55 protein-coding genes and 1 other annotated feature (2 of these 56 running past the window's edge) are annotated in these 57,671 nt (G+C 40.2%); of the genes, 42 read left to right on the top strand and 13 right to left on the bottom strand.

Going from position 1 to position 57,671, the window contains the following annotated elements:
• From degU to MKY83_RS16860, 23 genes are all read left to right on the top strand, one after another.
• Positions 1–546: the 3' portion of a two-component system response regulator DegU gene (degU, locus tag MKY83_RS16970; protein ID WP_008348273.1), read on the top strand. It extends 144 nt beyond the left edge of the window; the window shows 546 of its 690 coding nt (coding positions 145–690); its start codon lies beyond the left edge, outside the window; the stop codon is at positions 544–546.
• A gap of 217 nt (positions 547–763) precedes the next feature.
• Positions 764–1,606: a DegV family protein gene (locus tag MKY83_RS16965; RefSeq protein WP_044139336.1), complete on the top strand. Its 843-nt coding sequence runs from the start codon at positions 764–766 to the stop codon at positions 1,604–1,606.
• A 119-nt stretch (positions 1,607–1,725) separates the two neighbouring features.
• Entirely contained in the window at positions 1,726–3,105 is a 1,380-nt protein-coding gene (locus tag MKY83_RS16960; RefSeq protein WP_142671660.1) for a DEAD/DEAH box helicase, read from the top strand.
• Between the two features lie 66 nt (positions 3,106–3,171).
• Positions 3,172–3,465, top strand: a complete 294-nt coding sequence (locus MKY83_RS16955) for a competence protein ComFB (RefSeq protein ID WP_044139337.1) — start codon at positions 3,172–3,174, stop codon at positions 3,463–3,465.
• On the top strand, positions 3,462–4,148 hold the full coding sequence (locus MKY83_RS16950) for a ComF family protein (RefSeq protein WP_181462031.1): 687 nt from the start codon (positions 3,462–3,464) through the stop codon (positions 4,146–4,148). Before MKY83_RS16955 ends, MKY83_RS16950 begins: the two co-directional genes overlap by 4 nt.
• A gap of 56 nt (positions 4,149–4,204) precedes the next feature.
• A complete protein-coding gene (locus MKY83_RS16945; protein ID WP_044139338.1) occupies positions 4,205–4,624 on the top strand; it encodes a TIGR03826 family flagellar region protein in 420 nt (139 codons plus the stop codon).
• A 79-nt stretch (positions 4,625–4,703) separates the two neighbouring features.
• Complete coding sequence (gene flgM, locus MKY83_RS16940) at positions 4,704–4,967, top strand: flagellar biosynthesis anti-sigma factor FlgM (protein WP_003213252.1); 264 nt, start codon at positions 4,704–4,706, stop codon at positions 4,965–4,967.
• Positions 4,968–4,985: 18 nt separating this feature from the next.
• Entirely contained in the window at positions 4,986–5,468 is a 483-nt protein-coding gene (locus tag MKY83_RS16935) for a flagellar protein FlgN (protein WP_034660146.1), read from the top strand.
• Between the two features lie 15 nt (positions 5,469–5,483).
• Entirely contained in the window at positions 5,484–7,004 is a 1,521-nt protein-coding gene (gene flgK / locus MKY83_RS16930; protein ID WP_044139339.1) for a flagellar hook-associated protein FlgK, read from the top strand.
• A gap of 9 nt (positions 7,005–7,013) precedes the next feature.
• A complete protein-coding gene (gene flgL, locus MKY83_RS16925; RefSeq protein WP_044139340.1) occupies positions 7,014–7,925 on the top strand; it encodes a flagellar hook-associated protein FlgL in 912 nt (303 codons plus the stop codon).
• Positions 7,926–7,973: 48 nt separating this feature from the next.
• Complete coding sequence (locus MKY83_RS16920; protein ID WP_003213106.1) at positions 7,974–8,552, top strand: DUF6470 family protein; 579 nt, start codon at positions 7,974–7,976, stop codon at positions 8,550–8,552.
• 28 nt (positions 8,553–8,580) lie between these two features.
• Positions 8,581–9,015, top strand: coding sequence for a flagellar assembly protein FliW (gene fliW, locus MKY83_RS16915; protein WP_044139341.1), 435 nt, complete (start codon positions 8,581–8,583; stop codon positions 9,013–9,015).
• A complete protein-coding gene (gene csrA / locus MKY83_RS16910; protein ID WP_044139342.1) occupies positions 9,009–9,233 on the top strand; it encodes a carbon storage regulator CsrA in 225 nt (74 codons plus the stop codon). The genes fliW and csrA overlap by 7 nt, the downstream gene beginning before the upstream one ends.
• A 153-nt stretch (positions 9,234–9,386) precedes the next feature.
• On the top strand, positions 9,387–9,728 hold the full coding sequence (gene flaG, locus MKY83_RS16905; RefSeq protein ID WP_003213002.1) for a flagellar protein FlaG: 342 nt from the start codon (positions 9,387–9,389) through the stop codon (positions 9,726–9,728).
• A gap of 20 nt (positions 9,729–9,748) precedes the next feature.
• A complete protein-coding gene (locus MKY83_RS16900) occupies positions 9,749–11,278 on the top strand; it encodes a flagellar hook-associated protein 2 (protein ID WP_044139343.1) in 1,530 nt (509 codons plus the stop codon).
• A gap of 17 nt (positions 11,279–11,295) precedes the next feature.
• Positions 11,296–11,700 (top strand): flagellar export chaperone FliS, encoded by a 405-nt coding sequence (gene fliS / locus MKY83_RS16895; RefSeq protein ID WP_003212886.1) that lies wholly within the window; start codon positions 11,296–11,298, stop codon positions 11,698–11,700.
• Positions 11,697–12,038 carry a flagella biosynthesis regulatory protein FliT gene (gene fliT, locus MKY83_RS16890; protein ID WP_003212921.1) on the top strand — a complete coding sequence of 114 codons (342 nt, stop codon included), beginning with the start codon at positions 11,697–11,699 and terminating at the stop codon, positions 12,036–12,038. Before fliS ends, fliT begins: the two co-directional genes overlap by 4 nt.
• 13 nt (positions 12,039–12,051) lie before the next feature.
• Positions 12,052–12,432 (top strand): hypothetical protein, encoded by a 381-nt coding sequence (locus tag MKY83_RS16885; RefSeq protein ID WP_003213093.1) that lies wholly within the window; start codon positions 12,052–12,054, stop codon positions 12,430–12,432.
• Positions 12,433–12,464: 32 nt separating this feature from the next.
• The gene (locus MKY83_RS16880) at positions 12,465–14,150 is read left to right on the top strand and encodes a methyl-accepting chemotaxis protein (RefSeq protein WP_044139344.1); all 1,686 of its coding nucleotides are present in this window, start codon (positions 12,465–12,467) and stop codon (positions 14,148–14,150) included.
• Positions 14,151–14,339: 189 nt separating this feature from the next.
• Positions 14,340–14,903 carry a ribosome-associated translation inhibitor RaiA gene (gene raiA / locus MKY83_RS16875; protein WP_003213481.1) on the top strand — a complete coding sequence of 188 codons (564 nt, stop codon included), beginning with the start codon at positions 14,340–14,342 and terminating at the stop codon, positions 14,901–14,903.
• Between the two features lie 186 nt (positions 14,904–15,089).
• Complete coding sequence (secA, locus tag MKY83_RS16870) at positions 15,090–17,615, top strand: preprotein translocase subunit SecA (RefSeq protein WP_342487499.1); 2,526 nt, start codon at positions 15,090–15,092, stop codon at positions 17,613–17,615.
• A 67-nt stretch (positions 17,616–17,682) separates the two neighbouring features.
• Positions 17,683–18,784 (top strand): peptide chain release factor 2 gene (prfB, locus tag MKY83_RS16865; RefSeq protein WP_106067051.1). Its coding sequence is split into 2 segments (ribosomal slippage): positions 17,683–17,754 and positions 17,756–18,784, totalling 1,101 coding nucleotides; the frame shifts between segments, so codons are not numbered across the junction.
• A 124-nt stretch (positions 18,785–18,908) separates the two neighbouring features.
• The gene (locus MKY83_RS16860) at positions 18,909–20,702 is read left to right on the top strand and encodes a M3 family oligoendopeptidase (protein WP_185107784.1); all 1,794 of its coding nucleotides are present in this window, start codon (positions 18,909–18,911) and stop codon (positions 20,700–20,702) included.
• Positions 20,703–20,913: 211 nt separating this feature from the next.
• On the opposite strand, the gene MKY83_RS16855 is transcribed toward MKY83_RS16860, so the two are convergent.
• Positions 20,914–21,648, bottom strand: a complete 735-nt coding sequence (locus MKY83_RS16855; protein ID WP_342487498.1) for an alpha/beta family hydrolase — start codon at positions 21,646–21,648, stop codon at positions 20,914–20,916.
• A gap of 189 nt (positions 21,649–21,837) precedes the next feature.
• On the opposite strand from MKY83_RS16855, the gene MKY83_RS16850 reads away from it, so the two are divergent.
• The 5 genes from MKY83_RS16850 to MKY83_RS16830 all read left to right on the top strand — a co-directional run bounded on the left by MKY83_RS16850 (position 21,838) and on the right by MKY83_RS16830 (position 26,397).
• On the top strand, positions 21,838–22,686 hold the full coding sequence (locus tag MKY83_RS16850; RefSeq protein ID WP_003212797.1) for a YitT family protein: 849 nt from the start codon (positions 21,838–21,840) through the stop codon (positions 22,684–22,686).
• A 48-nt stretch (positions 22,687–22,734) separates the two neighbouring features.
• Positions 22,735–23,070, top strand: a complete 336-nt coding sequence (gene cccB / locus MKY83_RS16845; RefSeq protein WP_185107789.1) for a cytochrome c551 — start codon at positions 22,735–22,737, stop codon at positions 23,068–23,070.
• 380 nt (positions 23,071–23,450) lie between these two features.
• Positions 23,451–24,137, top strand: coding sequence for a cell division ATP-binding protein FtsE (gene ftsE / locus MKY83_RS16840; RefSeq protein ID WP_034660129.1), 687 nt, complete (start codon positions 23,451–23,453; stop codon positions 24,135–24,137).
• The gene (gene ftsX, locus MKY83_RS16835) at positions 24,130–25,020 is read left to right on the top strand and encodes a permease-like cell division protein FtsX (RefSeq protein WP_044139350.1); all 891 of its coding nucleotides are present in this window, start codon (positions 24,130–24,132) and stop codon (positions 25,018–25,020) included. The genes ftsE and ftsX overlap by 8 nt, the downstream gene beginning before the upstream one ends.
• Before the next feature lie 111 nt (positions 25,021–25,131).
• Complete coding sequence (locus MKY83_RS16830) at positions 25,132–26,397, top strand: M23 family metallopeptidase (protein ID WP_185107791.1); 1,266 nt, start codon at positions 25,132–25,134, stop codon at positions 26,395–26,397.
• Between the two features lie 50 nt (positions 26,398–26,447).
• On the opposite strand, the gene MKY83_RS16825 is transcribed toward MKY83_RS16830, so the two are convergent.
• Positions 26,448–27,188, bottom strand: a complete 741-nt coding sequence (locus tag MKY83_RS16825; protein ID WP_185107793.1) for a sulfite exporter TauE/SafE family protein — start codon at positions 27,186–27,188, stop codon at positions 26,448–26,450.
• A gap of 153 nt (positions 27,189–27,341) precedes the next feature.
• Between MKY83_RS16825 and MKY83_RS16820 the strand changes: the two genes are divergently transcribed.
• The 4 genes from MKY83_RS16820 (at position 27,342) to MKY83_RS16805 (ending at position 32,006) form a co-directional block, all read left to right on the top strand.
• On the top strand, positions 27,342–28,790 hold the full coding sequence (locus tag MKY83_RS16820) for a S41 family peptidase (RefSeq protein ID WP_106067773.1): 1,449 nt from the start codon (positions 27,342–27,344) through the stop codon (positions 28,788–28,790).
• 344 nt (positions 28,791–29,134) lie between these two features.
• Positions 29,135–29,488: a swarming motility protein SwrAA gene (locus MKY83_RS16815; protein ID WP_003212923.1), complete on the top strand. Its 354-nt coding sequence runs from the start codon at positions 29,135–29,137 to the stop codon at positions 29,486–29,488.
• A gap of 68 nt (positions 29,489–29,556) precedes the next feature.
• Positions 29,557–30,744: a PDZ domain-containing protein gene (locus MKY83_RS16810; protein WP_065097943.1), complete on the top strand. Its 1,188-nt coding sequence runs from the start codon at positions 29,557–29,559 to the stop codon at positions 30,742–30,744.
• A gap of 111 nt (positions 30,745–30,855) precedes the next feature.
• Positions 30,856–32,006 (top strand): IS3 family transposase gene (locus MKY83_RS16805; protein ID WP_283923762.1). Its coding sequence is split into 2 segments (ribosomal slippage): positions 30,856–31,129 and positions 31,129–32,006, totalling 1,152 coding nucleotides; the frame shifts between segments, so codons are not numbered across the junction.
• A gap of 19 nt (positions 32,007–32,025) precedes the next feature.
• Here MKY83_RS16805 and MKY83_RS16800 read toward each other — a convergent pair.
• Complete coding sequence (locus MKY83_RS16800; protein ID WP_326286940.1) at positions 32,026–32,409, bottom strand: winged helix-turn-helix transcriptional regulator; 384 nt, start codon at positions 32,407–32,409, stop codon at positions 32,026–32,028.
• 226 nt (positions 32,410–32,635) lie between these two features.
• Between MKY83_RS16800 and MKY83_RS16795 the strand changes: the two genes are divergently transcribed.
• Positions 32,636–33,310 (top strand): NAD(P)H-dependent oxidoreductase, encoded by a 675-nt coding sequence (locus MKY83_RS16795; RefSeq protein WP_065097944.1) that lies wholly within the window; start codon positions 32,636–32,638, stop codon positions 33,308–33,310.
• Positions 33,311–33,400: 90 nt separating this feature from the next.
• Positions 33,401–33,625 (top strand) — a binding site (T-box leader).
• A 75-nt stretch (positions 33,626–33,700) separates the two neighbouring features.
• Complete coding sequence (locus MKY83_RS16790; RefSeq protein WP_003212968.1) at positions 33,701–35,050, top strand: amino acid permease; 1,350 nt, start codon at positions 33,701–33,703, stop codon at positions 35,048–35,050.
• A gap of 212 nt (positions 35,051–35,262) precedes the next feature.
• On the opposite strand, the gene MKY83_RS16785 is transcribed toward MKY83_RS16790, so the two are convergent.
• The 6 genes from MKY83_RS16785 to MKY83_RS16760 form a co-directional block, all read right to left on the bottom strand.
• On the bottom strand, positions 35,263–36,678 hold the full coding sequence (locus tag MKY83_RS16785; RefSeq protein ID WP_185107797.1) for an ATP-binding protein: 1,416 nt from the start codon (positions 36,676–36,678) through the stop codon (positions 35,263–35,265).
• Positions 36,675–37,361 carry a response regulator transcription factor gene (locus tag MKY83_RS16780; protein WP_185107799.1) on the bottom strand — a complete coding sequence of 229 codons (687 nt, stop codon included), beginning with the start codon at positions 37,359–37,361 and terminating at the stop codon, positions 36,675–36,677. The genes MKY83_RS16785 and MKY83_RS16780 overlap by 4 nt, the downstream gene beginning before the upstream one ends.
• Complete coding sequence (locus MKY83_RS16775; RefSeq protein WP_065097947.1) at positions 37,358–38,341, bottom strand: hypothetical protein; 984 nt, start codon at positions 38,339–38,341, stop codon at positions 37,358–37,360. The genes MKY83_RS16780 and MKY83_RS16775 overlap by 4 nt, the downstream gene beginning before the upstream one ends.
• Positions 38,342–38,617: 276 nt before the next feature.
• Positions 38,618–39,952: an MFS transporter gene (locus MKY83_RS16770; RefSeq protein ID WP_065097948.1), complete on the bottom strand. Its 1,335-nt coding sequence runs from the start codon at positions 39,950–39,952 to the stop codon at positions 38,618–38,620.
• Positions 39,953–39,994: 42 nt separating this feature from the next.
• Positions 39,995–40,567, bottom strand: coding sequence for a TetR/AcrR family transcriptional regulator (locus MKY83_RS16765; RefSeq protein ID WP_065097949.1), 573 nt, complete (start codon positions 40,565–40,567; stop codon positions 39,995–39,997).
• Positions 40,568–40,657: 90 nt separating this feature from the next.
• Positions 40,658–43,189, bottom strand: coding sequence for a PEP/pyruvate-binding domain-containing protein (locus MKY83_RS16760; RefSeq protein ID WP_342487496.1), 2,532 nt, complete (start codon positions 43,187–43,189; stop codon positions 40,658–40,660).
• Positions 43,190–43,473: 284 nt separating this feature from the next.
• On the opposite strand from MKY83_RS16760, the gene MKY83_RS16755 reads away from it, so the two are divergent.
• The 3 genes from MKY83_RS16755 to uvrA all read left to right on the top strand — a co-directional run bounded on the left by MKY83_RS16755 (position 43,474) and on the right by uvrA (position 48,884).
• Entirely contained in the window at positions 43,474–43,719 is a 246-nt protein-coding gene (locus MKY83_RS16755) for a CsbA family protein (protein WP_003212837.1), read from the top strand.
• A 295-nt stretch (positions 43,720–44,014) separates the two neighbouring features.
• The gene (gene uvrB / locus MKY83_RS16750; protein ID WP_044139364.1) at positions 44,015–46,000 is read left to right on the top strand and encodes an excinuclease ABC subunit UvrB; all 1,986 of its coding nucleotides are present in this window, start codon (positions 44,015–44,017) and stop codon (positions 45,998–46,000) included.
• Between the two features lie 7 nt (positions 46,001–46,007).
• The gene (gene uvrA, locus MKY83_RS16745) at positions 46,008–48,884 is read left to right on the top strand and encodes an excinuclease ABC subunit UvrA (protein WP_065097951.1); all 2,877 of its coding nucleotides are present in this window, start codon (positions 46,008–46,010) and stop codon (positions 48,882–48,884) included.
• A 33-nt stretch (positions 48,885–48,917) separates the two neighbouring features.
• On the opposite strand, the gene MKY83_RS16740 is transcribed toward uvrA, so the two are convergent.
• Positions 48,918–49,148, bottom strand: a complete 231-nt coding sequence (locus MKY83_RS16740; RefSeq protein WP_065097952.1) for a hypothetical protein — start codon at positions 49,146–49,148, stop codon at positions 48,918–48,920.
• A 197-nt stretch (positions 49,149–49,345) separates the two neighbouring features.
• Between MKY83_RS16740 and MKY83_RS16735 the strand changes: the two genes are divergently transcribed.
• The 5 genes from MKY83_RS16735 (at position 49,346) to MKY83_RS16715 (ending at position 55,325) form a co-directional block, all read left to right on the top strand.
• Complete coding sequence (locus tag MKY83_RS16735; protein ID WP_044139366.1) at positions 49,346–49,681, top strand: membrane protein; 336 nt, start codon at positions 49,346–49,348, stop codon at positions 49,679–49,681.
• A gap of 11 nt (positions 49,682–49,692) precedes the next feature.
• Positions 49,693–50,784, top strand: a complete 1,092-nt coding sequence (locus MKY83_RS16730; RefSeq protein ID WP_106067326.1) for a DUF4097 domain-containing protein — start codon at positions 49,693–49,695, stop codon at positions 50,782–50,784.
• Positions 50,785–50,790: 6 nt separating this feature from the next.
• Positions 50,791–50,985, top strand: coding sequence for a PspC domain-containing protein (locus tag MKY83_RS16725; protein ID WP_044139369.1), 195 nt, complete (start codon positions 50,791–50,793; stop codon positions 50,983–50,985).
• Positions 50,986–51,372 (top strand): phage holin family protein, encoded by a 387-nt coding sequence (locus tag MKY83_RS16720; protein WP_003213568.1) that lies wholly within the window; start codon positions 50,986–50,988, stop codon positions 51,370–51,372.
• Positions 51,373–51,467: 95 nt separating this feature from the next.
• Positions 51,468–55,325: a metallophosphoesterase gene (locus MKY83_RS16715; RefSeq protein ID WP_342487495.1), complete on the top strand. Its 3,858-nt coding sequence runs from the start codon at positions 51,468–51,470 to the stop codon at positions 55,323–55,325.
• Positions 55,326–55,354: 29 nt separating this feature from the next.
• Here MKY83_RS16715 and MKY83_RS16710 read toward each other — a convergent pair whose 3' ends face one another.
• The 3 genes in view from MKY83_RS16710 to nagA are tightly spaced (at most 24 nt apart) and all read right to left on the bottom strand, a layout consistent with a single transcriptional unit that may run on beyond the window.
• Positions 55,355–56,080 (bottom strand): GntR family transcriptional regulator, encoded by a 726-nt coding sequence (locus MKY83_RS16710; RefSeq protein ID WP_106067324.1) that lies wholly within the window; start codon positions 56,078–56,080, stop codon positions 55,355–55,357.
• Between the two features lie 24 nt (positions 56,081–56,104).
• Positions 56,105–56,830, bottom strand: coding sequence for a glucosamine-6-phosphate deaminase (gene nagB, locus MKY83_RS16705; RefSeq protein ID WP_044139373.1), 726 nt, complete (start codon positions 56,828–56,830; stop codon positions 56,105–56,107).
• Positions 56,830–57,671: the 3' portion of an N-acetylglucosamine-6-phosphate deacetylase gene (nagA, locus tag MKY83_RS16700; RefSeq protein WP_106067322.1), read on the bottom strand. It continues 349 nt past the right edge of the window; only the last 842 of its 1,191 coding nucleotides appear in the window; its start codon lies beyond the right edge, outside the window — the gene reads right to left on this strand; it ends in the stop codon at positions 56,830–56,832. The genes nagB and nagA overlap by 1 nt, the downstream gene beginning before the upstream one ends.

Here is a 57,671-nt window from a genome sequence, read left to right as displayed (position 1 = left end):
CATCCGGATGTTGTCATTATGGACATTAATATGCCGAATGTAAATGGTGTAGAGGCTACAAAGCAGCTAGTTGAGCTTTATCCCGAATCAAAAGTCATTATTCTATCTATTCATGACGATGAAAACTATGTGACACATGCATTGAAAACAGGAGCAAGAGGCTACCTGTTAAAAGAAATGGATGCAGACACGCTCATTGAAGCAGTGAAAGTTGTAGCTGACGGAGGATCTTATTTACATCCGAAAGTTACTCATAACTTAGTAAATGAATTCCGACGCCTAGCGACTAGTGGCGTTTCAGCACATCCACAGCATGAAGTATATCCTGAAATTCGCAGACCACTTCATATCTTAACGAGACGTGAGTGCGAAGTACTTCAAATGTTAGCTGACGGAAAGAGCAATAGAGGAATTGGTGAGTCGCTCTTTATTAGTGAGAAAACAGTCAAAAACCACGTGAGTAACATTTTACAAAAAATGAATGTAAACGACCGTACACAAGCTGTTGTTGTAGCAATTAAGAACGGCTGGGTAGAAATGAGATAATGTTCCGGACAAGTACTCCTTTTTCGCCTGTTTTTGGTTCTCTCACATGTCAATTGGAGAGAAATGATAGGTAGATAAGGAGTCTTTTTCGGATATAACGGGCTTGCCTATTGATTAGGCAGGCTTTTTTGATTACTATTATAAACCTAATGAACAACAATGATCATTCTTTGAAAATAAAAAAGAGCAACTTAACGGATAAGGAAGGTATTTAAGAATGAAAATAGCCGTTGTAACAGACAGTACTGCTTATATACCACAAGAGCTGCGTGATAAACATCATATTCATATGATCCCTCTCAATGTCATTTTTGGCAACGAATCATACCGTGAAGAAATAGAAATGGATTGGAAGACATATTATGAAGAAGTCAAAAAGCATAAAGACCTTCCAACCACCTCTCAGCCTGCTTTCGGTGAACTAATAGAATTATATGAAAAACTAAGTGAAACATATGATGCCGTGATTAGTATTCACCTTTCTAGCGGAATTAGTGGAACATATAATAGTGCAGCCTCAGCAAATGACCTAGTTGACGGAATTGACATTTATCCGTTTGATACAGAAACTAGCTGTATGGCGCAAGGTTTTTATGTGATAGAAGCTGCTGAAAAAATCCAAGCTGGTGCTTCTCCAGAAGAAGTGTTAGCTCATCTCAATTACCTGAAAGAGAATCAGAGAGCTTATTTTATGGTAGACGATTTAACTCATTTACAAAGAGGCGGCAGATTAAATGGTGCTCAGGCTTTTATTGGGAGCCTCTTAAAAGTAAAGCCTATACTGCATTTTGACAACAAGCTAATTGTCCCTTTTGAGAAGATTCGTACACGGAAAAAAGCCATTTCACGTATGTTTGAACTATTTGATGAAGATGCATCGCGTGGTGTCCCGATGAGAGCAACAGTGATACATGGTAATAGAGAAGAAGAAGTAGACGATTTGATTGCGCACTTATCAGAAAAATATCCTCATGTTGAATTTTATAAAAGCTATTTTGGTGCCGTAATCGGCACTCATCTAGGCGAAGGCTCTTTAGCTCTTGGCTGGGTGATTAAATAAATCCTAAAAACCTCTTTTCTCTTAGAAAAGGGGTTTTGTTTTTCTTTTTTAGCTGTTGGACGAAAGGTCATGTCTTTGCGCATAATAGGCAAACATCAGTTGAAAGGTGTTTGTTGAAATTGAACATGGACAAAGCAATGGAACTAGGGCAACACCTGCAGTCACGCCACCTGCTTACTGCTGAAACAAGATGCTCACAGTCTGATTTGGATTGGCTGGAGGAGAAAGGGTTAGTTATCCGAACACCTGCTATTGAGAGGAAAGCAAATGGTCTTATTTGCTGCAGATGTGGTGTATCAAAAAATCGGTACTTTGCCCACTCTCCGTGTGACAAGTGTCAAAAAGATTGTGTGTATTGTAGATCATGCATCATGATGGGGAAAACAACGGAATGTGGCTTTCTTTATGAATGGACGGGTCCACAAATGGAAGAAGCATGTCACTCGGAATTAACATGGCAGGGAGACCTGTCTAAAGGACAAAAAAGAGCGTCAGAAAAATTGATAGAAGCGATAAAACACAAATCTGATCTACTCATCTGGGCAGTTTGCGGGGCAGGGAAAACAGAGGTGCTTTTTCACGGAATAGAATATGCCTTACATCAAGGAATGAGTGTCTGCATTGCGACACCTAGAACTGATGTTGTACTTGAACTAGAGCCGCGGCTTAAAAAAGCTTTTCAAGGAATGAAAATAGCTGTTCTTTATGGAGGAAGTCCTCAAAGGTTCCAAATAGCACCGTTAGTAATCGCTACAACTCACCAGTTGATGAGATATAAACATGCATTTGATGTGCTCATTATAGATGAAGTCGATGCCTTCCCTTATTCAATCGATGAACGTCTCCAATTTGCTGTTTTAAAGGCAATGAGAAAGAAAGGGGTTAGGGTTTATTTAAGTGCGACGCCGTCTAAGAAAATGATAAGAGATGTATCTCGTGGACAACTAGAAGCCGTAAAAATTCCTCTGCGCTTTCACCAACAGCCTTTACCGGTCCCATCCTTTCAATGGATTGGACATTGGAAGAAGAAATTAAAAAAGAATCAGCTCCCACCTAAAGTAATGAATTGGATGCAGAAACATATTACAAAAAAGAGAAGGGTTTTACTTTTTGTTCCTTCTATTTCTACTATGAAGAAGGTAACGAAGGTTCTTAGAAAGCACCACTTAAATGTAGAAGGGGTGTCTGCTGATGATCCGGACAGGAAACAAAAGGTCCAGCAATTCAGAGATTACAAATACGATGTACTAGTTACAACCACAATTCTAGAAAGAGGCGTAACCATTCCAAATGTGCAAGTAGGGGTACTAGGTGCAGAATCTACTATCTTTACAGAAAGTGCACTTGTTCAGATTTCTGGTAGAGCAGGTAGACATCCCGATTTTTTTAAAGGAGATGTTTTCTTTTTTCATTTTGGTTTAACGAGAAGTATGAAACAAGCAAAGAAGCATATTGTAAAAATGAATGATACAGCTGAAAAAGAGTTCTCCGAAAAATAATGTAGGTTCAACTAAATTTCATGGTACATTTATATTCACAATACACAAATGGCAGGAGAGACAAATATGCTGCTCAATGCAAAAGAAACACTACTCAAGGAAATCCTCTATCAATATCTCAACCAATTAAACATGATTTGTCACTGTGAAAAGTGTATAGAAGATGTATTAGCGATTTCACTAAATCAAGTGAAGCCTCAGTATATAACAGATATCGATAAAATATCTTACAGTAAATCTGATATGGTGGACAAACAGAAGAATACGGCCATGCTGGTCATTCTCACAGAAGCCGCTTCAAAGGTCTCCGCATTTCCAAGATGCGAAAATCGTCTGCCGATAAATAAGGATAACAATTGATCTGCCTCATTTGTGAGGGGCATTTTGTCGCTTCTTTTACATGGAAATCATTACTTCTATTAAATGATGATCGTCTATGTATAGCATGTAAGCATCACCTAGAAAAAATTCAACGCCCGATTTGTCCAGCCTGCGGGAGAGCACAGTCGAGCGATCAATTATGTCAAGACTGTTCCAGGTGGAAAGAACGCCCTGATTCTACTTCATTACTTGTGAAAAATAGGTCTGTCTATGCTTACAACGATTTGATGAAAGAGGTCCTTTCCCGCTTTAAATTTCGAGGTGATACAGCTTTAGCTGAGCTTTTTAAACAAGATGTCCAAGTAGTATTTAAGCGCTCTTTTTCAATTAAAGAACCTGTGCTGATCCCGATTCCTTTAAGTAAAGAAAGACTAAAGGAAAGAGGGTTTAATCAGTCCGTCATACTTGCTTCCTTGATTGGTGAGCCGATCCTTCAGCCACTTGTGAAAATACATCAAACCAAACAGTCCAAGAAAAAGAAAAATGAACGTTTAGATCAAAAAGGAATGTTTCAAATCAAACAGACAGATGCGATCGTTCAAAGGGATGTTATCTTAATTGACGACATTTATACAACAGGGGCCACCATTTATGATGCGGCGAGAATTTTAAAAGAAGCAGGTGCCAAAAGTGTTTCCTCTTTTACGTTGATCCGTAGTTAAAATTCAGGATAATTAACCGATAATAAGAAGAGAAAATAACGTAAGGGGTTTTGGTTATGAATCAATTGGCAAACTGCCCGCAATGTAATCAGCTGTTTTTAAAAACGACCATCCAAACGGTTTGTAACAAATGCTTTGAAGAAGAAGAACGTTCTTTTGATATCGTTTATAAATTCTTGCGAAAGCAAAGTAATAGACAATCAACCATTGCTGAAATAGTAGATGCAACAGAAGTTGATGAAGAATTAATCTTGAAATTTATCCGTTTGAAAAGACTTCAAATTAGCCAATTTCCGAATATCAACTATCCTTGTGAAAGATGTGGCCAACCGATCAGAAAAAACAAGCTGTGCAACCAATGTGAACAGGACATTCATTCGCAAATGAGTCAAATGAACCAAGAAGAAGAGCGTAAAAGGGAGATTGAATCTAGGAAAAAAGACACCTATTATGCCATTAATCCTAAAAACGATTGATTCCCTAAACTAAGTTGCAGTTTGGTCGATAAAATGGATAGAATCAAGACAGACTGTAACGGAAAGCGAGAGGAATCCCGTGAAAATTAATCGATATGGAACACAACCAGTAAATCCTTACAAGAAAACATATGAGAAACAAACGTTGCAATCAAATCAAGCAAAATCAACTGATAAAGTCGAAATTTCTAAAAAGGCAATCGAAATGCAAAAGGTACCGAATATCATGAAAGAACGCCAAGATAAAATAGACCAAATTAAAAAAAGCATTGAAGCCGGAACATATCAAGTAGATACAAAGGGCATTGCTGATAAAATGCTGAATTTTTATAAACAACAATAACAAAAGGGAGTAGCGTGAATGTCAGTTAAAATAATCATTGAAGAGCTGCATCGTCTCTATGGATTGCATGAACAGCTTTTGAAGCTGTCGAAGGATAAAACAGAAATGCTGAAAAGTAATGAGATTGATGCTCTTTCAGAGGTTCTGAATTTAGAGCAAAAATATATTCAGGCCATTTCTCAATTAGAAGAAAAAAGAATTGAAGCGACAGTTCAATTTTTACAAAGTGATGAACCCCCAACCATCACCGCGTGTATCGAAAAGGCTGAAGGTTCGGATCAAGAAGAGCTCATTTCGTTATATGACAAATTAAATGACATCATGGTGGAACTGAAAGATGTAAATGAACTGAACAAACAGCTCATTCAGCAGTCGCTTCAATTTATTTCACTGACATTCGATCTCGTTAACCCTAATAAAGAAAATATGAATTACGGACAAAATGGTCTTGAGAGTTCAAAGCCTAAACAGCAGAGGGCTTTGTTTGATTCAAAGGCGTAAACAAGGAGGATACCAATGGGTTCTACATTCATGGGACTAGAAACGGCAAAAAGAGGAATCACAGCCCAGCGTGCAGGGCTTTATGTCACATCAAACAACGTCTCCAATGCAAATACAGATGGCTACTCAAGACAAAGAGTTACCTTTAAAGCAGATAATCCTTATCCAGTCATTTCAGTTTATGACGGCAAGACGTATGGCCAAATGGGGACAGGAGTTCAAGTTGGAACCGTTGAAAGAATTCGAGACAGCTTTTTAGATCTGCAATTCAGAGATCATAACAATAACTTGTCTTACTACTCAACAAAATCTGATGCCCTTTCGCAAATGGAGGGAGTTATGAATGATTTGACGGATGAAGGCTTAAACAGAGCTTTTGATAACCTTTGGAAATCATTACAGGTCCTATCCGAAACAAAAAATGCCGATACAGCGTCTGCGCGTACAGTTGTTAAAACAAGTGCACAGGCTTTAGTAGATCAATTCCGTCTACTTAATTCGTCTTTAACAACGATACAAAAGAATTTAAAAACAGAACTCGATTCAACAGCCAAAAATGTGAACACGATTTTATCTCAAATAGATGAAGTGAACAAACAAATTGCAGCAGTTGAACCAAACGGGTATCTTCCAAATGATCTATATGATACGCGTGATGCGTTGGTAGATCAATTATCTTCACTTGTTGATATTAAAGTGAGCTACAATCCATCTGGCGGGAATGCACTCAAAATTGCAGAAGGAACTGTTAACATCGACATTATCGGTGCAAATGGACAATCTGCTGGAACGATTTTGAATGGCATTACAAGCGAAAAATCTGAACTGCAAATCTCCTATGATAATACAACGGGACTTGTTAACTCACTTCAATTCGGAACAACAACCATTGCAGCAGATCAGCTTCAAGTGAATGGTAAAGTAAAAGCACTTGTTGAGGCTTATGGCTACATGTCAAATGGTGCTGAAAAAGGCATGTATCCAGACATGCTTGCAGAGCTTGATGAAGTAGCACAAGTCTTCATGGATACATTTAATGATGTGCATAAGCAGGGGTACACATTAAATGGCACAAGTGGACAAGACTTTTTTGATATCGAGAATAATAATGATCTGAATAAAGGTTTAGCTGCTCGTATCAAAGTGAGTGATGTTATTTTAGCATCAACAGATAATATTGCAGCATCTATCAATCAAACACAAGGTGACGGTTCGAATGCTACGAAATTAGCTGGTATTCAAGACTTAAAGGTACCAATCGGCGGCAATACAACGACGATCCAGGATTACTACCAAAATGTCATTGCTGAGATGGGAATTCAAGGGAAAAAGAACATAACGCTAGAAAGCAGTTCAGCCGCTCTTGTCAATTCAGCCAATGAGCGTAGAATGTCGACGAGTGCTGTTTCCATTGATGAAGAAATGACGAATATGATCCAATTTCAGCATGCATATAATGCAGCTGCGAGAGTTGTGACATTACAAGATGAAATATTGGATAAAGTAATAAACGGCATGGGTGTCGTAGGAAGGTAGGTATAACTGATGCGAGTCACACAAGGTATGATTTCTCAAAACTCACTTCGTAATATTAGTAAAAGTTATGAAAAACTTTCTAAAATAAATGAGCAAGCACAAACAGGGAGACGTTTCACAAAAACGTCTGATGATCCCGTTGCAGCAGTAAAAAGCCTTCAATATAGCACAGCAATGTTTCGAAATGATCAATATCAAAAAAACTTAAATGAAGCACAGAACTGGATTGATACATCTGAAACAAGTGTCACTGAAATCATTGATATTATGTCAAATGTACGAGATAAAGTGCTTGATGCGGCTAATGGAACAAAGCAGCCAGAAGATTTAGCAGCTGTCGGAGTAGAAATTGGCCAGATGAAGAAACAAATCATTGACGCGATGAACACTCAGATGTTAGGTAAGTTCGTATTTAATGGAACAAATACAAATGTCAAACCAGTTGTTGAGAACGCAGATGGTACGTTTACGTTTAACTTTGAAAACTATACAGATGCAAATTCTGTTAAGTCGAACATTTCTGATGGTATCACTTTAAATGTGAACTCAAATCCAATTTCAGCGTTTGGTGGACAGTCTGCCAGCGGTCAAAATGTCATTGAAATGCTGACGAATTTAGAAAACTCATTGAAAAATGGAACGTTCGCAAATTCTGATGATGCGTTAGGAAGTATCGATCACTTTAAAGAAGTGATGAGTGCTGAGCGCTCGGACTTAGGAGCCCGTTCAAATCGTGTTGACTTAGTAGGCAGTCGCTTGACTTCACAATTCGAAGTACTAAAAAATGCCAAATCAGATAATGAAGATGTAGAAAGTGAAAAAGCAATTATTGATCTTCTTCAACAAGAGGTTGTGAATAGAGCTGCTTTAGCAACGACGGCTAAAGTTATTCAGCCATCCCTTGTTGATTTCTTAAGATAATAAAAAGCATCCGTTGGGTGCTTTTTTGCATCATGGAGGTGTACCTATATGCAAATCCCTAGATTGTTAATGCAACAAACCTATGCAAAGCTGCAAATGTCGACAACTCCTTCTCGGCAAGAAGTAGAGCAGCCAAGAGCAGACCTTGAGATTCAGCAGCCCAGAGCCGTCATGAATATGACAAGGACACCGTCAAAATTAACAATAGATCAAACCGAAGCATTTGCCGATATGGATATCAAGTCGATTTTTAGGCGTTCTGAAGAATGGGCAGCTGAGGGGAAACGTGCTGTTGGAGAGGGAATGGGCCGAAGAGCGGAAGAAGGCAGTGAACTCATCAAGATCGAGAATGGTGGGAATGCAATTGCCGAGTTTGCCAAAATCAATGGCACTCCTCCAGCCAAACAATTCAATATTGGTGTGATCCCTTCATTCTTTAGTGTGAAAATTCACTATCAGCCATCTGAGCTTCAAATTGAAGTGGAGCCTCAAAAAGCTATTATAGAGGCAACGCCTCATAAACCAATCGTTAACTACCAGCCAGGTAAGGTCAATATTGATATGTTACAATACCCAGATTTAAAAATAGAAGTTGACGAAACGGGCCAAAATGGTGATAAGGTATAGTTAAGAAAAATGAAAAAGGTCGTGAATTATGATCATTCAAACAAAATACCATGGTGAAGTGACAATCAAAGAGGAGCAAATCATCAACTTCTCTAATGGAATACCAGGATTTCTGGATCAAAAACAGTTTGTCATTTTACCTTTATCAGAAGAGTCTCCATTTTTAGTTCTTCAATCATTGAAAAACGCAGAGTTAGGCTTTATTGTCAGCAGTCCGTTTTTATTCTTCAATCAATATGAATTCGATCTAGACGAAACGGTCGTAGATATTCTAGAAGTAGAAGATGCCAATGATGTGGAAGTTATGGTGATTTTAACAATGGAATCTTCTATTGAAAAAACGACAGCCAATTTAAGAGCGCCTATTATTGTGAACCGGAAAAACATGAAAGCCAAGCAGGTGATTTTGCATGATTCAGCCTATCATACAAAACATTTGTTAGAGGTGGCATCCTCATGTTAGTTCTCTCGCGTAAATTAAACCAGTCGATTCAAATTGGCGATGATATTGAAGTCAAGATTATTTCGATCGAAGGCGATCAAGTGAAAATCGGGATTGAAGCTCCTAAGCACATTGATATTCACAGGAAAGAAGTGTACCTGTCTATTCAGGAAGAGAACAGTCGTGCTGCGAGTTTATCCGTAGATCTCCTCTCTCAAATATCCTCACAAAAAAAGTGAGGATTTTTTTATCTGATTCAGCTATCCTTCTCCACGTTTCTGTGTGGATGTTCACCATCTATATGAAACTTTAACAAATCGGTCCATCTATATTTAATTTGAAAATTCAAAGCCGATATAAAAGGTAGATTAAAGCACAGGAGCTGAATAACTATGTCTGTTGGTAAGTTGACATCGCTAGAGCCAATTATCGATGCATTTCAAACCCGTGTTTCTAATAACCAGAATGACAATGCAAACTCTGATTTACAAGCAAATGGCAAGGTCGTTTCAAAAGAAGAAATTGAAAAAACGCTTCAAGGAGCAAACAAGCTGATTGAACCCACTCAATTTCATCTGCAATTTGAATTACATGAAAAACTCAATGAATATTATGTCAAAGTCGTAGATAACCAAACAGAAGAAGTCATTAGAGAAATTCCTTCCAAGGAATGGCTTGATTTCTATGCGGCAATGACAGAAATTGTCGGTTTATTTGTAGATAAAAGAATGTAAGTGAAGGGAGAACATAAAAAATGGTCAATCGAATTACTGGATTTTCAAATGTGTTTGATATTGATGAAATCGTATCAAAGCTAATGAAAACTGAGCAAGCACCACTTGATAAAATGACACGCCAGAAACAAACACTTGAATGGCAAAGAGACAGCTATCGCGAGGTCAATTCGAAGATCAAAGAATTAGATGATTTGATCAACAGTTTAAACTTAACGCGTCCAACTACATATGGCGCCAAAAAAGTGACAAGCTCAAATGAATCTGCTGTCACAGCAACTGGATCAACAAATGCTGCCTCTGGCTCAATCAATGTCACCCAACTAGCGACAGCTTCTGTCTTCAAATCGTCTGGTACTTCTGGTTTTACACCTGCAAATGGCACGTTTACATTCGAGGTGACGACACCAGATTCGACAAAACCGAAAATGGTGACGATCAATACTTCTGATACCGATACAATTGATAACATTGTGTCAAAGCTAAACAACTCGCAATTAGGTGTGACAGCTTACAAAGGACAGATCTTTGATGGAACGAACTACGTGGATACAATCGCTCTTACTTCTCGGACAACAGGTGAAGGTGTCAGCATTAAAGCAGCTGATGGTAATTCAGCTTCATTCTTCACTCAATTAGGCTTCCAAGTGGATGGAGATAACAAATTAGTTGCGACGACTCAAGGACAAAAAGCGCAATACGAGATTAATGGTCTAAAAATGGAAAATAACAACAATATATTTGAGCAGGCTGGTATTACGTACGAGCTTAAAGGGACAACCGATAAGCCTGTCAGCTTAAACGTTTCAACAGATGTGGATGCAATCTTTGATAAAATTAAACAATTTGTTGATAAATACAATGAGCTCGTTGAGCAAATTAATGGTAAAGTCAATGAAAAGAAAAACAGAGACTATCAACCATTAACGGCTGAAGAGAAAAAAGGGATGTCTGAAAAAGAAATAGAGCTATGGGAAAAGACCGCGAAGTCTGGCTTGCTGAGAAGTGATTCCATTTTACGATCTGGTGCTTCTAAAATAAGAAGTGATTTATATGCTAATATTACGACAAGTGATGCGAATAAAATTCAGCTCACACAAATCGGTATTGAGACATCATCCAAGTATAAAGATGGTGGAAAGCTGGAATTTAGTAAGGATATAAATGGAGTAGAGAAATTAAGAAAAGCCATTGAAGAAGACCCGGAGAAAGTCAGACAAATGTTCATCTCGGGTAGTTTAAATGTGGATTCAAAAGATAAAGACAAAGCACAACAGCAATATCAAGAACAAGGAATCATTTATCGTGTCAAAAATTCCTTAACTGCCTTCACGAAGAGCATTCAAACAAAGGCGGGAAGCACAACGATGGAATTAAAGGAATACGGACTTGGTAAGGACCTTGATTCTTTAACAAAACGAATGGATACATTCCAAGATCGTTTAAAAATGGTGGAAACCCGCTACTACAAAAAGTTTAGCGCCATGGATAGCGCGATTCAAAAGCTAAACAACCAATCTGGCTATCTTTCTCAACTGCTTGGACAATAATTGGAGGTTTATAACATATGGCAATTCAGAACCCTTATGCCGCCTATCAGAAAAATTCTATTGAGACTGCAACACCTGCCGAGTTGACGCTTATGCTTTATGAAGGCTGCTTAAAGTTCATTAGACTAGCGAAGTATGCCATTCAAAAAGAGGATGCAGAAACGAGAAATGTGAACCTGAAAAAGGCTCAAAACATCATTCAAGAATTAAATGTCACCTTAAATCGTTCTTATGACGTATCAAATAGTATGGCAAGTATGTATGATTACATTTATCGCAGACTGATTGAAGCCAATCTTCAAAATGACGAAGAGATGTTGAATGAAGTAGAGCAATACGTAACTGATTTTCGTGATGCGTGGAAGGAAGTTATTCAAACCGATCGAAAAGGGCGCCACCACTCTATCGGGGGATCTCTATGAGTATTGTGGACCAGCTGCATGACCAAACATTAAAAATGGCAGCCGAAATAACGGCAAATCCGCAAAGTGACACCTTGGTTGAAGACTTTGATGCCTTTTTAATTGAGAGAGACGAATTAATGAGAGATATTCAGCATGAGCTGACGGATCAAGAAAAAGAAAAAATCAAAGAAATCATCCAAACAGATCAACAGATGGCGAAGCAATTAACTGTGATCCAAAATGGGATCAAAGCAGATATTCAAGCCATTCAAAAAAAGAAAACGAAACAGCTGAATTATCAAAATCCATACCAGCCTATGACGAGTGACGGCGTATATTACGATAAACGGAAATAATTAGGTGAGACCTGTGGCGTATCGTTCAGATGACTATATTTTATTAACCACATATTATGAACTTCTATTTACGATAGAAGAGAGTCTAAAATATTTAGATGAAATTGAGAAGGATTTTGCTAAAACAGAAGGGGATCGGATCTTTAATGATCTGATCCATGCCTTCTTTCATTTAGAAACAACACATCCCCTTCTGCTTTCAATTATAGAAAATGAGCACTTTGCCAAAACGATTCGTTCGTTTGATCAAATTTTTTTAAGTTTTGATATACTAGCTTTCTATACATTCCCTTCAATACACTTCCAATCATTCCTTAAAGCATATTTTATACCTGAATATAGAAAGTGGATGGATGAAATACATGCCTGTATGAGGCCGTATGTCATTCATTAATTTTTGTTCAATTCAGACTTTCGGAGGAAATTATGAGACTAAAAAATCAATTTTTGTTTGGGCTTATTGTCATATGTGTATTGTTTGTCAGTATTTTAGGATTCTCAAGCTTTATCTATTACAAAACAGATCAATCCTACAAGACGCTCCTCAGTAAAGAAGTGAAGCTTTATCAGACCTCACTGGAATTAGAGGCGCTTTTGCAAAAGCAGGAAGCACAAATCAAAACCTATGTTGTCGTGCAAGATGCTGAAAATTTACAGAAAATTGAGCAAACATATGAAGAGATTAATAAGAAAACAACGGAAGCTACAAAAATGAGCTCTGTCAAACAAGCAAAAAATCTATTAGATCAAATCTCAGAAAAGAATTATCTCTACTACACCTCAACAAACCGACTATTTAATTCATTGAATATGCAAAATCAAAAAGAATTTAACACACGCCTCAATCAAGAATTACAACCTATCGAACAAGAAATACATACCTTTACAAAAGAATTTGCTCAAACCCAGTTGAAGCAACGTGACCAAAAAATCAATCAGCTCAACCAAGACAGTAATCAATTACTATTCACTCTCATTCTAGTTAGTGCGGTCATTATTGTTGGCTTTTTGTTGATTGGGACAAGATTCGTTTATCGTATGACAAAGCCGATTGTGTCTGTCACAAATGCTGCGAGAAGGATGGCAGATGGTGACCTTACACTTGAAGAGATTGAAGTGACCTCTAAAAATGAGATTGGTCAACTCGGTACTGCTTTTAATCAAATGACAAAGCATTTGCGTCAGCTCATTTTACAGGTGCAACATGGATCAAGACAATTAGCTGATTCTGCTGCTCAGTTTGAGGAAACGATTCATCAAACCATATCGGCCAGTGAGCAGACATCTAGCTCGATTGAACAGGTCAGTGAAGCTTCACGTGAACAATCAGACGCGGTCGGAAAAGTAGCTTCTGCCATTCAAGAAGTCTCGACTGGTATGCAAAATGCAGCTGAACACACATCCGATGTTTCGGGTCACTCAATTTCAGTGACTGAAAAGGCTGAAGAGGGTGCAGCGCTTATTCAGCAATTCGTAAAACAAATGAGCTCTATCAAAGCGTCTGTGAACGAGCACCATTCCACAATGGCTCATGTACAAGCCCAGTTTACAGGCATTGAAGATTTGTTAGGTCATATCCATGCCATCGCTGATCAAACGAATTTGCTTGCTTTAAATGCTGCTATTGAAGCGGCAAGAGCAGGAGAGCATGGGAGAGGCTTTGCGGTGGTAGCAGATGAAGTGAGGAAACTGGCGGAAGAATCTAGTCAGCTGACAGATCAAATTAGTCAATTGCTCGCGAACGTGAACAAAGATACTGAAAAATCATCACATTCGATGACAAAGGTTGAGCAGGATGTAGCAGAAGGTGTGAAAGTATCGCAATTGTCAGAACAGAGCTTTCATGAAATCCTGGAATCTATTCGTGATATTTCGATGAAAGCAGAGGAACTTTCAGCCACTGCAGAGGAGATTTCAGCTAGTACAGAGGAAATATCTCAGACGGTTGAAGTCATTGAAGAAGGAGCCAAACGCAATTCAGAAGAGACGGAGTACATGTCTGCGGCTGTTGAAGAATCATTGGCAGCAAATGAAGAAATGCAAGCAGCGGCGGAGGACTTAAAAACCTTATCTCAATCGCTGAAAACATCAATATCATCTTTCACCATTTAAATGTGCGCTGGTCTTTTTCAAGAATGAGCCGAATATATATTCATCACCTATCAAGTAACAGTTGACGCACCGCAAAATTCGACAAATTTCAATAAAAATTCACATTTTTTTTACGTTTGAGCAGGAGAAAAGGAGGGAAAAGTAGAAATAGGTTTACATATCCTTAATTTTAAAGGAGGCGTTCTTTACATGAATTACAATGTCAGAGGAGAAAACATCGACGTAACACCTGCACTAAGAGATCATGTCGAGAAAAAAATTGGAAAGCTGGAGCGTTATTTTGAGACAGACGTAGATGCTTCAGTCAACGTGAACTTGAAGTTTTACAATGATCAAGAATCTAAAGTTGAGGTTACCATTCCAATGACTGATCTAGCACTTCGAGCTGAGGTGCATAATGAAGATATGTACAATGCAGTAGACCTAGCAGCCAGTAAATTAGAACGTCAAATTCGAAAACACAAAACAAAAGTAAACCGTAAATTCCGAGAGCAAGGTGCCAAAAAGCACTTATTTGCTGGAGGAAATGGGACGGCTGATGTAGCTGTTCAAGATGACGAAGAAATTGATGAAACAGAAATCGTCAGACAAAAACGTTTCAATTTAAAACCGATGGATAGCGAAGAGGCCATCCTTCAAATGAACATGTTAGGTCATAGTTTCTTCGTCTTCACAAATGCTGAGACAAATTTGACCAATGTGGTCTATCGCCGAAATGATGGAAAATATGGACTGATTGAGCCGAACGCTTAATCTGATCTAAAAACAACCTAAAAAAAGTAAACCCGTTCCCTCCATGAGGGGCGGGTTTTTTGTGCGAAATCATTGCAAATTCTTTGGAAATGAAGGAAGGTATGGTATGATAAATGCAGGTAAATATGGACCTGTCAATCTTTTGGACATGCCGAAAAATTGCATGAAATAGAGGAGCGTTATTATATGCTTGGAATCTTAAACAAAGTGTTTGATCCTACGAAACGTACGATCAGCAAATATGAAAAAAAAGCAAATGAAATTGAAGCTCTTGCTCAAGATTTTGAGAAATTATCTGACGAGGCTTTACGAAATAAAACGAACGAATTTAAAGAAAAACTTGAAAAGGGACAATCCGTGGATGACCTGTTGGTTGAAGCATTTGCAACGGTTCGCGAGGCATCACGCCGCGTGACAGGAATGTTCCCATTTAAGGTGCAGCTCATGGGGGGGGTCGCGCTTCATGAAGGCAACATCTCTGAGATGAAAACAGGTGAAGGTAAAACGTTGACTTCAACAATGCCTGTTTATTTAAATGCTCTTTCTGGAAAAGGCGTCCACATTGTGACAGTCAACGAATATTTGGCAAGCCGTGATGCAGAGGAAATGGGCAAGATTTTTGAGTTTCTTGGCTTAACGGTTGGCTTAAACTTAAACAGCTTAGACAAAGATGAAAAAAGAGAAGCATATGCTGCTGATATTACGTATTCAACAAACAATGAACTTGGCTTTGACTATTTACGAGATAACATGGTGCTTTACAAAGAGCAAATGGTTCAAAGACCGCTTCATTATGCCGTGATTGATGAGGTTGACTCCATCTTAGTTGATGAAGCGAGAACACCTCTTATTATTTCTGGACAAGCTGCGAAATCTACAAAGCTTTACGTACAAGCGAATGCATTTGTTCGTACATTAAAAATAGAAGATGATTTCACATACGATATTAAAACAAAAAGTGTACAGCTGACAGAAAGCGGAATGACGAAGGCAGAAAAAGCATTCGGCATCGAGAACTTATTTGATGTTAAACATGTCGCACTGAACCATCACATCGCCCAGGCGCTAAAGGCACATGTTGCGATGCAAAAAGATGTGGATTATGTCGTTGAAGAAGGTCAAGTCGTTATTGTTGACTCGTTCACAGGACGTCTAATGAAAGGACGCCGTTATAGTGAAGGTCTGCATCAAGCCATTGAGGCAAAAGAAGGTCTCGAAGTGCAGAACGAAAGTATGACCCTTGCAACGATTACGTTCCAGAACTACTTCCGTATGTATGAAAAGCTTTCTGGTATGACGGGTACAGCGAAAACGGAAGAAGAAGAATTCCGTAACATTTACAACATGCAGGTTGTGACAATCCCGACCAATCAACCAGTGGTTCGTGATGACAGACCTGATTTAATTTACCGCACAATGGAAGGTAAATTTAAAGCAGTGGCTGAAGATGTTGCACAGCGCTATATGACAGGGCAGCCAGTGCTTGTCGGAACAGTAGCGGTTGAGACGTCTGAGCTTATTTCTAAGATGCTTAAAAATAAAGGGATTCCTCATCAAGTGTTAAATGCGAAAAACCATGAGCGTGAGGCACAAATTATTGAAGAGGCTGGTCAAAAGGGTGCCGTCACCATTGCGACCAACATGGCAGGACGTGGTACGGACATCAAGCTTGGCGAAGGCGTCAAAGAGCTTGGCGGTCTAGCTGTAATTGGGACAGAGCGTCATGAATCACGACGTATTGATAACCAGCTGCGCGGACGTTCTGGTCGTCAAGGAGACCCAGGGATTACCCAATTCTATCTCTCAATGGAAGATGAATTGATGCGACGATTTGGTGCAGAGCGCACGATGGCAATGCTTGACCGCTTTGGCATGGATGACACTACGCCTATCCAAAGTAAAATGGTGTCTAAAGCCGTTGAATCATCTCAAAAACGCGTTGAGGGGAACAACTTTGATTCCCGTAAACAGCTTCTGCAATATGACGATGTGCTTCGTCAGCAGCGTGAAGTGATTTACAAACAGCGCTTTGAAGTCATTGATTCTGATAACTTAAAATCGATTGTGATCAATATGATTCAGTCTTCAATTGAGCGCGCTGTTGGTTCTTATACGCCGAAAGAAGAGCTTCCTGAAGAATGGAAACTAGATGGGCTTGTTGAATTAATCAACACGAACTATTTAGATGAAGGAGCCATTTCGGTCAAGGATATTTATGGTAAAGAAGCAGATGAAATCACCTCCTTCATTATGGATCGTATTAAAGAAAAATACGATGCAAAAGAAGAAACATATGGCGATGAACAAATGCGAGAATTTGAAAAAGTCATCGTTCTTCGTGCGGTGGATTCAAAGTGGATGGATCATATCGATGCAATGGATCAACTGCGTCAAGGGATTCATTTACGTGCGTATGCACAAACAAATCCGCTTCGTGAGTATCAAATGGAAGGATTTGCGATGTTTGAGCATATGGTCGCTTCAATCGAAGATGATGTGGCCAAATATGTCTTGAAATCAGAAATCCAAAACAACTTAGAACGTGAAGAAGTCGTTCAAGGTCAAACAACAGCTCATCAGCCTCAAGAGGGTGATGAGGAGAAGACAGTGAAAAAGAAGCCGGTACGTAAAGTCGTAGACATTGGTCGAAACTCACCATGTCACTGCGGAAGCGGCAAGAAATATAAAAATTGTCATGGGAAGACAGAATAAGTAATGGAAAGAGGTGAAAACCTCTTTCTATTCATGTTAGCCCCCATACATCTATGAGGTGAAGGATATGGAATTAGTAGAAATTAGACAAGAGCTTGAAAATATGGCTAGCAGGCTAGCTGATTTTAGGGGGTCTCTTTGACCTCGAAACAAAAGAAGCCAAAATTGCAGAACTCGAAGCGACCATGTCAGAGGCTGATTTTTGGAATGATCAGCAAAAGGCACAAGGCATCATCAATGAAGCCAATGCACTAAAGGATAATGTGAATTCATACCATGAGCTCAGTGAATCTCATGAAGAGCTGCAAATGACACATGACCTATTAAAGGAAGATTATGACGAGGAGCTTCATGTAGAGCTTGAGAAAGAGCTGAAGAACTTAACTAAGCAATTTAACGAGTTTGAACTGCAGCTTCTCTTAAGTGAACCATATGATAAAAACAATGCCATCCTCGAGCTTCACCCAGGCGCAGGCGGTACTGAATCACAGGACTGGGGTTCTATGCTTCTGAGAATGTATACTCGCTGGGCAGAGCGCAGAGGCTTTAAGGTTGAAACGCTTGATTATCTTCCTGGTGATGAAGCAGGAATTAAGTCTGTGACACTGCTCATCAAAGGGCATAACGCATACGGGTACTTAAAAGCAGAAAAAGGCGTCCATCGTTTGGTTCGTATTTCTCCTTTTGATTCATCTGGCCGTCGCCATACATCGTTCGTTTCCTGTGATGTCATGCCTGAGTTCAATGAAGAAATCGATATTGATATTCGAACAGAAGATATCAAAGTAGATACGTATCGTGCAAGCGGCGCAGGTGGACAGCACGTCAATACGACTGACTCTGCCGTTCGTATCACACATATTCCAACCAATGTCGTGGTGACATGCCAAACAGAAAGATCACAAATCAAAAACAGAGATCGTGCGATGAAAATGCTGAAATCGAAACTTTATCAAAGACGGATCGAAGAACAGCAGGCTGAATTGGATGAAATCAGAGGAGAGCAGAAAGAAATTGGCTGGGGAAGCCAAATTCGCTCTTATGTATTCCATCCGTATTCTCTTGTGAAAGACCATCGAACCAATACGGAGATGGGAAATGTTCAAGCGGTCATGGATGGAGATTTAGATTCATTTATCGATGCTTACTTACGTTCGAAATTATCATAAAAACTCGGCTTCTTGCCGGGTTTTTTTTATTGTGAGAAAATATAATGAATATAAAGGAATACATACGCCATACTGACTCTATATCCTTTGTATGATGAAATTAGCAAATAAAGGGGGAAATATTTTGGGATTAACAACATTACAAGAGACGTGGGATTTAGATGCCTTTTTTAAAGGAGGCAGCTCTTCACCAGAATTTAAAACATACTTGCAACACATTCAGCAGCTATTAGATGAATTACGACAAAAGGTCGATGCCTTTTCAAAAGAAGATACACACATTGAAAATAGGTTAACGTCTGTCCTTGACACGTATGAAACCACATATAAAAAACTGTCTCAAGCAGGTTCATTTGTTTCCTGTCTTCAATCTCAAAATACAAAGGATATGAAGGCTGGCAGTCTTCGAGGTACGATTGCTAAACTGGAAGCTGATTTAGGTACCATTCTTGCGCTGTTTGATCAGGCGCTTGCTGCCATCTCTCCTGAAAAATGGGAGGATCTCATGAATTCAGAGACCTTTTCAGATGTTCGCTACATATTAAATGAACGCAGAGAGCGCGTGAAGGATCAATTGCCTGTTGAACAAGAAACATTGATTCAAAAGCTAGCCGTTGATGGCTACCATGCGTGGGATGAGCTTTATTCTAGCTTAGTGAATAAGATTACGATTCCGTTTGAACAACATGGTGAAACGCAGATGATCTCTGTTGGCCAAGCGGAAAATGCGATGGATGATTCAGACCGTGAAGTCAGAAAGGCTGTTTATCATAACCTAGAGCATGCATGGACGCAGGACGAACATCTATTTGCAAGTACGCTCAATCATCTGGCAGGTTTTCGTTTGCAAGTATATGAAGCAAGAGGCTGGGATCATATCTTAAAAGAGCCGCTTGATATTTGCCGGATGAAACAAGAAACCCTTGATGCCATGTGGTCTGTGATTGATGAACATAAGCAGCCATTCATTGATTATTTACATCGAAAGGCTGACATGCTTGGAGTGGATAAGCTAAGCTGGTTTGATGTTGGGGCTCCTATTGGCAGTGAGACCAAGATCTATCCGTATCAGGAAGCAGCTGCTTTTATTGTGAAGCATTTCGCTGGATTTGGAGAAGAGCTTGCTGCTTTTACAGAAAAGGCCTTTAATGAGCGCTGGGTAGAAGCTGAGGATCGCCCGAACAAACGAGTAGGCGGTTTTTGTACAAATTTCCCTGACAGCGGAGAGTCACGCATTTTTATGACCTTCTCAGGCAGTCCATCCAATGTGGCGACACTCGCGCATGAGCTTGGTCACTCGTTCCATCAGGAAGTGATGCAGGATGTTCGCATTCTTAATCGCAAATATGCGATGAATGTAGCTGAAACGGCGTCGACATTCGCAGAAATGATTGTGGCTGATGCTTCATTAAAAGAAGCGGCAAATGAAGAGGAGCGCCTCAGCTTGTTAGAGGATAAGCTGCAGCGAAGTGTAGCTTTTTTCATGAACATTCAATCTCGTTTCTTATTTGAACAGCGCTTTTATGAAGAGCGTAAACAAGGAGAAGTGCCGGCGGACCGGTTGAATGAGCTGATGGTAGAAGCGCAGAAAGAAGCCTTTGGCGACTCACTAGATGAATACCATCCGCATTTCTGGGCGTCTAAGCTGCATTTCCATATCACGGGTGTACCGTTTTATAATTTCCCGTACACATTCGGCTACATGTTCTCACTAGGAATTTATGCAAAGGCCTTGCAGGCTGGTACTTCGTTTGAAGAAAAGTACATTGCATTACTAAAGGATACAGCTTCAATGACAGTAGAAGATTTGGCCTATAAGCACTTAGGTGTCGACCTTACCCAAAAAGACTTTTGGGAGGAAGCCATTAGCCTCGCTGTAGCAGATGCTGAAGAGTTTTTAGAAGCGACGAAAAAGTGAAAATAAAAAGCTCCCATTACGGAAGCTTTAGATTGTTGACAAAGGGCTAAAATGATCTTTATTTTAGCCCTTTGTCTTCTTTTGGCGTGATAGAAAACCTTTGAAGTCTAGGAAGGACGAGCACTGGCACGGGGCGAATTTGACATTTGTGAGCACCAGCGCGCAGGACTGACAACGAATGCGAGGGTTTGTCTACACGCTGAACCTTCCATTACGGGAGTTTTTTTGCTGGTTTTAGCCATCTAAGCACCGTCTGAATGATATCCTTTTGCTGTGTGAGGGCTGGAATGTCCGCTGGCTGATCACCTTTTTGTTTACCATACAGGCCAAACTGAGCATGGTTCCCGCCTTTTATTTCATGATAAACGGTTTGAGACGGCAAATTTGTTTTCGATTGCTTGATTTTCTCTTGTGTCGCAAGTCCATCCTTTTCACCTGATATAGAGAGGACGTTCAAGGACGATGATTTCAGCTCATCTGATGCTGGATAAGACGCAAGGAAAAAAAGACCGTCGAGCTTGCGCTGATTTTTTTCTGCAAACATAGCGGCGGCTGTTCCGCCTAGTGAATGACCGCCAATATACCAATGTTTGATCGTTTGATGATCTTTCATGATATCTTGTGCTTTATTTGTATGAAAAATCGCAAACGAAAATGGCATGTCAGGGATAAAGACAGAGTAGCCTTTTTTCATCAATTCATTCCCGATATAGGCGTATGAAAGTGGTTCTACCTTTGCTCCTGGATAGAGAATGATGCCCGTATCGCTTTTTGTTGATGCAAATGTATAGATGTCGTTTTTATGTTCCACTTGCTCGATGTTCACTTGCTTTTTTAATGCGGCAGATGGTCCGTATGTAAAGCGGCTCCATGTATAGAAAGCACCAAAAGCCAAAATGATCAGTGCAAGTAATGTAATGCCTATGATCTTCAGTATTTTCTTCATCGCATGTCCCTTCTTTCTCTTGTACATATTAAATATACCATCATTTGCTCCTATGCCAAACGGCAAGCACGCTGATCCGTTTGTGTGATAAAGTATTAATCCATTAGCACTGCATTTGGCTGTTATTTACATTCGTAATAGGAGGGCTTAAAATAGGTGTGCATTCAGAAGTAACGGAGGAAGACAGACATGAAGCAGGGACATTCACAATTATGGATTGAAGCAAAAAATTACTTGTTCATTTTAATCGGATCAGCCATTGTGGCGATTGGATTTAATACGTTATTATTACCGAATCAGATTGCCGCAGGTGGTGTGAGCGGGATTAGTACGATTATGCAGTCATTCGGCTTTGAAGCGGCATATGTGCAGTGGGGGCTCAACATTCCGCTGTTTATCGCTGGCTTTTATTTATTAGGCGGTACATTTGGCGTGAAAACGCTCGTTGGCTCTATTTTCTTACCTTTGATGGTGTTTGTCACAAGACATATTGCACCTGTGACACATGAAGCGCTCTTAGCAGCCATTTTTGGCGGAGTGGTGATTGGGATCGGTATAGGGCTCGTGTTCCTTGGAAATGGATCAACAGGTGGAACGGCGCTCGCTGCCAAAATCATCAATAAATATACAGGCCTCACGCTTGGCACCTGTTTAGCGATGATGGATGGCCTAATTGTACTGGCTGCGATGACTGTTTTCGGGATTGAAGAGGGACTGTACGCTGTCATTGGTGTGTTTATTTCAAGTAAAACGATTGATGTCGTACAGGCCGGCTTCAGTCATTCGAAAATGGCGATGATCATTACAGGGCATGAGGATGAAGTCAGACAGGCAGTATTTGATCAAATTGACCGTGGTGTCACAAAAATCTCAGCAGTCGGAGGATATACCGACCATGACCGTCCAATTCTAATGTGTGTCGTTGGACAGTCACAATTCACAAAGTTGAAACAAGTGGTGAAAGCAATCGATGCATCAGCATTTGTCATCGTAATGGATGCAAAAGAGGTGCTTGGTGAGGGTTTTAAAAGGGCGTAAACAAGGATATAATAGCGTTGACCAAATGATTGTAAGGGAGGGAAATTGATGCAAAAGAGCGGATTAATGATGCTGTTTGTAGTGATGCTTCTTGTTCTTGCGGCTTGTGGAGGTAATTCAAGCAGCAGTGACAGTGACAAAGAAGGCAGCAAAAGTGCTTCAACTGTGAGCAGTGGTGAGGAAATTTATCAGCAAAACTGTATTGGCTGTCATGGGAAAGACCTATCTGGCGGAGGCGGACCAAGCCTGAAAGAAGTAGGGAAGAAATATAATGAAAGCCAAATTGCAGATATTGCACAGAATGGTAAAGGCTCTATGCCAAGCGGAATGGTAGATGAGAAGCAAGCAAAAGAAGTAGCAAAATGGCTTGCAGAGAAAAAATAAAACCTTTGTCTAATCGACAAGGTTTTTTTGTTTTTATATGTAGAAAAAGACTTTTGAATAGTATGAAAACGCATTATATTAAATTTTATTTAAAAAATAAGGGTAAAAAGACACACTTTTCGGTTTTAAACGTTGTTTTTACCTTTTAACGATAAGTTTTGAAATATAAATGTAATACCATTGCGTCGATTCATGACGTATAATTGGAGTTGTTGAAATTTAGACGATTCATTTTTTTCATCTTTTTGGATGAAAAGGACATAAATTGCTTGTACGTATCGAAGGGTATGTGCGTGACCATACATAACGTTTTTTGACGATAAGTGTCAAAACATCATGATAAGCTGTTAGTCAGCAATAAGAAAAGATTAGGTGATTACATGATTGAAATGAAGGAAGTCTACAAGATCTATCCTAACGGTGTAAAGGCGATCAATGGAATCAATGTCTCTATCCACCCAGGAGAGTTTGTGTATGTTGTTGGTCCCAGTGGTGCTGGTAAATCCACTTTCATCAAAATGATGTATCGTGAAGAGAAGCCAACCAAAGGGAAAATCTTAATTAATAGCAGAGATTTAGCCTCAATTAAGGAAAAAGAAATTCCTTACGTAAGAAGAGAAATTGGCGTAGTGTTCCAAGATTTCAAACTACTTCCAACCCTCACGGTGTTTGAGAACGTGGCATTTGCTCTTGAAGTCATTGGGGAACAGCCTCATATCATTAAGAAAAAAGTGCTGGATGTACTTGATTTGGTACAGCTCAAGCACAAAGCACGACAATTTCCTGACCAGCTGTCTGGCGGTGAACAGCAGCGTGTATCTATCGCTCGTTCAATCGTGAATAGTCCTGAGGTTGTCATTGCAGATGAGCCGACAGGAAACCTTGATCCAGATACATCTTTGGAAATCATGAAGACACTCGAAGAGATTAATAACCGCGGAACAACAGTCGTCATGGCGACACACAACAAAGAAATTGTAAACAGCATGAAGAAACGCGTCATCGCAATCGAAGATGGAATGATTGTGCGTGACGAAGCAAGAGGGGAGTACGGCATTTATGATTAAAACTCTCTCGCGGCATTTACGTGAGAGCTTCCGTTCACTTGGAAGAAACACGTGGATGACATTTGCATCAATTAGTGCGGTCACTGTCACATTGATTTTAGTTGGGGTTTTTCTTGTGATTATGCTCAACTTGAACAACATGGCATCGAATGCTGAAAAAGAAGTAGAAGTAAAAGTGTTAATCGAATTAACGGCGAATCAAAAGCAGCAGGATGAATTAAAAGCAGAAATTGAGAAGATTCCTGAAATTAGTGATGTCAAGTACTCATCTAAAGATGACGAACTAAAAGCGCTGATTAAAAGCTTTGGTGAAAATGGACAATCCATGGGACTTGTTGATCAAGAAAACCCATTAAACGATGCGTTTATTGTGAAAACATCAGATCCACACGATACACCAAAAGTAGCGAAGAAATTAGAAAACCTAAAAGGTACGTATAAAGTAACCTACGGAAAAGAAGAAGTCAGCCGACTCTTTAATGTGGTTGGAGTGGCGCGAAATGTAGGGATTGCGCTCATCATTGGGCTTTTATTTACAGCTATGTTCTTGATCTCTAATACGATCAAAATTACGATTTTTGCTAGACGTAAAGAAATCGAGATTATGAAACTCGTAGGTGCAACGAACTGGTTTATCCGCTGGCCATTCTTCATTGAAGGATTACTGCTTGGTGTATTTGGTTCCATTATACCAATCGCTCTATTGCTTGGCACATATCAATATGCAGTGGGCTGGGTGGCACCAAGAGTACAAGGCTCATTTATTTCCATGCTTCCATATAACCCATTTGTCTTTCAAGTTTCACTGGTCCTTCTATTGATCGGTGCAATCATTGGTGTATGGGGCAGCTTGACATCCATTCGTAAATTCTTAAAAGTATAAATCTATTTTTGATGGCAGCACTCGAGAATTTGCTAGAAGATGTGACCGGTTGAACCGATTCATCCGGTCGACTCTTCATGCAGGCAGTTGTCATAGGAGGGGAATATCGTTTTGAAAAGAAAGCTGATGATGGCTGGAATGGCAGCGTTTATTGGAACAACGTGGCTATACATTCCAGGGAACGAGAATCGTGCATTCGCATATGAAGACCTAGATCAAAAACGTCAACAAATCGAAGAGAAAACATCAAAGACTGAATCAACTTTGAAGAAAAAGAAATCAGAGCTGGCTAAGCTTGAAAAGAAAGAATCCAAGCTCAAAAAAGAAATTGAAAAGATTGACCACAAGGTAAGTGCTGCAACTGAAAAAGTCGCTGAAAAAGAAAAAGAAGTCAAACAAACGAAGCAAGAGATCAAGAAACTAAAAAAAGACATTCAAGTCATCAATGATCGAATTGAAAAAAGAAAAGCTATATTCAAAGATCGAATTCGTTCGATGCAAAAAAGCGGCGGTACGATCAACTATTTAGATGTGCTGCTGGGTGCTCGCAGCTTTAGTGATTTTGTCGGTCGTGTTGGGGCTGTCACAACCATTGTCGAAGCAGACAAAGACATGATTACAGAACATGAAAATGATTTAAAGCTGGTGGAGCAAAAAGAAGCAGAGCTAAATAATCAGCTAAGTGGACTTGAAACATCTCTGAAAGAGCTAGAAGAGTTGAAAAAGGATTTGTCTAAACAGCAAAAAGAAAAAGAGAAAATCTTAGGGAATGTAACAGATAAAAAGAATCATACTCATGATGAATTAGGCAAACTTGAAAATGAACAAGAAATTTTAGCGAACCAAAAAGCGGCTGTGAAGTCTGAGGAAGCACGCCGCCAAAAGGAAGAAGCAAAGAAAGCGAAACAAGCAGCTGCTGAAAAAAGTGCACCTACACCTCAAAGTGGCGGTTCAGATCAAGTATCTGATACACCAGCAAGCAGCTCAGGCTTTGTTAAACCAGCTGCTGGCCGATTCTCATCTGGCTTTGGCGGACGTTCTGGCGGAAACCACTTTGGATTAGATATTGCAGCAAAAGGCACAGTATCTGTCGTCGCAGCTGCATCTGGAACAGTCACGAACTCAAGCTACTCATCGAGCTACGGGAATGTAATATTCATTACGCATAATATCAATGGACAGACCTATCAAACGGTATATGCTCACCTATCTACAAGAAGTGTGTCCACAGGGCAGAGAGTCGAGCAAGGACAATTCCTTGGATATATGGGGAATACAGGCCAGTCACATGGTCAGCATCTCCATTTTGAAATTCATAAAGGATTATGGAATGGCGCAAAATCAAATGCAGTCAATCCAGCGCAATATATTCGCTAATCAAAAAGCCGATAACATCACGTTATCGGCTTTTCTTATTCTAAATAAAATTAAAATAACAGCAGTAAACCGGCAATAATAGGTGTTAACAGTACAGCCGATTTCAATAAAAGCTTCGGTGCAAGGCGTGTGAATTTTGCGCCAATATATGCGCCTAATACTGTTCCGATTAAAATTTGAATGAGCAAGATAAAATCAACATAGCCCTCTGTAATATATCCAATTCCACCACCGATGGAAATCGGAATAATGACAAGCATTGTCGTGCCAACTGCCTGTCGAATGGAAAGTCTCAGTAAAATCAAAAGTCCTACTTGGATAAATGGTGCGGACCCGATACCAAACATACCTGACAGCAATCCGGATACAATTCCTAAAATAATACCCCTTATGAGCAGTTGATGTGAAGAAAGCGGCTGATGCTCAGCTTCTTCCTTCAGAACAAATAATTTGATCATCATAAACACAGCGGATAAAAAGAGCATGCCAGCTGTTAAATAGTGCAGATTTCCTTCTGGGATAAAAGGAGCAATCTTAGCTCCTGCAAAGGAAGCAAAACAAGCCAAAGCTCCGACGATCAAACCAGATTTCAGCTGAATATTCCCTTCCCGGTAATGGCTGTATGCACCTGATAACGTCGTAAATGCCATTGCGGCTAAAGATGTCCCAAGTGCGGTATGGATAGGGATATCAAAAATTAACGTAAGCAATGCGATAACAAAACCAGCACCGCCTGCACCTACAAATCCTAATAAAATTCCTAATAATAGCATCGTCAATATAATATACATAGCGAAGACTCCTTCTCGATCATAACAAAATAAAAATTACACCTAATAAAATAATTAGTCAAGCCTTCGCGACAGAATGTCTTTACATGAAATCCCTTCTTCTGGCATATAATAACTCAGGTCATCAGGAAGAGTTGAAGAAGGAGGCCAAATATGAAAAAACAAATCGCATCTATTATGGCAAGTGTCGTTCTATTAATCAGTGCAGGGGTGATGACGCATAAAGAGGGAACTCATGCAGAGTCACCGCAAGCAGCTGCTGCAATGGCTGGACAAGCTCAATCAAGTGATAAGGCGAAAGAGAATGGGATGGAGAAAATTGAGAAAGCCTATGACCTTATTTCGAATGAATATGTAGAGGAAGTGGATCGCCAAAAGCTGCTTGAAGGCGCCATTCAAGGAATGCTTTCAACTTTAAATGATCCGTATTCAGTATACATGGACAAGCAAACCGCCAAGCAATTTTCTGATTCGCTTGATTCTTCTTTTGAGGGAATTGGGGCAGAAGTGGGGATGGATGAAGGAAAAATCATTATTGTCTCTGCCTTTAAAAAATCCCCTGCAGCAAAAGCAGGTCTAAAGCCGAAAGATGAAATCATCAGCATTGATGGTGAGTCGATGAAAGAAAAAAGCTTAAACGATGCTGTACTGAAAATAAGAGGGAAAAAAGGAACATCCGTCGCTCTGAAAATCAGACGAAATGGGATTGGAAAAGAGTTAACATTCCATATCAAACGAGAAGAAATCCCACTTGAAACCGTGACTTCCTCTATGAAAGAGGTGAATGGTCATAAAACAGGTTATATCGCGATCTCAAGCTTTTCAGAAGATACTGCGAAGGATTTCACATCAAGCCTGAAACAGCTCGAGAAAAAGGGCATAGAAGGTCTTGTGCTTGATGTAAGAGGAAACCCTGGCGGCTATCTGCAAAGTGTAGAAGACATTTTGAAACACTTTATTACAAAGGATCAGCCTTATATTCAAATTGCAGAACGGAACGGCGACAGGAAACGCTATTTTTCAAAGCGGAAAGAACAGAAGCCTTACCCAGTTAATGTTTTAATTGATAAAGGCAGTGCATCCGCTTCTGAAATACTTGCTGGTGCTATGAAAGAAGCCGGAAAATATGAAGTCGTCGGTGATGTCTCCTTTGGTAAAGGCACTGTGCAGCAGGCGGTTCCAATGGGTGACGGCAGTAACATTAAATTAACGTTGTATAAATGGCTCACGCCAAAAGGGAATTGGATTCACAAAAAAGGTGTCGTACCAACGATTGCGATTCATCAGCCAGATTACTTTACTGTAGGACCGCTTCAGCTGAAAGAACCACTTCAGCTTGATATGAACAATGAAGAAGTGAGACAAGCACAGACGCTATTAAAGGGATTGTCATTCGACCCCGGCAGAGTAGACGGCTACTTTGATGAAGAAACGAAAAAGGCGGTATTAGCCTTCCAAAGCACATACAATCTCGATAAATCAGGTGTAATTGATCTGAAGACAGCGAAAATGATGAACAAAATGGTGGATGAAGTGAAATCCTATGAAAAAAATGATCTTCAACTGCAGACTGCACTAAAAGCACTATATCTTAAAAAATAAAGAGGCGAATAAATGCCTCTTTTTTTTGGTTCATAAGTGTCACAAACATGTAATAGTTTATTCTTAAAAATAAATTATATCGAGAAATATATTCATTTATTTTACAAAAAACATAACATTCCTTCGATTTTACCCGATAACTTATTTATATAAGAGACTTTCTGTTGATTTAAACATGTCATGAAAATGAAACTTTTGAAAGTTGTATGTTACATAAATAATTCTTACAATATAAAGTAGCACTCATTTTAAATATTTTATTTTTTGCGGATATTCAGCTTGAGCATTAAGCTGTACCGAGGTTTGCGCTTTTCTTAAAAGAACTAGTAAATGGGGGTACACAATTGAAAAGGGCAAGTATTGTGAGAGAGAAAAAATATTACGAGTTGGTAGAGGAGCTTAAGAGTCGTTCGAAAGATGTGACGTTTTCCGCTACAAAGGCATTAAGTCTGCTCATGCTGTTAAGCAGGTACTTGGTCAATTACACAACGGTAGAATCAGTCGACGAAATCGATGAAGACTGTGCTGAGATATACTTCAATTATTTAATGGATAATCATAAGAGACTTGGTATAAACTTAACCGACATCAAGAGGTCGATGCAGCTGCTCGGCGGCATACTAGATGTAGATGTCAATCACTACTTAAAAGATTTTTCACTGTCGAATGTCACACTTTGGATGAATCAGGAGAAATAAACCTGGTGTCAAGCATCGATTTATTTGATAGAATAAGAGAAAATGCTTGACTTGGGCGGTGAACGATAATGAGCTCGGAGTGGATGGGAGCTGGATTAAAAGCGGTCGGTCTGTTTTTAATCCACCCTCTTTTTTATTTCATGATATTAATCAGCCTGTTACATGGCTACATCCGCGTAAAGCGGGAGAGAAAAGCGTTTCAAACAAGAATAGAAGATGTATACGATGAACTTAAATTTACATATTCAAAAGGATGGATTCTAGGAATTTGCCTATCCGTCATTTCAGTAGGCTTAGGGATTGCCCTCCCACCTGGATTCATCGTGCTGATTGCAGCGATGACCATCGTTTGCTCTTTATTCTTTAAGGCGAGTGCGCTTTCGTCTGCATACACACTCGGTTTCAGTTTTATTGCGGCACTAGGACTCATGTATTTCCAAGTGAGTCATTCATGGCTGCCGCAGCTCTCAATGATGAATGCATCAGCCGTTGTTATTCTGCTAGGTCTTTTATTAATGACCGAGGGGATTCTAGCCTATCGAACGGCGCATTTACGAACATCGCCTGCAATGGTGATGAGTGCGAGAGGACTTTTGATTGGCCAGCAGCGGGCAAACCGTCTGTGGCTTTTACCGCTTGTTTTGCTGATGCCGGCAGGTGAATTTACTTCTTCTCTGCCATGGTGGCCGGTGCTTCAAGTACACGATCAAAGCTTTTCATTTATTTTGATTCCATACATCATCGGTTTCGGGCAGCGGATTCAAGGATCGCTGCCAATTGTGAGCATTCAAATTACGGCACGGCGTATTCTCATACTTGGACTCGCTGTTGCTTTACTAGGTGCTGCAAGTATTTGGTTTACGCCGATTGCATGGGCAGCTGTATTGATAGCGATTGCCGGAAGAGCTTTCCTTTCATGGAAACAGAGAGTCAACGACAATGCGGCTCCATTCTACTTCTCTAAGCGTAATCAAGGGCTAATGGTGCTGGGAATCATTCCGAATACACCTGCAGCTGATTTAAAGCTTGAGATCGGAGAAGTCATTACAAAGGTGAATGGAATTGAAGTCAAAACCGTTTCGGAATTTTACGAAGCCCTTCAAACCAATCGTGCTCTGACAAAGCTTGAGATCATTGGCTTGAATGGTCAGACAAGGTTTGAGAAACGCGCTTCTTACGAAGGGGAGCATCATCAGCTTGGCATCCTGTTTGTGAAGGATGATCCACAGCAAGAATCAACGGCGATTTCATCATAAAAAAAAGCTGCTAGAGGGGACTGACCCCATAAGATGAGACAAATAAAAAACACCTTCAAGTTTGAAAATGGATCGTTGTGATCCGAAATAAAACATGGAGGTGTTTTTTCTATGGGGACAAGAGTGAGTTATCCGGTTGAAGTCAAACAGAAGGCTGTAGAAATGAGATTGGCAGGCGTACCTATGAAAGAGATCATGCAGAAATTGAATATCAAGAATAAGACGCAGGTTCAGACATGGGTGAGGTGGCATAAGGCTGGGGATACACACCGGTTCGAACAGCCTGTTGGAAAACAATATACCTATGGAAAGGGTCCCGAGTACTCTTCCGAATTAGAGAGACTGCAGGCAGAAAATCGCTATTTGAGTCAACAGAATGAAGTTTTAAAAAAGTACAACGAATTGGAAAGGAAGTTGATAAGGAAACGTCAATCAAACTGGTAGAAGAATTGTGCAAAACGATGACGGTACAGGACATCTGTGTCCATTTAGGCATCTTACGTACTTCGTATTATAGATGGAAAAAGGATCTGACTCAGAATCATTCTAAAAGACAACTAGAGAAACAGGTCGGCACGTTGTGCCGAAAGCACAAATATCGATATGGTTATCGAAAAATCACAGCCATACTAAAAAGGGGAATGCGTATTAACCATAAAACTGTTCAACGTATCATGCAGAAAAACCAGTGGCAATGCCGGGTTAAAATGAAAAAGCGTAAGAAGAATGGGCAGCCCTATGCCGTGGCCGGTAATATACTGGATCGGAACTTTCAGTCTGATCGCCCTCTTGAAAAACTAGTAACGGACATCACGTATTTGCCTTATGGACAGAAACAATTGTACCTTTCCAGTATATTGGATTTATATAATGGAGAAGTGATTGCTTTTACGATTGGTGATAAGCAGGACACAGACTTTATCTTAAACACACTTAATCAGCTCCCAGCACTGCCTGAGAATTGCGTGTTACATAGCGATCAAGGTTCTGTGTATACATCTTACGAGTATCAGAAAGCTGTTCATATAAAAGGCATTACCATGAGCATGTCCCGTAAAGGGACGCCCGCTGATAATGCCTCCATCGAATCGTTTCATTCCTCACTAAAGTCTGAAACGTTCTATCTTAACAGGATTGACCGCACTACGACCAGCATCGTAGAACGCACTGTCAAAGAATACATTTATTATTATAACAACATTCGTATTCAAACGAAACTAAACAACCAATCACCGATAAACTATCGGCAATTGGCTGTATAAAGGTGTTTTGATCCCTGTCTCAAAAACGGGGGTCAGTCCCGAGATGGCAGCTTTTTTCTTTTGGGCGCGCTTCTTTTCCATAGGATTCGCCCCATTCACGCATAGCGAAGATGATAGGCTTTAACGTATCTCCTAGAGAAGTGAGTGAATATTCGACACGAGGAGGGACCTCCTCATAGACTTCTCTGTGAACAACGCCGTCTTGTTCTAGCTCGCGCAATTGCAGCGTAAGAACACGCTGAGAAATTCTTGGCAGAAGCCGGCGTAATTCGTTGTATCGTTTTGGACCGCAAGTCAAATGATAAAGGATCACTCCTTTCCATTTTCCACCTATTACACTCGAGGTGGTTGAAACGGGACAGCCATGATTGACAATACTGACTGGATTGGATGGTGCACTCATTTTTACACTCCTTTCTAAGACGAAATGGGTGATAAACGAACATGATTGTAACTAACGAACAAAAATGTGCGTACTTGAATCAAAGGAAACTTTTCTTTTAACATAGAGGTATCACATCACACATTCGGGCTGTTTGTTTTCTTATCATAACAATTTCTATATGGGAATGGAAAGAAATTGGATTGATGAAACACACCCTAATCGTTCACTAGAAAGGATGAATACCATGAGAGACAAAGAGCAATTAAAAAAAGAAATCATAGAGGCGTTTGAATTCCGTCATGCGACAAAAGAGTTTGATCCGGCGAAAAAGATTCCAGAAGATGATTTTTCGTTCATTTTAGAAACAGGAAGACTTTCCCCAAGCTCTGTCGGATTTGAGCCTTGGAAGTTCCTCGTCGTTCAAAATGAAGCATTTAGAGAGAAATTAAAAGAATATACATGGGGTGCGCAAAAGCAGCTTCCAACTGCCAGCCATTTTGTGATCATTTTGGCAAGAACAGACGCCCGGTATGATTCACCATATGCAGAATACATCAACAAGGAAATCAAGGGAATGACAGACGAAACGTTTGAGATGGTAAAAGAACGCTACAAACAATTCCAAGAGAATGATCTTCATTTGATGGAAACTGACCGTACGCTCTTCGATTGGGCTTCCAAACAAACGTATATTGCCCTTGGAAATATGATGACAGCCGCGGCACAAATCGGCATTGATTCATGCCCTGTTGAGGGATTCAGCTACGATGAAATTCATCGTATGCTTGAGGAAGAAGGATTACTTGAAGATGGTCAGTACGACATCTCTGTCATGGCTGCCTTTGGGTATCGAGTCATTGAGCCAAAGCGCGGCAAAACGCGTCGTCCAATGGATGAAGTAGCCGTTTGGATTCGTTAAAAGAAAATGTCTGAAAAAGGCTGTTGACAATTGCGTGGTTAGTCAGTATATTTAAAAAATAAAATCTTTTATAAATAGACAAATTGACTATAAAACGCTTTGACTTGAGAATAGTAAATGAATATCCGTTTTCTAAGAGAGCTGCGGGTTGGTGCAACGCAGTAAAACGGATCATTGAACTCGCTCAAGGAGCGGCAAGACTGAATGAATAGTAAGTCTTTACGTGTGACCTCCGTTATCGGGTTTCAAGTTGGATTCAGCTATGTCTGAGTCAATAAGAGTGGTAACGCGGTTGCAAGGTCAGTCGTCTCTTCAAGGAGATGACTGGCCTTTTTATATGCTTTTATCTTATATTTGTCTGAAGATTCAAATTTAAAGGAGCTATAGAAAATGGAAAAGGAACATGTGCAGTTAAAACGAACAATGACGTCAAGGCATATCATGATGCTCGCACTTGGCGGAGCCATCGGTGCTGGTCTGTTTAAAGGAAGCAGTTCTGCCATTGATATCGCGGGTCCTGCTGTCATTTTGGCATATATGATTGGTGGTCTTATTTTATTATTTATTATGCAAGGACTTGCCGAAATGACGGTTGCACGACCTGGCGCTAGAACATTCCGTGATTTAATTGAACCTGTGTTAGGCAAATACCCCGCCTATTTCTTAGATTGGATCTATTGGAAAATGTGGGTGTTGAACATTGCAGCAGAAGCGATCGTTTCTGCAATCTTTATTCAGTACTGGTTCCCGCAAGTACCGATTTGGACACTTGTGTTAATCATTTCACTTGTTGTGACATTGATCAATGTTTGTTCAGTCAAAATGTTTGCTGAGACAGAGTACTGGTTAGCTTCTATTAAAATTGCTGTCATTCTTTTATTTATTATCATTGGGTTAACGATGCTGTTTGTCTCATTCGGACAGCATGCAGCACCGGGATTATCCAACTTAACCGAACACGGAGGATTTTTCCCGAATGGAACAGGCGGCTTAATTGCGGCAATGCTGGTGGTCGTGTATTCATATGGCGGAACTGAAATGATTGGGGTTACATTAGCAGAAACGAAAAACCCTGAAAAAGTCATCCCAAAAGCCATTCAAAGTACATTTGTACGAATCATCGGTTTTTATGTACTTCCGTTCTTCATCATCGTCAGCTTAATTCCTTGGAATCAAGTAAACAATGAACAAGTGAGCCCATTTGTCACGGTGTTTGCAACGATTGGTGTGCCATATGCAAGTGATATCATGAACGGGATTATTTTATTAGCGATCTTGTCTTCTATGAACTCTGGTCTGTATGCTTCTTCAAGGGTACTATTTACACAGGCAATGGATGGTCGTATATGGAAGGGCTTTTCGAAGCTGTCGAAACAGCAGGTGCCAGTCAGAGCGATTCTAGTATGTACATCTACTTTGTATGCAGCCGTATTAATCTCTCTTTTTGTAGGAAGTCAAACCTTTAATTATTTAATGGGATCTTTAAGCTACACGGTCTTATTCATTTGGTTTATTATTGCTGTCGGGCATCTAAAGTCTCGAAGCGTAGCAGCACCAGGAGGATATCGCGTCAAGCTGTATCCTTTCACAACATGGTTTTCTGTCATTGCGATCATTGCCATTTTTATTGGCGTAGTATCAACAACTCCGATTGTCCAAACCTTGGTCACAATGGGTATCTATCTCATCATCACGCTTTCTTTCTTCATCAATAGAAAGCGGTTTGAAACAGCTGTTTAATTTAAAAGCGTGCAGGACTTTTGAAGAAGGTCTCGCACGCTTTTTTTAATGCAGTTTTATTGTTTGAACGAAAGCAATCGACTATCCTTTTGAAAGGAATTGATGCATAAAAGTAGATGATCAAAAAGGGGCTGAAAATAGCTGTTCAAATTTAGGCGACTGATGCGTATATTTGGATGAAACGAATGACCTTACCTACAAAATCTAATTGGTTATATCGTATGCAGGTCTTCATCGATTGGAGTATTTGGCAGCTGGATGATGGCTGTCGTACCGTATCCTGGCTCAGATTGAATAACGAACGTGCCATGATGTTTTTTCATGATTTGATAGACAATAGCTAGTCCAAGGCCTGAGCCGCCATCTTTTCTCGTACGTGCCTTATTTACTCGGTAAAATCGCTCAGAAACATGTGGAAGGTCTTCTTTTGGAATGCCGTTGCCCTCATCTGTCACTCTCAATTCAGCTTTATGTTGGTGAACTAGTAATTCAATCGAGACCGATTTTCCAGAGGGAGTGTAATGAATGGCATTGTCCAGTAAATTACGAACCACTTGTTGCAGTCGATCGCTATCGCCATACACAATACAATCCTCATCAAGTGTCCGTTTCAGATAAATGCCCTTTTGATTAGCGATAAATGCCATTTGATCAAGAACGTCATGAATCAGCTGAGCAAAGACGATTGGCTCCATCGTTAGTGGATAAGAATCTCCTTCTAGCTGCGCAAGGTCTAAAAGATCGTGCACAAGCCGGCTTAAACGAGCGGCCTCATCCTGGATGATGTGCATTCCTTTTTTTTGATCAATAATCCCTTCTTCAATACCTTCAGCATATCCTTTCATATAACTTAGCGGAGTTCGAAGTTCGTGGGAGACATTCGCAAGAAATTTCCTGCGGTGCTGCTCAACTTTTTCAAGGGTAGAAGACAGTTTGTTAAAAGAGCGGCCCAGCTGGTTTAATTCATCTCCGTTTTTGGTCACAGCCATCCGTTTTGAAAAATCGCCAGATTCCATTTCCATTGCAATTTCTTTCATTTGATTAATTGTCCGAACGACTTTATTGGAGCTTTTATATCCGATAAAGAAAATCAGGAGCAGAATTAATAAAATGGATATGCCAAGTGTCAATCTGATTTGGACAAAGGGTTCATATACATCCGATAAGGGCATGGATAGAAAAATTGTCCCTGATAGCTCATCTTTGCTTGAGAAGACAGGGATGGCGATGCCAAGAATATCTTGATGAAACTGTGAGTGTTCTCTAATCAACACGACGGTTTCCCCTTGAAGGAGCTTTTGGCGTTCCTTGAACGTGATGAGGTTATCATTTGTGTTCGTATCAAAAGGAAGACCACTTGAAAGTTCCATTGGGTCATCTGTAAAAATAATGTTCGCCTGACTCGAGTCGTTAGCCCATTTTATTCTATCGGTAAAATACGTATCTTTCCCGTGTTGATGATAGATTTGTGCCAGCTTTTTACCTTGTAAACTTAAGGAATCAATCTGCTTATCAACATATAAGTGCTGGTATAAGTAATAGGTGAGGGCAAGAGCTGAGGCAGCAACGATTCCGGTCACTACAAGGATTAAGAAGAGCACTTTCTTTTTAATCGATAAAGGCTTCATTCTTCCTCCTCAAACTTATAGCCGACACCCCAAACGGTTTTTATATGCCGTTCCGCTCCCTTTAATTTCAGTCTCAGCGTTTTGATATGTGTATCGACTGTTCGTAAAGAGCCGCTAGTAGAATGTGATTCCCACAATTTTTGATAGAGCTGTTCTCGTGAAAACACTTGGCCTTGATTGAGTAAAAGAAACATGAGCAAATCGAATTCTCTTCTAGTTAAATTAATGGGCTCCTGATGGATATAGACTTGTCTACCATCCTGATCAATCTCCATGTCACCAAACTGTATGCGGCTGCGCTTTAGCGAAAGACCTCTAATTCGTCTCAAAGTTGTTTCAATTCTTGCTGCAAGCTCACGTAGACTGAAAGGCTTCATGATGTAGTCATCCGCACCAATTTCTAGGCCTCTAATTCGATCTTCCTCATAACTTCTAGCTGTTAAGAATAAGATGGGGATTTGAGAAGTTTGTCGAATACGCTGGCAGACTTCAAATCCATCCATATCAGGCATCATGATATCTAGTACTACAAGGTCAACAGGTTCTTTTTCAAGCTGACGTAAGGCATCCAATCCATTACTAGCTGTGAGGATGTGAAAGCCTTGTCTTTTTAAGAAGGACCCGATTAACTCAAGCATATCGAACTCATCGTCTACGATTAAAATATGCATTTGTTCTTTCATTTCTTTTCCTCCAACACGATAGCATAAGGTCCTGATGGGACATTCAGTCGATTTTTCATCATGAATGTATGTTTATCGATAATTGATACTGAATTGTCATCTAAGTTACTCACATATATTGATGTGGTATCAGCGGTGATATAATTCGGATTTTGACCAGTTTCAACAGAAGCAAGCTGCTTATTCGTCTCTGTATCTACTTTGTATAGCGTATGATCTCCATGACAAAGTACATATAAAGTAGAAGAATTTTTCTCTGAAAAGAATGCAACAGGCATAACGCCTAGTTTTATTTCTCGCTGTTTTTTACCTGTTTGAGGGTCGTAAGCAAAAATGCTCTTATTTAAGGTGCCTGGTTTACCGTGACCACCGATCCAAATGGATTGTCCATCAAAATGAATACCAGAAGGTCGTTCAAGTACAGAGAACGTACGTATATGTTTTTCCTTCTCAATATCTATGACAGAGACAGTATGACTTTCTGCATTTAAAACAAATAAAGTACCTGACGGAGAAAGTGTCATAGAAGAAGGTAACTTTCCGGTCTTCACAGTTGCTTTTATTTTTTTACGCTGCGTATCAATAAAATAAACGACATTTTTCTGTGAATCCGCTGCAATTAAGGTGTGAGAAGCTGCATCATATGTAAGGGAAGTCAGCCCTTTATTCACATCCATATAATCTGTTGCTGTACCTTTTTTTAAATTAATTTCGATAAGCGATTCTCCTTCTTTACTAGTTGCGATGATGACGTCTTTGTTGATTTGGATAAGATCAGTGAGCGGATGTTTTAAATCAACGGAAGAGATCATTTTATTCTTTTGTAAATCAACTATTGAAAAGGAGGCTTTTTTTAATTGAGAGATGACCGCGATCAATTGAGAGCTGCCAGGTGGAGTAAACTGCTGGTCTTTTCCACAGCCTGACAGGAATAACAATAGAGCTGATAAATAGATCAAAACATATTTTACACGTTCCATTCTTCCGCTCCTTTGCGTCCTCTATTTTCAAAAAGCATACCACAAAAATTGTGAAAAAAAATCGAAGTTATCAATGCTGAAAGAGTTGAAAAACAGATCTTAGGTGGATGAATGAGGACAATTCGATTTAAAGTTCCTTTTTTGTCTAGTCATATGGCTTTTTTTCCTCTTTAAAAAAGGATTTTCAATATTTGATTCCTGTGCCAGCTATAGCTTACAGTGATAAAAATAATGAAAACTCCCCCGCTCTAAATCGACATAGAGCGCAGGGAGTCATTAGGCAGAATGCCCAGATGATGGAGAGGTAGATTTCGTTTTGACGCGTTGGGATAAAAGGAAGCCGAGGATTCCTGCGCCCATTAATACAATAAATAAAGGTTGGAAACCACTCATGATACCAATCAAAGTCGACGAAATGATACTGCCAAAATATCGAAAGGTTGAGAAAATACCAGAGGCCGAACCAGATAAACTTTGATCAACAGCTGTTAAAGAAGCCATCTGCATACTGGTCATACCAATCCCTGATGAAATTCCACCTGCGACTAGTGTCACGATCAGCAGTGGTAAGGTTGGGTACTGACTCAGTGTAATTAACATGATGCCTGTTAAAGTAAGGCAGAGAAATGAAAAGCGAATCATTTTTTTCGCGCCTTTTTTTGGATGGAGTCTTGCGCCTAATAAACCGCTAAGAGACATACAAAGAGAAAATACCGATAGAATCATACCGCTTTGTGTATGAGAAAGGGCAAGTTGCTGTTCCATAAACAGCGGCATAATGAGAAGGATGGCATACATCACAAAATTACTTAGCATGATCGACAGATTCGCATTTGTAAATGAACTGTTTTTAAATAGGGATAAATCGATAATTGGATTCTTTACTTTCCGTACATGTTTAAAGAATAAAGGAATGACAATCAATGCTAGAATGCCATAAATTAAATATTCATTTAGTAGCTGGCTTTTTGTGCATAGAATGACTGTGGCAATTCCGATGGTTAAATACAATGAACCGATCATATCTACCCTTGCGTGTATGCGTGTATGCTTTATGTTTGGAATGAGTAAAACGCCGGTGACTAGTGTAAGAAATAGGAATGGGATATTCACTAAGAATATGGAATGCCAATCAAAACTCTGAATGAGAATCGATCCAAGAAAAGGCCCAAGTGCGGCACCAATACCAGCACCAAATCCAAAGTAACCCATTGTTTTAGACAGTTTTTCGGGTGAGACTGTTCCACGAATCAAAGCAATGCTATTCGGTGTTAAAATAGCCCCGCCAGCTGCTTGAATGGAGCGAAAAATGATGAGAAATGCTAGATTAGGTGCTAAAGCACAGCCAATCGAGCCGATTAAAAAGAGTGTCACTCCGGTTAAATACATGCGGCGGTGTCCGTATATATCTCCTAACTTACCAGCGATAGGCTGGGTGACCGCCATGACAATAAGATAAATCGTGACAACCCAAGTAATGTTTGAAATGGATTGATCATAATAAGTTGATATGGATGATAAAGCGACTGCGATCATCGTTGAGTTGACCGGAACTAGTATAGCTCCAAGTAACAAAGAATAGATGATCAAACTCTCTTTTTGCAATTTCAATGTGTGTATACCACCTTTTGGAAAAAAGAAGAATTCCACCCTTTAAGCGGGAGAAATTCCTCTCATGAAAATGTGTGTGTATGTCTCAATAAAATCATCTTTTTGTGTTAATACGAGCTGGAAGTCTTGCTCAAGCTGCTGAATAAAAAAACCGAAATACGTACTAATGAAAATGTCTGCATAAATGTCTTCTTTTCCATTTAAGAGATGATGCTGAGCACTCATCTTTTTGAAATATTGCATCAGCATTTCCCTTAGTTCTTGAGGATAAATTTTTTCATGACTAGTCAAATCTTTAAACATAGCCGGTTCTCGCATGCTGATATAAATAAATTCTTTTTTTGAAGTTAAATCTTCAAGGAAATATGAACCGAGAAACTTTAAATCGGTGTGTAAATCGCCTTTAAATTCTGCTTCTAAGGTTTTTGTCGGTGTTGATTTCATTTTCATAATGGCAGCAATGACGCCGCGTTTGTTTTTAAAGTTGCGGAAAATAGTCGCTTCACTGACATTCGCTTTTGTGGCTATTTCTTTGGTTGTGGTTTTTTGATAGCCCTTTTCAGTTAATAAATCCATTGTTGCGCGAATGATTCGTTGATTTGTAGATTTTAACAAGCATACTCACCTCAGGTCATGAATGTGTTTGCAACAAAGTAAGTATACCGATAAAACCTATGACCGCCAATATGATCCAAAATGATAAAGTTAGGCACGTGCATGCTGTTTTAATATCTGAATGCGTCCATTGCTTCCATCTACTGTCACAAGGTCACCGGATTGAAGTGTTTCAGTCGCTATTCGTGTACCTAGGACAGCTGGCATCATATACTCTCTAGCAATAATAGCTGAATGAGACAAAATGCCTCCAGCATCGGTTATGACTGCTTTTGCATCTCTAAATAAGCTCGTCCATAAAGGTGTGGTTGTTTTGCAAACTAAAATATCATCCTTTTGAAATTGTGAGAATTTCTCAGCACATGTAATGACTTTTACTCTTCCAGAAACAATACCGCTAGATGCGCCAATTCCATAGATCATATCGCTTGTGTTGTTTTCATTTTCTCTTAATGAACCGAGCATTCTTTCTACTTGCTGCAATTCAGATTCAGTTGGGGTGCCCATGTAAGCTGGTGGCTGAATATCTTCATTTTCTTTCGTGTCAATTTTTCTTTGTGCGATGACCGTATCAAATGTTGTAGACGTTGTGAGCGCTGTGTGTACCTCCTCATCGTAGAGATACCATAGATCTTCTTGATGAGGAATCGCTCCTTTTTGTACAAGAAGTTCACCAATTTTTAATAGATATACCCTGGCTTTAGCATCTAACATGGCATCAATGTAGAAGTGGTGATCGTCACGGATATTAGCGGCCTGTAGAGCAAATTGATAAAGTGTCTCAAATTTCGTTTTAAACGCTTCATCCATCACTTGGCTCATAAAATGTTCATATGTCTCTTGTCTTTTGATGACGGCTTGTGCAAATTCTTCATCAAAATCACATTGGTGTTGAATGTTGTTTCTGATGATATCTAGTATAAACTCAGGGTTTTCCGCCCATGTCTCCTCCGTAAGATCATGACTTTTAACAGATCGCCAGCCATAGACTTGAAGAAATTCCTCTAATTCCGAAATGAAGTGTCTGCCTTTTTCCGATTGAGTGAGTGCATCAAGCAGCTCTGGGTTCTTTTCATGCTTCATAAACGCTTGATGAAGTTCAGTATCTTGAAGGACACTCTTTGCAAAATCAGATAGCTTCTTGTCTGTTTCAAGAGATTTGTTCATCACGCCTATCATCATCTCATGCAGCAGGATCACTTGTGATTGATCACCAGTATACGTCACAAGCATGTCTTCAATCATAGTCGATAAAATGACTTGAGGTATGACAATATCAAAATGATCATCGTATGCTTGTATATAAAAAGTCTTTAATTTTTCGAAGCCGACGATGGCGTCTTCAATGGTCATCGGTTCCTTCATTTGGCGATCGAGTTTTTCATAAAAGGGAAAGAAATTTTTCTCTAAAATCTCATACATACGTTCACTTAAATGTGGAAATAACTCAAATATGCTCTCATCAAAAACTGGTGCAGTTTCTGCACTCGCTTCAGGCAGGGACGGTGATGAATACAGGTGACCTCTATAAAGCTTGATATCTTTAATATTCAGATCAGGCACTTGATATTTTTCACCATTTTTCTTCATACCGCTTTTTAATGCTGGGATGATCAGACTTGAAAAGAGAGGACTCGTTGGGCCCGGCATATGATCGTCCATTGAGATCCAGAAATCCTGCAGCTCGTCTGGCTGCATTTGAAAAGAAGCGCCCGCTGTCTCATCTGCTGCTTTTGAGAGGGCTGTAGTAATCGGCCTGGCTTGAAGTAAATAAAATGTGCCATTTGCTATTCCAAATTCGATATCGACGCTATGACCATAAAGTGCTTCTACTTGTTTGGTGATTTGCGTGATTTCTACTAATTGGTCATCATTCAGGCAAAACTGACCAGCCATTTCCTCAGTTACTGATTGTTCAATGACACCTTCTTGATAAGGTACAATTTGCAGTTCTTTCGTTCCAAGTGATTTTTCAATAGAAAGTGTCTCTTTGTCTACAATAAATGTGTCTGGTGTCACAATCCCGGAGACGATTGCTTCTCCTAGTCCGTAGCTTGCTGTGAGCATCATTTCATTTGTTTTTCCTGTTACGGGATTTTCACTAAAGATGACACCGGAGACGTCAGAATGGATCAATCCTTGAACGACAACAGCCATGAGCGGCATCTCTTCCTCGTTTTCACCCATCTCTTCCTTATATTCTGTCACTCTCGCTTCAAAATAAGAAGACCAGCACTCTTTGACAGCCTGTAAGAATTCTTCATTTGTTTTGATATTTAAATAGGTCTCGTACTGTCCTGCAAATGAGGCGCCTTCGAGATCTTCAGCAACAGAAGAGGATCGAACTGCAACTGAGGGATAAGTCTTCCGCAATGATTGAAAGGACGAAAGGAGTTCTGCTTCCATTTGAGAAGGGAACGATGCTTTTTTGATTTTGTCAGCAAGGTTTTGTTCAGTTGGATGCAGGTTGTGATATGAAAGAAAGCTTGAAAAGCTGTTGGTTTTGATAATAAATCCATCTGGGACTGGCAGGCCGTGATTGTTTAATTTGATTAAATTCAGGCCTTTTGCCCCTGCGAGTGCTGCGGATTCTTCAGCCGCATGAAATAAAACTGAATACATGGGAATGCCCCCTTATCCAAATAGCCAATGGTTTGTCTATCTCTCTATTGTTTTTAAAATGATAGTGCGCACTATCATTTTAATCATAGGATTTATTGGATGTTACTGTCAAAGACGGAAAGACCTATCTTTACAAAGGGGACATTCTCACTAATTTCCTTCTATATCTATAACAAAAGTCTCCGAACAGAAAGAAAAATAGGTGAAATTGAAAACTGTGAATTGTTCAATATGCCAATCTTTACTATAATCAAGGGAGTAGACCAAGAAGAGGGAGGGTTTATGTGATTACAAAAGCCATATTTGCACTTGTTTTTCCTTTCCTGCTCGTTATTTTATTTTCAAAGGTTACTTATAATCATTATGTGGGCATTGCATTAACAGCAGCGCTTTTATTTGCCTCGTACATGAAGGGCTATACAGAAACCTACTTTATTGTGGGATTAGATATCATTTCTTTAGTAGCTGGGGCATTATATATGGCTAAAAAAGAAATTGAAAAGAGAGAAAAGGCTGAAAAAAATCATTGATATCATCATCAAGAGCGTGTTAGGCAGAAAGATGACGTTTTATAAGCTGTGCTTACGAATTATAGTGAGTGCAGCTTTCTTTTTGTGCTCTTTTTCTGCTCATCGAATATCTCTCACCGAAATGTTCCATACTGAAAGGAAGGTTTTCGCAAGAGGGTTATTTGGTATTGAAGAGAGGGTATGACTGTATTGGAAATAAAAATCAAGCAAGAGCCGAACTTTAGTTCGTATTTTTGTGTTCTTTTATGATAATATATTCATTAGATAGATTTCGTAACGAAACGGAGGCTTTGATGTGAGTGACCGCTTTGAATTAGTTTCTAACTATCAGCCCCAAGGAGACCAGCCGAAGGCGATTGAAAAGCTTGTTGAGGGGATCCATCAGGGAAAACAGCATCAAACGCTGTTAGGTGCTACAGGTACGGGAAAGACCTTTACTGTATCCAACCTGATCAAAGAAGTGAACAAACCGACACTTGTCATTGCGCATAACAAGACACTTGCCGGTCAGCTATACAGCGAGTTCAAGGAATTCTTTCCGAATAATGCTGTCGAATATTTTGTGAGTTACTATGATTATTACCAACCAGAGGCGTATGTGCCTCAGACTGATACATTTATTGAAAAGGATGCCAGCATCAATGATGAGATTGATAAGCTGAGACACTCTGCTACGTCCTCGTTATTTGAGCGGAGAGATGTCATTATCATTGCCAGTGTCTCCTGTATTTATGGCTTAGGTTCGCCAGAGGAATATCGAGAGCTTGTGCTGTCTTTACGTACTGAAATGGAGATTGAACGCAATCAGCTTCTTCGTAAGCTGGTGGACATTCAGTATTCTCGTAATGATATAGATTTTCAGCGCGGAACCTTCCGAGTACGAGGAGACGTCGTTGAAATTTTCCCTGCTTCACGTGATGAGCATTGTATCAGAGTGGAGTTTTTCGGTGATGAAATTGAACGTATTCGTGAAGTGGATGCACTGACTGGAGAAATACTCGGTGATCGTGAGCATGTGGCTATTTTCCCAGCATCTCACTTCGTCACAAGAGAAGAAAAAATGGAAAAAGCGATTATTAATATTGAACAAGAGCTTGAAGAGCAGCTCGAAAAACTTCGAGATAATGAAAAATTGCTAGAAGCGCAGCGCCTTGAGCAGCGGACAAGATATGACCTTGAGATGATGAGAGAAATGGGCTTTTGTTCAGGAATCGAGAACTACTCAAGGCACCTGACCTTGCGTCCTCCTGGTTCAACACCCTACACATTGCTTGATTATTTCCCAGATGATTTTATGATTGTTGTCGATGAGTCACATGTGACAATACCGCAAATACGCGCGATGTACAACGGGGACCAAGCAAGAAAGCAAGTGTTGGTTGATCACGGATTCCGTCTGCCTTCAGCACTTGATAACAGACCGCTCACCTTTGATGAGTTTGAAAAGCATATTAATCATATTGTACATGTATCTGCCACTCCTGGTCCTTACGAGCTTGAGAAAACCCCAGAGGTTGTGGAACAAATTATTCGTCCAACAGGTTTACTTGATCCAATCATTGAAGTGCGTCCTATTGAAGGGCAAATTGATGACTTAATTGGAGAAATTCATGCGCGGGTTGAGAAAAATGAACGTGTGCTCGTGACGACGCTGACGAAGAAAATGTCTGAGGATCTTACAGATTACTTAAAAGAGATCGGAATCAAGGTCAATTATCTGCATTCAGAAATTAAGACCCTTGAGCGGATTGAGATTATTCGCGATTTACGTCTCGGAAAATATGATGTGCTTGTGGGAATCAACCTTCTTCGTGAAGGACTGGATATTCCAGAGGTCTCGCTCGTGACGATTTTAGATGCAGATAAAGAAGGCTTCTTACGCTCTGAAAGATCCCTCATCCAGACGATAGGCCGTGCAGCGAGAAATTCGGAAGGCCGGGTCATTATGTATGCAGATAAAATGACCAAATCAATGGATATTGCGATTCAAGAAACGAAGCGAAGACGAGAGCAGCAAGAGGCGTATAATGAGAAATATGGAATTACTCCGCAAACCATCCATAAGAAAATCAGAGATGCCATTAAAGCAACAAAGATACATGAAGAATCGGAAGAATATGAAACAAATGCAGCACCAAAGCTGTCAAAAATGAGCAAAAAAGAACGAGAAAAAGTGATCGAAAAGGTCGAGATGGAAATGAAAGATGCAGCAAAAGCGCTTGATTTTGAAAAAGCAGCAGAATTAAGAGATCTATTGCTAGAGCTAAAAGCGGAAGGATGATTGCCTGATGGCTATGGAACGAATAGAGGTGAAAGGTGCTAGAGCCCACAACCTTAAAAATATTGATGTGAATATCCCGCGTGACCAGCTAGTGGTCATCACGGGTTTATCTGGTTCAGGAAAATCGTCTCTTGCCTTTGATACCATTTATGCAGAGGGTCAGCGCAGGTACGTTGAATCTCTTTCAGCGTATGCGCGCCAATTTCTCGGTCAAATGGATAAACCGGATGTAGATGCCATTGAAGGTCTTTCTCCGGCGATTAGTATTGATCAGAAGACGACGAGCCGGAACCCTAGATCAACAGTTGGAACCGTTACTGAAATCTATGATTATTTACGACTCTTGTATGCTCGAGTTGGGAAACCTATTTGTCCGATACATGGGATTGAAATTACGTCCCAAACGATTGAGCAGATGACAGATCGTATTTTAGAATATCCAGAAAGAACGAAATTGCAAGTGCTAGCGCCGGTCGTATCTGGCCGCAAAGGAACACATGTTAAAGTACTTGATCAAATTCGAAAGCAGGGCTATGTTCGAGTAAGAGTCGATGGAGAGATGGAAGATCTGTCAGAAGAGATCGAGCTTGAAAAGAACAAGAAGCATTCCATTGAAGTCGTGATTGATCGAATCGTGGTGAAGGAAGGCGTTGCGGCTCGGCTGTCTGACTCCCTTGAAACGGCGCTGCGACTAGGTGAAGGCCGTGTGATGATTGACGTGATTGGACAAGAAGAGCTGTTATTCAGTGAACATCATGCCTGTCCGCACTGCGGATTTTCTATTGGTGAGCTTGAGCCAAGAATGTTTTCATTCAATAGTCCTTTTGGTGCCTGTCCGAGCTGTGATGGGCTTGGCTCTAAACTAGAAGTTGACCCTGAGCTTGTCATTCCTAATAAGGATTTGACGTTACGACAGCATGCCATTGCCCCTTGGGAGCCGCAGAGCTCACAATACTATCCTCAGCTCCTTGAGGCAGTATGTACACATTACGGCATCGACATGGACATTCCAGTGAAAGATATACCGTCGCATTTATTCGATAAAATTTTATATGGCAGCGGCTCTGAACGGATTTATTTTAAATATGAAAATGATTTTGGTCAGGTACGTGAAAATGAAATTGAATTTGAAGGTGTTCTTCGTAACATTGAACGACGCTATAAGGAAACCAGCTCTGATTATATTCGTGAGCAAATGGAGAAGTATATGGCGAACCAGCCATGTCCGACATGTAAAGGATATCGTCTGAAAAAAGAGACGCTTGCGGTTCTGATCAATGGCAAACATATCGGAGAAATCACTGATTTGTCTGTCTCTGATGCCCTTGATTTATATGGTGAAATCGAGTTGTCTGAGAAAGATTTGCAGATTGCCCAGCTCATTTTACGGGAAATCAAAGAGCGCTTGTCCTTTTTAAATAATGTGGGATTAGATTACCTCACATTGAGCCGCTCGGCTGGTACACTATCCGGAGGAGAGGCGCAGCGGATTCGTCTGGCGACTCAAATTGGGTCAAGGCTGACGGGTGTTCTTTATATATTAGATGAACCATCCATTGGCCTGCATCAGCGTGATAATGACCGGTTGATCGGGACATTGAAAAACATGCGCGACATCGGGAATACCCTCATTGTCGTAGAGCATGATGAGGATACAATGCTAGCCGCTGATTATTTGATTGATATTGGACCTGGAGCAGGAGTTCATGGAGGAGAAGTGATTTCAGCTGGGACGCCGGAAGAAGTCATGAAGGACAAGAAATCTTTAACAGGACAATATTTATCTGGTGAGAAATTTATCCCGCTACCGATTGAAAGAAGAAAGTCTGACGGCCGCTACATTGAGATCAAAGGGGCAAAAGAAAACAACCTGAAAAACGTCAATGCGAAGTTCCCTCTAGGCATCTTTACAGCTGTGACCGGTGTGTCAGGTTCAGGGAAAAGTACGCTTGTGAATGAAATTCTATTAAAATCACTTGCGCAAAAACTGCACAGAGCGAAGACGAAGCCAGGACAGCACAAAGAAATCAAAGGAATGGATCACTTAGATAAGGTGATTGATATTGATCAATCTCCAATCGGTCGTACGCCGAGATCCAACCCTGCCACGTATACAGGCGTATTTGATGATGTGCGGGATGTGTTTGCACAAACCAATGAAGCAAAGGTACGAGGGTATAAAAAAGGTAGATTCAGCTTTAACGTCAAAGGTGGACGCTGTGAGGCATGTCGCGGAGATGGCATCATTAAAATCGAAATGCACTTTTTACCTGATGTGTATGTGCCTTGTGAGGTGTGCCACGGGAAACGGTATAACCGCGAGACACTTGAGGTCACATATAAAGGGAAGAACATTGCTGATGTGCTTGAAATGACCGTGGAGGACGCACTCCAATTTTTCGAGAACATCCCGAAAATTAAGCGGAAGCTTCAAACGATTTTTGATGTTGGACTAGGGTACATTACACTTGGACAGCCTGCGACGACATTGTCCGGGGGAGAGGCGCAGCGTGTGAAATTGGCATCTGAGCTTCACCGCCGTTCAAACGGAAGGTCTCTTTATATTTTAGACGAGCCGACAACAGGTCTGCATGTGGATGATATTGCCCGTTTATTAAAAGTGCTTCAGCGTTTGGTCGAAAACGGAGATACGGTGCTAGTGATTGAGCACAACCTTGATATTATTAAGGCTGCTGATTACCTCGTTGATCTCGGACCAGAGGGCGGTGCAGGCGGCGGAACGATCATTGCCTCAGGGACTCCTGAGCAAATTGCAAAAGAAAAAGCTTCTTACACTGGTCGATACTTAAAGCCTATTTTAGAGCGTGACCGTAAACGAATGAAACAGTTGGTCAAAGAAACGGAACGTGTGACATCGTCATAAGAAAAAACCCCTCTTTATCGAGGGGTTTTCCTTTTATTGCGCATCTTCCTTCGGCATTAAATGACTGAGTTGCGTTAAATCCTTTAAAATATGCGTGCTGCTGCTGTCGAGCAGTACTTTTAAATAACGGATATCACCATACTGTGGATGAGACGGATGAATGGTCTCGAGCTCCCTGATCATATCGCTGTTCATGCTTTTTTGTTTCTGTATAAGGTCTAAAAGCGCTTGAGCCGTGTGGTTAGTATTATGATGATCTGTCAAAATAATTACCCCCTATAATGATAATCACCATCTTTTCAACATATTTTAAAGGGTAATCCGTGAAGAATCTACACTTAGGTGCAAAAAGATGTAATTTGTGTCTAAGGTCATATGTAAATCGAATGATTTTGAAACTTTTGATACGCAATAAACGTATGAGTTAGAAAGGAATTTTCATCATGAAGGAGCGAATATATATGAATAGAGATCAGTCGATCATTGCATCAATTTGTTATTTTAGTGTATTTTTTATGCCGTTTATTGTACCGATCGTGGCATATTTTGTAGTCGACCAGAAGGAACCGAAACGGCACGCGATGCGGGCATTGTGGTCACATGTTTTGCCAGTCGCAGCGTGCGTGTTGCTGGTTTTTGGATCTATTCCATTTTTATTATCGACACAGGCAAGTGACTCACTCATGCCAGTGATCACGATGCTCATCCTGTCCTTTTTAGTCGCTATTGGCTTTTTGATCTCTGTCATTTGGAATATCATTCAAGGTATTAAAGTACTTCAATCCATCAAATCGTAGGAGGGCTTTGTATGAATGAAAAAGAACGCATTTTAAAATTAGTAGAAGACGGGACATTATCGGCAAAAGAAGCGATTACGCTGCTTGAAAAACTGGAGGAAAGTCCGTCTGTTTCATTAGAAAAATCAACGGCTGACCACACCTTTCATGAAGAAAAAGCTGGCACAGAGAGCAAAGGAACTGGTACCGAAAATCTTGGTGCAAAGCTGTTTGGCTGGTTAGATTCTGCGGTGAAAAAGGTGAAAGACGTAGATCTTGATTTGAACTTTGGACAGTCGGTCGACGTTGAGCACATTTTTCAGTTCAAAGACGCCTCACTCTCTCATTTAGATATTCAATTGGCGAACGGCAGTCTCAATGTGATGCCTTGGGACGATGGCGATATTCGAGCAGAATGCCATGCGAAAATCTACCGTGCAGAAGACGGAGAGCAGGCAAGACAGCAATTTCTCAATCAATTGGACTGCGGCCTCGAAGGGGATAAATTTTTTATCCGGACCGAAAAGAAGACAATGAAAGTCAATGTCACTTTATATGTACCGCGTATCCAATACGATAAAATCAAGGTTAAGCTGTTTAATGGTCCGATTCGTGGGGAAAAGCTAAAGACAAAAGAACTTGTTGCGAAAACCACCAATGGTGTTGTCTCTTTTGCCTCTCTACAGGCTGAAAAGGTTGGAATTGAAACAGCAAACGGACAAATTAAACTGGCGGATCACGAGTGTGGTATGATTGAAGTAGAAACCATCAATGGGCTCATTGACCTACGCGGGAAAAGTGAATCAATTGATGCCCAAAGCTTTAACGGAAACATAGCGGTTCAGCTGTCGGATGAAAAGTGCCGTTCCATTTATGCGAAAACGACAACAGGCAGCGTGGACGTCGAGATCCCGCGTGCGTGTGCAGTGACCGCTGAGCTGAAAAGCAATCTTGGGTCTATTTCTCACGATTTGCTTGATGCAGAGATGATTAAAGAGAAAAATGAGACATTACAAAAAGAGAAAATGATCAAAGCCAACCAACAGGCAGTGAACAGTATATCCATTTTTGCAGAAACAAAAACAGGTTCAATACAAGTAAAGCACCAATCAGACAAGGAGTGATTCTACATGAAGAAGCTTTATCGTTCAGCAACAGATAAAAAAATAGCGGGTGTTGTTGGTGGACTTGCCGAATACTTAAGTGTCGATGCATCTCTGCTTCGCATTTTAACGGTCATCATCGGATTTATGACAGCATTTATGCCAATTTTCTTGGTCTACTTCATCTGGTATTTTGTTGTTCCGGAAGAAGGCACTAACTAAATGCTTAGATGGATCGTCAGTATTTTAGTCAATGCATTACTTTTAATCGTCATTGCGGGATATTTTGATTCAGGCATTCTGCCAGGGCTTGGGAGCGTATATATTGAAGGGTTTGGCGCAGCCATTGTGGCAAGTATTATTTTATCCTTGCTCAATATTTTAGTGAAGCCGTTTTTGATCATTTTAACGCTTCCAGTAACCGTTCTTACACTAGGATTGTTCTTATTTGTGATTAATGCCATCACACTTATGATGACATCAAGTTTTATGGGCGATAGTTTTAATATTGATGGGTTTGGAACGGCCATTTGGATGGCTGTCATATTATCCATTTTCCACCTGTTGATACAAAAAGGAATTGTGGAGCCGTTAGCGAAAAAAAGCTAACGGTTTTTTTTGACCCATTTTGTATCGTTTCTCTGTTTCATCTGACATAAAAACTTCCTTCAGGAGACACAATATCCGAAGGGAGGCGGTGCACGATGGTGAACATGAGCAGACCAATCATGCTTTTATGTTTTTTTATCATTCTTTTTTGTTTCAATCAGCCTGCTTCAGCAGGGCCTTTTATTCAAACACAAGTCAATATACCGGACAAGCCTTTTTCTCCTATTATCTTTGATCCCTTTCATGTGGATGTCCGTCCAGTTCTAGGGGAAAAAAGCCGTGATCTCCAGTTTCGTGCGTCAATTACGGATCCGGAACAAATTTTGTCTGCGAACTTGTATTATAAACAAAGTGATGAGCTAGGGTACCGTTTGATCCCAATGGAACGGCTGCCAGGTATGAAGCCAGAATTTACAGCGAAAATTCCGCCAGATCAATTATGGAATTCAACCGTTCGTTACTATACAGAGTTTCTTACGCAAAAGTCCGTGATCAAAACGGCAGAACAATCTGTCCACTTAAATGGATTTGAAGAGGACCTTTCGCGCATTTCGGACTTAGTCATCACAGAAATTGTTGTCAATTCAAAAAATCGCAAAGGCAAAGATGCATTTGAATTTATTGAGGTATATAACACAACACATGAGCCTATCTCTCTTAAACATTATCAGCTTCGCTATCGCAATCCTGCACAAGGAACTGAAATGGATGATGTGTATTCCTTTCACACAAATCCAGTCACTCTTTCACCTGGAAAACCGTATGTTTTCTGGCTGAGGAAAAAAGGACAGGAGCATTTAACTGTAGCGGACTTCAATGCTATGTACAAAAGTCAATTAAAAGAGGGAGAGCATGTATCTGTCATCGAAAGCAAAGGGCTGTCCAACTCTAAATCTCGTCTTGTTTCCATCACAACAAATATAGGGGAGGAGATTTCATCAGCAGCATTTCGCTTAAAGCCTTCATGGTTTAGTGAGCATAAATCTTTGCTATTCAAATATCCAATGGACGGTACTTCGCAAATGAAGCTGATCTCCAAAATTGAAGAAGAGCCTACGCCTGGAAAAGTGCTAAAAGCACAAATTCCATCTGAGAAAAAAGAAATTTCTCAAGATATCCATAAACCTGTGATTGAAGATATGACAGTGAGAAAACCAGTGAAACCAACTGAAAGCATAGAGATTAAAGCAGATGTACAGGATGATCAGGTCGTCAAAACCGTCAAGCTTCGCTATCGAACAAATCGGAAAGATGATTTTAAGGAGATACTGCTTCAAAAAGATCATAACGACCGGTTATTTCATCATATTATTTACTCTCCTGTGTTGATTGGTAAAGAACAATTGGAATATCAGCTTGAAGCGTCAGACGGTGAAAATACAGCAATGACGATGAAAAAAATAATTGATGTGGAGCAAGTTAGCAAAGCTCATGGCCTTCGATTCAATGTAGAAGAAGGAGATACGGTTTCAGGATTATTTCCATTAAAAGCAACGTCTGATCAGAAAAAAAGCATTGAATTATTGATAGATGGAAAGCGGAATCAGCAAGTGTTTTCTGCCCTTGAAGCAGATCCATATATTGCATTTGATGTCAAAGGGACAAATTTATATTTTAAAAATGGTGTGTCCATAGGTAAGCACTTACTTTCTATTTTTGATGATTCGACAAAAGTGTATCGTACCTATACAATGCCAATACCAGAAGCAGAGATGAAAAAAGAAGGTCTCCAAACAATCTCCTTCCATGCTGGAACAAAATCTTCTCCAGTTGATCGGCTGCCTGGTGAGAATCACGATGATTTTGAATTAAAAAACGTCCGGATGATTTTGTCGAATGGAACTCAAATTCCTCCAATCAATGCAAAGCCGGAAAAAGAATGGAGAATGGGAGACAGTGGTAACGCCAAAAAGGTCAGAACATTTCAATTTGAAATACCAAAAGAAGCTTATGTTTCAACGTTTATGAAGTGGGATACAAGAAGGTTGAAAGAGGGGCCGCACCTGATTGAGGCCAAAACCTCAGACGAGCATGCATCTGTACATGTGATGGTCGATAATACAGGTCCAAAAATTAAGACCAATGTCCAAACAAAGGATCCATATAAAGGAGCCTTTACGTTAAAAGCAAAGGTAACGGATCGCTGGAGTGACATAGAGGAGATGAAGGCATATGTAGATGGCAAGCCAATTTCGTTGCCATACCAGACGTCCTCTAGCGAATTAAACCCGGGGGAACACACGTTGACAATTAAAGCAAAAGATGCAGCAGGGAACATGACGACGGTGAAAAAGAAATTCAAGACGGTGCATGAACACCCTGAGCCACCAGAACGTGTAGCAGATAAGACGAAAATGAAATCGTCAAAGCAAACTGTGCTCACCAAGGACCCAACGAATGATAAGCTGGATTATTCCTTTTACCGTGCCTATCAATATACATCGTTGCATCCATCAATGAACATTTTGAAATATGCAGCGGAGACAGAACCGCCAAAGAGCTTTAACGAAAAAGGAGAAATGATTTTTTCTCATCAAGAAAGGAATCGCATTGCATTTGCTGATGGTAAGTCAGTAGAAACGAAGGATTTACATCGTTTTCCCTATCATCGTTTTCAAATCAAGGTTCATCAAGATGTACGTGAAAAGGATGTCGTCGAGGCGATGTGGAAAGGGAGTTCATTGTCAGGGAGAAAGGTGACCATGTATGCCTGGAATCATCAGCAAGAAAAGTGGGATAAAATCACTCATCATTTTGCTAAGGATCAAAAGGAATTTTACCTGAAAGGACTGCTGTCAGTCAGACAGTACATGAAGAATCATACGTTTGATTTGCTTGTACAGGATGAAATCAGCAAAGCGCAAAAGCCATATAAGATGGTTTGGATGTCTGACACACAATATTATGCAAAGAGCTATCCTCATATCTTTAAACAAATGGTCGAGTGGATCAGAGACCAGAGAGAAAAGTTAAACATCCAATATGTGTTCCATACAGGTGACATTGTGGATGATTCAAAAGATAAACAATGGCATCGTGCTGATACGTTTATGCGTGTGTTAGATGAGCATCAAATTCCTTATGGAGTTTTAGCAGGAAATCATGATGTTCGACATAAGGACGGTTTTTATGCGGAATATGGAAAATATTTCGGGGAGAAACGCTTTGCAAATAAACCGTACTATGGTGAATCCTATAAAAACAATCGAGGTCATTATGATCTCATCTCTGCCGGTGGCAATGATTATATGATGGTATACATGGGCTGGGGGATTAAGCAAGATGAAATTGATTGGTTGAACCGTGTGATTTCTGAGCATCCAGACCGTATTGTCATTTTAAATTTCCATGAGTATTTGTTGGTCAGTGGCAACCGCAGTCCGATTGGCGACCTCATCTTCCATCAGGTAGTGAAGCGCCATCCCAATATTGTGGCAGTATTTAGCGGTCACTATCACGGAGCGAGCAGGAAAGTAGATGAGCTTGACGATGACAATGATGGTAAAGTAGACCGGAAAGTATATCAAATACTCGCTGATTATCAGTCAGGACCTGAAGGTGGACAAGGGTTTATGCGATTGATAACAGCCGATCAAGAAAAAAACCAGCTTCATTTTACGACATACTCACCTTACATGAATCAAGAGCATTTCTACGATCCTAAAACGTATGGAGATCAAGATGAATTTTCAATCGATGTGGATTTGACACCAAAAATGAAATCTGTCAAAACCAACTATTTTGAACTCAATGTGTACACAAATGTTTTGATAGGAGAGGCGCGCGGCGTAAAAAGCGGCAAAAAAGCAAGCTTTGAGTGGAAAGGCTTAAAGCCAAATGAAGACTATTATTGGTACACCGTAGCAAAAGATCGTTTTCAAGGAAAAGCGATTTCACCTATATGGAAAATTCATACAAAAGATGATCGTGAAGAAACATTTCTTAGGAAATAAAAACAGTGCTCCTTTGATAAGGGCACTGTTTATCTTTCCATTGTATGAATGAGCTTGTAACGATCTCCTCTATAAACGGAAAGAACATATTCAAACGGAATATCATTCTGAAAATAAGTCGTTCTTGCAATTGAGAGCACGGGATCGCCTGTTGAAATAGACAGCACGTGTGCTTCTTCATTTGAAGCAACATTCGCTTCAAGCTCTTGTTTTGCATGAGCAATTGTAAGGCCTGTTTGAGTCTCTATATATTCATATATAGAGCCAGTTAAATGTTCCCTTGTTAAATCTCCTGCAAATGCTTCAGGGATATAGCTCGTTTCAATCGCCATCGGTTCATCATTTGCGAGGCGTATCCGTTTGAGTTCATATATAGCATCGTCATTTGACAGTTGTAAGACAGGCAACAAGTGATCTGGGCAGACGGTTTTTGTGAAGTCAATCAGCTGGCTTGAAGCTTTAAGACCACGCTGACGCATATCCTCTGTAAAGCTTGTTAAACCTTGAAGCGGCTGTTCAAATTTTCTTCGGCTCACAAAGGTGCCTTTTCCTTTTTGTCGATACAAATATCCTTCGTTCACAAGATTCGATAAGGCTTGTCTGACAGTCATTCGACTTATACCAAAGCGTTCGGCATATTCTCTTTCAGAAGGAATGAGTGTATCAGGTGCTAATGTTCCATTCTCAATCTGTTTTTTCAAATTCTCCATAATCTGATGGTACATCGGAATAGGTGACTGCTTATCAATAAACATGTGAAAATCCTCTCGTGTTTAGCTTTAGCGTAGTGAACCAGCTTCTCGATCAATCAAAATCGTCACATCTTCATGAAGTTTCAGAGCAGATGCTGGGAAGTCTGGATGTATCTCAGTCTGTTCTAAATATTGTATCACTTCCGCTTTTGATTTTCCTGATGCAAGAAGGAGAATCTTTTTACTAGAAAGAATGCTCGCAATGCCCATGGTGATGGCATGTGTAGGCACTTCATCAATAGAAGAAAAGTATCTTGCATTGGCCTGCCGGGTATTTTCATCTAGTTGCACGACATGAGTCTTTGAGTTAAACGGAGTACCGGGCTCGTTAAAACCAATATGTCCATTTTGACCGATTCCAAGAAGTTGAAGGTCGATGCCGCCTATGTTTTGAATGAGCTGATCATATCTTAAGCATTCCTTTTCTAAATCAGGTGTAGCGCCATTTGGAAGGAAATACTGATCCTGTGGAAGATCAATGTGATCAAATAAATGACGTTTCATATAGGTCATATAACTATTTTCATGATCTGAATCAAGCCCTGCATATTCATCTAAATTGACTGTTTTTGTTTGTTTGAAAGACAATTGTTGTGATTGATGAAGGTGAATTAACTCTTGATACGTATCAAGAGGTGTACCGCCCGTTGCCAGGCCGAGTACGGCATCTGGTTTAGAAGCGATTGTGCGCGCGATCAGGGCTGCTGCTTCTTTTCCTAATTGTTCTTTATCTTCAAATTCAATGATGTTCATTAGTGGTTGGCCTCCTTTTTCTCAAAGACGATTTGTCCATGGCAGATCGTCATCATTAGTTCACCAGACTCATCCCAGATCACAAGGTCAGCTTGTTTTCCAACTTCAATCGAACCAAGCTGCTGATCAAGTCCTAGCTGAATGGCTGCATTAGTTGAGGTCATCTTTGCTATCTCTGTCCATTCACAATGTGTGATCTGTTTCATTCGTTTGACGCCATCTTTCATTCGCAGAATTGATCCTGCAAGTGTACCATCTTCCAGTAAAGCTTTTTCGCCGCTGACTGTGACTGTTTGGCCCCCAAACTCATACGTGCCATTTCCAAGTCCTTTTGCGCGCATCGAGTCTGTGATCATCATTAAACGATCACTTCCTTTTGCCAAATACGCCAGCTTGATGGAAAGTGGGTGGGAGTGTATCCCATCCGTAATCAGCTCAGTATGGAGATCCTTGTTTGTAAGAGCAGCTCCTACAGCGTTTGGTTCACGATGCTGAAACGAACTCAGTGCATTATAAAGATGTGTGACATGGCGTGCACCATGCTTTGCTGCTAATTCAATCATGTCATGATGGGCATTCGTATGTCCAATAGAAGGAATAATGTTTTTTTCTTGCAACAAGGAAAGAAAAGCAAAATCAGGGTCTTCCTCAGGTGCGAACGTGACGATTCGAATAAGCTGTTCAGAAGCATCCAGCCATTTTTCAAAAAGAGGGCGATCGGGCTGCTTTATCCATTGAACAGGCTGTGCCCCTGCTTTATCTTTAGAAATAAAAGGACCTTCAAGATGGATACCTAAACATTGTGCCTGAACGCCTGCTTGTTCTTCATTGTATTGTTTCC

The sequence above is a fragment of the Bacillus sp. FSL M8-0266 genome, from assembly GCF_038613425.1.
Classification (GTDB): domain Bacteria; phylum Bacillota; class Bacilli; order Bacillales; family Bacillaceae; genus Bacillus; species Bacillus pumilus.
Note: the sequence above shows the minus strand (reverse complement) of the source record. Positions and strands in the feature narration are given on the sequence as shown.

Coding starts and splice junctions, on each gene's coding strand:
- MKY83_RS16965 (WP_044139336.1), top strand. CDS start 764: ATGAAAATAGCCGTTGTAACAGACAGTACTGCTTATATACCACAAGAG.
- MKY83_RS16955 (WP_044139337.1), top strand. CDS start 3,172: ATGCTGCTCAATGCAAAAGAAACACTACTCAAGGAAATCCTCTATCAA.
- MKY83_RS16945 (WP_044139338.1), top strand. CDS start 4,205: ATGAATCAATTGGCAAACTGCCCGCAATGTAATCAGCTGTTTTTAAAA.
- MKY83_RS16935 (WP_034660146.1), top strand. CDS start 4,986: ATGTCAGTTAAAATAATCATTGAAGAGCTGCATCGTCTCTATGGATTG.
- flgK (WP_044139339.1), top strand. CDS start 5,484: ATGGGTTCTACATTCATGGGACTAGAAACGGCAAAAAGAGGAATCACA.
- flgL (WP_044139340.1), top strand. CDS start 7,014: ATGCGAGTCACACAAGGTATGATTTCTCAAAACTCACTTCGTAATATT.
- MKY83_RS16920 (WP_003213106.1), top strand. CDS start 7,974: ATGCAAATCCCTAGATTGTTAATGCAACAAACCTATGCAAAGCTGCAA.
- fliW (WP_044139341.1), top strand. CDS start 8,581: ATGATCATTCAAACAAAATACCATGGTGAAGTGACAATCAAAGAGGAG.
- csrA (WP_044139342.1), top strand. CDS start 9,009: ATGTTAGTTCTCTCGCGTAAATTAAACCAGTCGATTCAAATTGGCGAT.
- flaG (WP_003213002.1), top strand. CDS start 9,387: ATGTCTGTTGGTAAGTTGACATCGCTAGAGCCAATTATCGATGCATTT.
- MKY83_RS16900 (WP_044139343.1), top strand. CDS start 9,749: ATGGTCAATCGAATTACTGGATTTTCAAATGTGTTTGATATTGATGAA.
- fliS (WP_003212886.1), top strand. CDS start 11,296: ATGGCAATTCAGAACCCTTATGCCGCCTATCAGAAAAATTCTATTGAG.
- fliT (WP_003212921.1), top strand. CDS start 11,697: ATGAGTATTGTGGACCAGCTGCATGACCAAACATTAAAAATGGCAGCC.
- MKY83_RS16880 (WP_044139344.1), top strand. CDS start 12,465: ATGAGACTAAAAAATCAATTTTTGTTTGGGCTTATTGTCATATGTGTA.
- raiA (WP_003213481.1), top strand. CDS start 14,340: ATGAATTACAATGTCAGAGGAGAAAACATCGACGTAACACCTGCACTA.
- secA (WP_342487499.1), top strand. CDS start 15,090: ATGCTTGGAATCTTAAACAAAGTGTTTGATCCTACGAAACGTACGATC.
- MKY83_RS16855 (WP_342487498.1), bottom strand. CDS start 21,648: ATGAAGAAAATACTGAAGATCATAGGCATTACATTACTTGCACTGATC.
- MKY83_RS16850 (WP_003212797.1), top strand. CDS start 21,838: ATGAAGCAGGGACATTCACAATTATGGATTGAAGCAAAAAATTACTTG.
- cccB (WP_185107789.1), top strand. CDS start 22,735: ATGCAAAAGAGCGGATTAATGATGCTGTTTGTAGTGATGCTTCTTGTT.
- ftsE (WP_034660129.1), top strand. CDS start 23,451: ATGATTGAAATGAAGGAAGTCTACAAGATCTATCCTAACGGTGTAAAG.
- ftsX (WP_044139350.1), top strand. CDS start 24,130: ATGATTAAAACTCTCTCGCGGCATTTACGTGAGAGCTTCCGTTCACTT.
- MKY83_RS16825 (WP_185107793.1), bottom strand. CDS start 27,188: ATGTATATTATATTGACGATGCTATTATTAGGAATTTTATTAGGATTT.
- MKY83_RS16820 (WP_106067773.1), top strand. CDS start 27,342: ATGAAAAAACAAATCGCATCTATTATGGCAAGTGTCGTTCTATTAATC.
- MKY83_RS16810 (WP_065097943.1), top strand. CDS start 29,557: ATGAGCTCGGAGTGGATGGGAGCTGGATTAAAAGCGGTCGGTCTGTTT.
- MKY83_RS16800 (WP_326286940.1), bottom strand. CDS start 32,409: ATGAGTGCACCATCCAATCCAGTCAGTATTGTCAATCATGGCTGTCCC.
- MKY83_RS16795 (WP_065097944.1), top strand. CDS start 32,636: ATGAGAGACAAAGAGCAATTAAAAAAAGAAATCATAGAGGCGTTTGAA.
- MKY83_RS16790 (WP_003212968.1), top strand. CDS start 33,701: ATGGAAAAGGAACATGTGCAGTTAAAACGAACAATGACGTCAAGGCAT.
- MKY83_RS16785 (WP_185107797.1), bottom strand. CDS start 36,678: ATGAAGCCTTTATCGATTAAAAAGAAAGTGCTCTTCTTAATCCTTGTA.
- MKY83_RS16780 (WP_185107799.1), bottom strand. CDS start 37,361: ATGAAAGAACAAATGCATATTTTAATCGTAGACGATGAGTTCGATATG.
- MKY83_RS16775 (WP_065097947.1), bottom strand. CDS start 38,341: ATGGAACGTGTAAAATATGTTTTGATCTATTTATCAGCTCTATTGTTA.
- MKY83_RS16760 (WP_342487496.1), bottom strand. CDS start 43,189: ATGTATTCAGTTTTATTTCATGCGGCTGAAGAATCCGCAGCACTCGCA.
- uvrA (WP_065097951.1), top strand. CDS start 46,008: ATGGCTATGGAACGAATAGAGGTGAAAGGTGCTAGAGCCCACAACCTT.
- MKY83_RS16735 (WP_044139366.1), top strand. CDS start 49,346: ATGAATAGAGATCAGTCGATCATTGCATCAATTTGTTATTTTAGTGTA.
- MKY83_RS16730 (WP_106067326.1), top strand. CDS start 49,693: ATGAATGAAAAAGAACGCATTTTAAAATTAGTAGAAGACGGGACATTA.
- MKY83_RS16725 (WP_044139369.1), top strand. CDS start 50,791: ATGAAGAAGCTTTATCGTTCAGCAACAGATAAAAAAATAGCGGGTGTT.
- MKY83_RS16720 (WP_003213568.1), top strand. CDS start 50,986: ATGCTTAGATGGATCGTCAGTATTTTAGTCAATGCATTACTTTTAATC.
- MKY83_RS16715 (WP_342487495.1), top strand. CDS start 51,468: ATGGTGAACATGAGCAGACCAATCATGCTTTTATGTTTTTTTATCATT.
- MKY83_RS16710 (WP_106067324.1), bottom strand. CDS start 56,080: ATGTTTATTGATAAGCAGTCACCTATTCCGATGTACCATCAGATTATG.
- nagB (WP_044139373.1), bottom strand. CDS start 56,830: ATGAACATCATTGAATTTGAAGATAAAGAACAATTAGGAAAAGAAGCA.